The organism is Limnomicrobium aquaticum (genome assembly GCF_040545545.1).
GTDB classification, from domain to species: domain Bacteria; phylum Pseudomonadota; class Alphaproteobacteria; order Rhizobiales; family Rhizobiaceae; genus Ensifer_A; species Ensifer_A aquaticum.
Genome location: NZ_JBEPMB010000003.1, coordinates 344,329 through 401,454, shown reverse-complemented (window position 1 = coordinate 401,454; position 57,126 = coordinate 344,329). Strand labels below are relative to the sequence as shown.

49 protein-coding genes and 1 riboswitch (2 of these 50 cut by a window edge) are annotated in these 57,126 nt (G+C 62.2%); of the genes, 29 read left to right on the top strand and 20 right to left on the bottom strand.

Annotated features, from left to right (window positions below; translation table 11 throughout):
* The 5 genes from ytfQ to ABID16_RS13435 form a co-directional block, all read left to right on the top strand.
* Nucleotides 1–846 carry the 3' portion of a galactofuranose ABC transporter, galactofuranose-binding protein YtfQ gene (gene ytfQ / locus ABID16_RS13455; protein ID WP_354556857.1) on the top strand. 126 nt of this gene lie to the left of the window's left edge, so only the last 846 of its 972 coding nucleotides appear in the window; its start codon lies off the left edge, out of view; the stop codon is at nt 844–846.
* A gap of 126 nt (nt 847–972) precedes the next feature.
* The gene (locus tag ABID16_RS13450; RefSeq protein WP_354556856.1) at nt 973–2,517 is read left to right on the top strand and encodes a sugar ABC transporter ATP-binding protein; all 1,545 of its coding nucleotides are present in this window, start codon (nt 973–975) and stop codon (nt 2,515–2,517) included.
* Nucleotides 2,514–3,521, top strand: coding sequence for an ABC transporter permease (locus ABID16_RS13445; protein WP_354556855.1), 1,008 nt, complete (start codon nt 2,514–2,516; stop codon nt 3,519–3,521). The genes ABID16_RS13450 and ABID16_RS13445 overlap by 4 nt, the downstream gene beginning before the upstream one ends.
* Nucleotides 3,518–4,504, top strand: coding sequence for a galactofuranose ABC transporter, permease protein YjfF (gene yjfF / locus ABID16_RS13440; protein WP_354556854.1), 987 nt, complete (start codon nt 3,518–3,520; stop codon nt 4,502–4,504). Before ABID16_RS13445 ends, yjfF begins: the two co-directional genes overlap by 4 nt.
* Nucleotides 4,497–5,240 (top strand): FadR/GntR family transcriptional regulator, encoded by a 744-nt coding sequence (locus tag ABID16_RS13435; RefSeq protein ID WP_354556853.1) that lies wholly within the window; start codon nt 4,497–4,499, stop codon nt 5,238–5,240. The genes yjfF and ABID16_RS13435 overlap by 8 nt, the downstream gene beginning before the upstream one ends.
* A 106-nt stretch (nt 5,241–5,346) precedes the next feature.
* On the opposite strand, the gene ABID16_RS13430 is transcribed toward ABID16_RS13435, so the two are convergent.
* Entirely contained in the window at nt 5,347–6,396 is a 1,050-nt protein-coding gene (locus tag ABID16_RS13430; RefSeq protein ID WP_354556852.1) for a GGDEF domain-containing protein, read from the bottom strand.
* 376 nt (nt 6,397–6,772) lie between these two features.
* Here ABID16_RS13430 and ABID16_RS13425 point away from each other — a divergent pair, with 376 nt between their 5' ends.
* On the top strand, nt 6,773–9,076 hold the full coding sequence (locus tag ABID16_RS13425; protein ID WP_354556851.1) for a xanthine dehydrogenase family protein molybdopterin-binding subunit: 2,304 nt from the start codon (nt 6,773–6,775) through the stop codon (nt 9,074–9,076).
* 250 nt (nt 9,077–9,326) lie between these two features.
* Here the strand turns inward: ABID16_RS13425 and ABID16_RS13420 are convergent, their stop codons facing one another.
* The 4 genes from ABID16_RS13420 to ABID16_RS13405 all read right to left on the bottom strand — a co-directional run bounded on the left by ABID16_RS13420 (nt 9,327) and on the right by ABID16_RS13405 (nt 13,535).
* Complete coding sequence (locus ABID16_RS13420; RefSeq protein WP_354556891.1) at nt 9,327–10,310, bottom strand: FecCD family ABC transporter permease; 984 nt, start codon at nt 10,308–10,310, stop codon at nt 9,327–9,329.
* A 29-nt stretch (nt 10,311–10,339) separates the two neighbouring features.
* Nucleotides 10,340–11,287: an ABC transporter substrate-binding protein gene (locus tag ABID16_RS13415; RefSeq protein ID WP_354556850.1), complete on the bottom strand. Its 948-nt coding sequence runs from the start codon at nt 11,285–11,287 to the stop codon at nt 10,340–10,342.
* 14 nt (nt 11,288–11,301) lie between these two features.
* On the bottom strand, nt 11,302–12,075 hold the full coding sequence (locus ABID16_RS13410) for an ABC transporter ATP-binding protein (protein ID WP_354556849.1): 774 nt from the start codon (nt 12,073–12,075) through the stop codon (nt 11,302–11,304).
* 99 nt (nt 12,076–12,174) lie between these two features.
* Nucleotides 12,175–12,389: riboswitch (cobalamin riboswitch) on the bottom strand.
* A 114-nt stretch (nt 12,390–12,503) separates the two neighbouring features.
* A complete protein-coding gene (locus ABID16_RS13405) occupies nt 12,504–13,535 on the bottom strand; it encodes a substrate-binding domain-containing protein (protein WP_354556848.1) in 1,032 nt (343 codons plus the stop codon).
* 124 nt (nt 13,536–13,659) lie between these two features.
* Here ABID16_RS13405 and ABID16_RS13400 point away from each other — a divergent pair, with 124 nt between their 5' ends.
* From ABID16_RS13400 to ABID16_RS13370, 7 genes are all read left to right on the top strand, one after another.
* Nucleotides 13,660–14,691, top strand: a complete 1,032-nt coding sequence (locus tag ABID16_RS13400; protein WP_354556847.1) for a Gfo/Idh/MocA family protein — start codon at nt 13,660–13,662, stop codon at nt 14,689–14,691.
* Nucleotides 14,692–14,705: 14 nt separating this feature from the next.
* Nucleotides 14,706–15,638: a sugar phosphate isomerase/epimerase family protein gene (locus tag ABID16_RS13395; protein ID WP_354556846.1), complete on the top strand. Its 933-nt coding sequence runs from the start codon at nt 14,706–14,708 to the stop codon at nt 15,636–15,638.
* A 55-nt stretch (nt 15,639–15,693) separates the two neighbouring features.
* Nucleotides 15,694–16,902, top strand: a complete 1,209-nt coding sequence (locus ABID16_RS13390) for an ABC transporter substrate-binding protein (protein WP_354556845.1) — start codon at nt 15,694–15,696, stop codon at nt 16,900–16,902.
* A gap of 117 nt (nt 16,903–17,019) precedes the next feature.
* A complete protein-coding gene (locus ABID16_RS13385) occupies nt 17,020–17,922 on the top strand; it encodes a carbohydrate ABC transporter permease (protein ID WP_354556844.1) in 903 nt (300 codons plus the stop codon).
* Nucleotides 17,912–18,742 carry a carbohydrate ABC transporter permease gene (locus ABID16_RS13380; RefSeq protein WP_354556843.1) on the top strand — a complete coding sequence of 277 codons (831 nt, stop codon included), beginning with the start codon at nt 17,912–17,914 and terminating at the stop codon, nt 18,740–18,742. Before ABID16_RS13385 ends, ABID16_RS13380 begins: the two co-directional genes overlap by 11 nt.
* Nucleotides 18,739–19,821, top strand: a complete 1,083-nt coding sequence (locus tag ABID16_RS13375; RefSeq protein WP_354556842.1) for an ABC transporter ATP-binding protein — start codon at nt 18,739–18,741, stop codon at nt 19,819–19,821. The genes ABID16_RS13380 and ABID16_RS13375 overlap by 4 nt, the downstream gene beginning before the upstream one ends.
* A 154-nt stretch (nt 19,822–19,975) precedes the next feature.
* Nucleotides 19,976–21,853, top strand: coding sequence for a DEAD/DEAH box helicase (locus ABID16_RS13370; protein WP_354556841.1), 1,878 nt, complete (start codon nt 19,976–19,978; stop codon nt 21,851–21,853).
* Between the two features lie 39 nt (nt 21,854–21,892).
* On the opposite strand, the gene ABID16_RS13365 is transcribed toward ABID16_RS13370, so the two are convergent.
* Nucleotides 21,893–22,804 carry a LysR family transcriptional regulator gene (locus ABID16_RS13365; RefSeq protein ID WP_354556840.1) on the bottom strand — a complete coding sequence of 304 codons (912 nt, stop codon included), beginning with the start codon at nt 22,802–22,804 and terminating at the stop codon, nt 21,893–21,895.
* Between the two features lie 135 nt (nt 22,805–22,939).
* On the opposite strand from ABID16_RS13365, the gene ABID16_RS13360 reads away from it, so the two are divergent.
* The 3 genes from ABID16_RS13360 to ABID16_RS13350 all read left to right on the top strand — a co-directional run bounded on the left by ABID16_RS13360 (nt 22,940) and on the right by ABID16_RS13350 (nt 24,582).
* Nucleotides 22,940–23,269, top strand: a complete 330-nt coding sequence (locus tag ABID16_RS13360; protein WP_354556839.1) for a nuclear transport factor 2 family protein — start codon at nt 22,940–22,942, stop codon at nt 23,267–23,269.
* On the top strand, nt 23,266–24,048 hold the full coding sequence (locus tag ABID16_RS13355) for an SDR family oxidoreductase (protein WP_354556838.1): 783 nt from the start codon (nt 23,266–23,268) through the stop codon (nt 24,046–24,048). Before ABID16_RS13360 ends, ABID16_RS13355 begins: the two co-directional genes overlap by 4 nt.
* 243 nt (nt 24,049–24,291) lie before the next feature.
* A complete protein-coding gene (locus ABID16_RS13350; protein WP_354556837.1) occupies nt 24,292–24,582 on the top strand; it encodes a GIY-YIG nuclease family protein in 291 nt (96 codons plus the stop codon).
* Between the two features lie 219 nt (nt 24,583–24,801).
* Here the strand turns inward: ABID16_RS13350 and ABID16_RS13345 are convergent, their stop codons facing one another.
* From ABID16_RS13345 to ABID16_RS13315, 7 genes are all read right to left on the bottom strand, one after another.
* Entirely contained in the window at nt 24,802–25,578 is a 777-nt protein-coding gene (locus ABID16_RS13345) for a KilA-N domain-containing protein (RefSeq protein WP_354556836.1), read from the bottom strand.
* A gap of 314 nt (nt 25,579–25,892) precedes the next feature.
* Nucleotides 25,893–27,512, bottom strand: coding sequence for a cisplatin damage response ATP-dependent DNA ligase (locus ABID16_RS13340; RefSeq protein WP_354556835.1), 1,620 nt, complete (start codon nt 27,510–27,512; stop codon nt 25,893–25,895).
* A complete protein-coding gene (locus tag ABID16_RS13335; protein ID WP_354556834.1) occupies nt 27,512–28,522 on the bottom strand; it encodes a ligase-associated DNA damage response exonuclease in 1,011 nt (336 codons plus the stop codon). Before ABID16_RS13335 ends, ABID16_RS13340 begins: the two co-directional genes overlap by 1 nt.
* Nucleotides 28,523–28,877: 355 nt before the next feature.
* Complete coding sequence (locus ABID16_RS13330; RefSeq protein ID WP_354556833.1) at nt 28,878–29,591, bottom strand: ABC transporter ATP-binding protein; 714 nt, start codon at nt 29,589–29,591, stop codon at nt 28,878–28,880.
* Entirely contained in the window at nt 29,588–31,402 is a 1,815-nt protein-coding gene (locus ABID16_RS13325) for a branched-chain amino acid ABC transporter ATP-binding protein/permease (RefSeq protein WP_354556832.1), read from the bottom strand. Before ABID16_RS13325 ends, ABID16_RS13330 begins: the two co-directional genes overlap by 4 nt.
* A gap of 3 nt (nt 31,403–31,405) precedes the next feature.
* Nucleotides 31,406–32,437, bottom strand: a complete 1,032-nt coding sequence (locus tag ABID16_RS13320) for a branched-chain amino acid ABC transporter permease (protein ID WP_354556831.1) — start codon at nt 32,435–32,437, stop codon at nt 31,406–31,408.
* 117 nt (nt 32,438–32,554) lie between these two features.
* Entirely contained in the window at nt 32,555–33,703 is a 1,149-nt protein-coding gene (locus ABID16_RS13315) for an ABC transporter substrate-binding protein (protein ID WP_354556830.1), read from the bottom strand.
* Between the two features lie 321 nt (nt 33,704–34,024).
* Between ABID16_RS13315 and ABID16_RS13310 the strand changes: the two genes are divergently transcribed.
* Nucleotides 34,025–34,237, top strand: a complete 213-nt coding sequence (locus tag ABID16_RS13310) for a hypothetical protein (RefSeq protein ID WP_354556829.1) — start codon at nt 34,025–34,027, stop codon at nt 34,235–34,237.
* Between the two features lie 37 nt (nt 34,238–34,274).
* Here ABID16_RS13310 and iolB read toward each other — a convergent pair whose 3' ends face one another.
* The 5 genes from iolB to ABID16_RS13285 all read right to left on the bottom strand — a co-directional run bounded on the left by iolB (nt 34,275) and on the right by ABID16_RS13285 (nt 41,057).
* Entirely contained in the window at nt 34,275–35,069 is a 795-nt protein-coding gene (gene iolB / locus ABID16_RS13305) for a 5-deoxy-glucuronate isomerase (RefSeq protein WP_354556828.1), read from the bottom strand.
* Nucleotides 35,070–35,303: 234 nt separating this feature from the next.
* A complete protein-coding gene (gene iolE / locus ABID16_RS13300; RefSeq protein ID WP_354556827.1) occupies nt 35,304–36,221 on the bottom strand; it encodes a myo-inosose-2 dehydratase in 918 nt (305 codons plus the stop codon).
* 55 nt (nt 36,222–36,276) lie between these two features.
* Entirely contained in the window at nt 36,277–38,139 is a 1,863-nt protein-coding gene (gene iolD, locus ABID16_RS13295; protein ID WP_354556826.1) for a 3D-(3,5/4)-trihydroxycyclohexane-1,2-dione acylhydrolase (decyclizing), read from the bottom strand.
* A gap of 24 nt (nt 38,140–38,163) precedes the next feature.
* The gene (locus ABID16_RS13290; protein ID WP_354556825.1) at nt 38,164–40,101 is read right to left on the bottom strand and encodes a bifunctional 5-dehydro-2-deoxygluconokinase/5-dehydro-2-deoxyphosphogluconate aldolase; all 1,938 of its coding nucleotides are present in this window, start codon (nt 40,099–40,101) and stop codon (nt 38,164–38,166) included.
* 98 nt (nt 40,102–40,199) lie between these two features.
* A complete protein-coding gene (locus ABID16_RS13285) occupies nt 40,200–41,057 on the bottom strand; it encodes a MurR/RpiR family transcriptional regulator (protein ID WP_354556824.1) in 858 nt (285 codons plus the stop codon).
* A 228-nt stretch (nt 41,058–41,285) separates the two neighbouring features.
* Here ABID16_RS13285 and iolG point away from each other — a divergent pair, with 228 nt between their 5' ends.
* A complete protein-coding gene (gene iolG, locus ABID16_RS13280) occupies nt 41,286–42,278 on the top strand; it encodes an inositol 2-dehydrogenase (protein ID WP_354556823.1) in 993 nt (330 codons plus the stop codon).
* Nucleotides 42,279–42,338: 60 nt separating this feature from the next.
* Here the strand turns inward: iolG and ABID16_RS13275 are convergent, their stop codons facing one another.
* Entirely contained in the window at nt 42,339–42,581 is a 243-nt protein-coding gene (locus tag ABID16_RS13275) for a WGR domain-containing protein (RefSeq protein WP_354556822.1), read from the bottom strand.
* 370 nt (nt 42,582–42,951) lie between these two features.
* Complete coding sequence (locus ABID16_RS13270) at nt 42,952–43,635, bottom strand: TetR/AcrR family transcriptional regulator (RefSeq protein ID WP_354556890.1); 684 nt, start codon at nt 43,633–43,635, stop codon at nt 42,952–42,954.
* A 144-nt stretch (nt 43,636–43,779) separates the two neighbouring features.
* Here ABID16_RS13270 and ABID16_RS13265 point away from each other — a divergent pair, with 144 nt between their 5' ends.
* The 11 genes from ABID16_RS13265 to ABID16_RS13215 all read left to right on the top strand — a co-directional run.
* Nucleotides 43,780–46,650, top strand: a complete 2,871-nt coding sequence (locus ABID16_RS13265; protein WP_354556821.1) for an amino acid permease — start codon at nt 43,780–43,782, stop codon at nt 46,648–46,650.
* Nucleotides 46,647–47,465 (top strand): SDR family NAD(P)-dependent oxidoreductase, encoded by an 819-nt coding sequence (locus ABID16_RS13260; protein WP_354556820.1) that lies wholly within the window; start codon nt 46,647–46,649, stop codon nt 47,463–47,465. Before ABID16_RS13265 ends, ABID16_RS13260 begins: the two co-directional genes overlap by 4 nt.
* 283 nt (nt 47,466–47,748) lie before the next feature.
* Entirely contained in the window at nt 47,749–48,666 is a 918-nt protein-coding gene (osmF, locus tag ABID16_RS13255; RefSeq protein ID WP_354556889.1) for a glycine betaine ABC transporter substrate-binding protein OsmF, read from the top strand.
* Nucleotides 48,667–48,720: 54 nt separating this feature from the next.
* A complete protein-coding gene (locus ABID16_RS13250; protein WP_354556888.1) occupies nt 48,721–49,923 on the top strand; it encodes an ABC transporter permease in 1,203 nt (400 codons plus the stop codon).
* On the top strand, nt 49,920–50,855 hold the full coding sequence (locus tag ABID16_RS13245) for an ABC transporter ATP-binding protein (protein ID WP_354556819.1): 936 nt from the start codon (nt 49,920–49,922) through the stop codon (nt 50,853–50,855). The genes ABID16_RS13250 and ABID16_RS13245 overlap by 4 nt, the downstream gene beginning before the upstream one ends.
* Nucleotides 50,852–51,592 (top strand): ABC transporter permease, encoded by a 741-nt coding sequence (locus tag ABID16_RS13240; protein ID WP_354556818.1) that lies wholly within the window; start codon nt 50,852–50,854, stop codon nt 51,590–51,592. Before ABID16_RS13245 ends, ABID16_RS13240 begins: the two co-directional genes overlap by 4 nt.
* Before the next feature lie 599 nt (nt 51,593–52,191).
* Nucleotides 52,192–53,286, top strand: a complete 1,095-nt coding sequence (locus ABID16_RS13235; protein ID WP_354556817.1) for a LacI family DNA-binding transcriptional regulator — start codon at nt 52,192–52,194, stop codon at nt 53,284–53,286.
* Nucleotides 53,287–53,389: 103 nt separating this feature from the next.
* The gene (locus tag ABID16_RS13230; protein ID WP_354556816.1) at nt 53,390–54,655 is read left to right on the top strand and encodes an ABC transporter substrate-binding protein; all 1,266 of its coding nucleotides are present in this window, start codon (nt 53,390–53,392) and stop codon (nt 54,653–54,655) included.
* Nucleotides 54,656–54,816: 161 nt separating this feature from the next.
* Nucleotides 54,817–55,722, top strand: coding sequence for a carbohydrate ABC transporter permease (locus ABID16_RS13225; RefSeq protein ID WP_354556815.1), 906 nt, complete (start codon nt 54,817–54,819; stop codon nt 55,720–55,722).
* Entirely contained in the window at nt 55,722–56,540 is an 819-nt protein-coding gene (locus tag ABID16_RS13220) for a carbohydrate ABC transporter permease (protein WP_354556814.1), read from the top strand. The genes ABID16_RS13225 and ABID16_RS13220 overlap by 1 nt, the downstream gene beginning before the upstream one ends.
* Nucleotides 56,541–56,548: 8 nt before the next feature.
* On the top strand, nt 56,549–57,126 hold the 5' portion of the coding sequence (locus tag ABID16_RS13215; protein ID WP_354556813.1) for a glycoside hydrolase family 2 TIM barrel-domain containing protein. Its footprint extends 1,669 nt past the window's final position; the window shows 578 of its 2,247 coding nt (coding positions 1–578); its start codon is at nt 56,549–56,551; its stop codon lies off the right edge, out of view.

Here is a 57,126-nt window from a genome sequence, read left to right as displayed (position 1 = left end):
CGCGCGGCCGAAACCTCGGTCACCAAGCAGCAGGCTGAAAAGCGCGGCATCAATCTGAAGTTCGCCGACGCCCAGCAGAAGCAGGAAAACCAGATCAAGGCCATTCGCGGCTTTATCGCCCAAGGCGTTGACGCCATCCTCGTCGCTCCGGTCGTTTCGACGGGTTGGGACGCGGTTCTCGGCGAAGCAAAGGACGCCAAGATCCCGGTCATCCTTCTCGACCGCGGCGTTGACGCGTCCCAGGACCTCTACCTGACCTCGGTTGCATCCGACCAGGTGAAGGAAGGCAAGGTTGCCGGTGACTGGCTGGTGAAGACCGTCGGCGACAAGAAGTGCAACGTCGTCGAACTGCAGGGCACCGTCGGCTCCACGCCGGCCATCAACCGCAAGAAGGGCTTCGAAGAAGCCATCAAGGGCCACGACAACATCAAGATCGTGCGCAGCCAGACCGGCGACTTCACCCGCTCCAAGGGCAAGGAAGTCATGGAAGGCTTCATCAAGGCAGAAGACGGCGGCAAGAACATCTGCGCCATGTATGCCCATAACGACGACATGGCGGTCGGTGGCATCCAGGCCATCAAGGATGCCGGCCTGAAGCCGGGCAAGGACGTTCTCGTCGTTTCCGTCGACGCCGTTCCGGATATCTTCAAGGCCATGGTGGCCGGCGAAGCCAACGCAACGGTCGAACTGACGCCGAACATGGCAGGCCCTGCCTTCGACGCACTCGACGCCTACTGGACGAGCAAAAAGGCGCCGGAAAAGTTCATCATCACGGAGTCGAAGCTCTATACGCCGAACGACAATCCGCAGAAGGTGTATGACGAGAAGAAGGGTCTGGGTTACTGATCCCGGAGTAACCCGAAAAGCCATGGCTTGCATGGCTGAAAGGCGTTCCGCCGGACCATCCGGCGGAACGTTCTTGTCTTCGGACCAGACAAGGTCAAAGATCATAACAAAATGGGAGGGGCGACGATGGTCGATCAGGGAACCGACAATCCGTTCGTGCTGGAGGCGCGTGGCGTCATCAAGATATTCGGCCAGAGCCGGGCGCTGGATGGCGTCAATTTCGGCCTGAGACGCGGCGAAGTCCATGCGCTGCTCGGCGAAAACGGCGCAGGCAAATCGACGCTTATCAAGATCCTCACCGGCGCCTACCAGCCTGATGGCGGCGAAGTTCTGCTCGACGGCGCGCCGGTGCATTTCGCCGACCCGCTACACGCACAATCGCATGGCATCGGCACGGTCTACCAGGAGGTCAACCTCCTGCCGAACCGCTCCGTTGCTGAAAACCTCTTCCTCGGCCGCCAGCCGACACGCTTCGGCTTCGTGCGCAGGTCGCTGATCGAAAAGAACGCCCGCGAGCTTCTCTTGCGCTATGGCCTCGACATCGATGTGCAGGCCGAGCTTGGCACCTATTCCGTCGCTGTCCAGCAGATCGTGGCGATTGCCCGCGCCGTCGAACTCTCCGGCAAGGTTCTCGTTCTCGACGAGCCGACTGCCAGCCTTGACAAGCTCGAGGTCGAGAAGCTGTTCGAAGTGGTCACCCAGCTGAAGCAGCGCGGCATGGCCATTGTCTTCATTACCCACTTCCTCGACCAGGTCTTCGCGATTTCGGATCGAGTCACGATCCTGCGCAACGGCCGCCTGATCGGCACGGAGCCGCTTTCCGGTCTCTCCCGCACCGATGTCGTGCGCATGATGCTCGGCAAGGACATCACCTTTGCCCCGGCCGTCACCGGCATAGAGGAGCGCGCGGCAGGGCCGGCGCTGGTCGAATTCCGCGAATGCGGCAAGGCTGGCAAGATCCGTCCCTTCTCGCTCAGGATCCGCCGCGGCGAGGTCGTCGGCGTTGCCGGTCTTCTCGGTTCCGGCCGCACGGAAATGGCGCGCCTGATGTTCGGCGCCGACCAATGCGACGCGGGCGAAATCCGCATCGGCGACAAGCCGGTTTCGCTCGGTTCCCCGGCGCAGGCCATCGCGCACGGTTTCGGCTTCTGCCCGGAAGACCGCAAGATCGAGGGCATTCTGGGCGACCTGTCCGTGCGTGAAAACATCGTGATCGCGCTGCAGGGCAAGCTCGGCTGGTTCAAGGCGCTGAACCGCGACGAACAGATGGAAATTGCCGGCAAGTTTGCCGAGGATCTCGACATCCGCGCCGCCTCGCTCGACATGCCGGTGAAGCTCTTGTCCGGCGGCAACCAGCAGAAGGTGATCCTCGCCCGCTGGCTGGCGACCGATCCACAATTCCTCATTCTGGACGAGCCGACGCGCGGCATCGATGTCGGCGCGCACGCGGAAATCGTCCGCACCATCAACCGGCTGCGCGAGGAAGGCCTCGCCCTCCTCGTCATCTCCTCCGAGCTTGACGAAATCGTCGCCTATTCGTCCCGCATCGTCGTGATGCGCGACCGTGAAATGGTGGCGGAACTGACCGGCGACAACATCAATCCGTCGGTCATCGTCCAGGCGATTGCCGCCCAGCACGAAACGCTTGTCCTCGAGGGAGCGAGCGCATGAAAATGAAGAGACTCACCCCGCTCATCAATCCGCAGTCGATCGCGCTCGTTGTCGTGCTGCTCGTCAACTGGATCCTGTTTCCCGGCTTCTTCAACGTCACATGGCAGGATGGCCGGCTGTTCGGCAGTCTGATCGACGTTCTCAACCGCGGCGTCCCCGTCGCCATCCTCGCCATAGGCATGTCCGCCGTCATCGCCACCAAGGGCGTCGATCTCTCGGTCGGCGCGGTCATGGCGATTTCCGGCGCGGTTGCGGCCACGCTGGTCACGGATGGTTATCCGGCTTATCTTGCGGTTCTTGCAGCCCTTGCCGTCGGCATCGTCTGCGGCGTCTGGAACGGCATCCTGGTCGCCTTCCTGGAAATCCAGCCGATCATCGCCACACTTGTGCTCATGGTCGCCGGACGCGGGATCGCGCAGCTGATCACCGCCGGCTCCATCGTCACCTTCGCAGATCCGCTGCTGATTTATATCGGCACGGGCTCGTTCGCGGGCCTGCCAATGCCGGTGGTCATCGCCATTGTTCTCCTTGTCCTAAGCGTCTTCGTCGTCCGCTCCAGCGCAGTGGGCCTCTTCATCGAATCCGTCGGCGTGAACCGCGCGGCGGCAAGCCTTGCCGGTATTCGCTCGGGCCTTCTGCTCGTTGCGGTCTACGGCTTCTCCGGATTTTGCGCCGCGATTTCCGGCCTCATCGTCGCGGGCGACATCAAGGGGGCGGACGCCAACAATGCGGGCCTCTGGCTCGAGCTCGACGCAATCCTCGCAGTCGTCATCGGCGGCACCTCGCTTCTCGGCGGGCGCTTCTCGATTGCCCTCTCGGTGCTGGGTGCCATCATCATCCAGGCGATGAACACCGGCATTCTGGTCTCGGGTTTCCCGCCCGAATTCAACCTCGTGGTCAAGGCGGGCGTGATCATCCTGATTTTCACCATGCAGTCGCCGCTCGCCACCCGCTTCATTGAATCGCGCAAGAACGCACGCGCGCTTGCCAGGAAAGCATCATGAACCGCAGTCTCCGTCCGCTGGCGGCCACCGCCGTCATTTTCGCGCTCGCCTATGCGGCCAGCATCTTCCAGTTTCCGGGCATGTTCTCCACGCGCGTGCTGGGCAACTTCCTGACCGACAATGCCTTCCTCGGCATCACCGCCGTCGGCATGACCTTCGTCATCATCTCGGGCGGGATCGATCTTTCGGTCGGCGCCGTGATCGGCTTCACGGGCGTCCTGGTCGCCGTGCTGATCGGCTGGCTGGGAATGCATCCGCTTGCCGCCTTCGCCATCGCTCTTGTCGTCGCAGCCGCTTTCGGCGCAGCGATGGGAGCTGCCATCCACTATCTGGAAGTGCCCCCCTTCATCGTCACGCTGGCCGGCATGTTCCTCGCCAGAGGTGCCGCATCCGTCATCACGCAGGATTCCATTCCCGTCACGCATGAGTTCTATTCCAAGGTGACCTCGACCTACTGGCTGATGCCAGGCGGCGGGCGGCTCAGCCTCATCGGCGCGCTGATGATCTTCATCTTCATCGTCGGCGCGCTGGTGGCACATCGCACACGCTTCGGCTCCAATGTCTATGCGCTGGGTGGCAATGCGGTCTCGGCCGCTCTCATGGGCGTGCCGGTCGCACGAACGACAATCCTCATCTACACGTTGTCTGCGACACTCTCCGGCCTCGCCGGCATCGTCTTCTCGCTCTACACCTCCGCCGGCTATCCGCTGGCGGCCGTCGGCGTCGAGCTTGACGCGATCGGTGCCGTCGTCATTGGCGGAACGCTGCTCACCGGCGGCTATGGCTTCGTTGCCGGAACATTCATCGGCGTCATGCTGCAGGGTCTCGTCCAAACATACATTATTTTCGATGGAACCCTTTCAAGCTGGTGGACGAAGATAGTAATAGGTGGCCTGTTGTTCGTCTTCATTGTGCTGCAGCGGCTTGTCTTCTCTGCGTCCTCTTCGCGGTCAAAGGTGTTTTGGAAATTGAAACATGAGTGAACCCGGCAGCCTGATTCGCTCCCGAACAGGGCGGTCGGCTGCGCCGAATTTCCACTCCTTCGTCATCAACGAACTGGGACTCGGCATCGTGACCGGCAAGTTTCCCGCGGGCTCCATCCTGCCGCGGGATGCCGAACTCATGGACATGTACGGCGTCTCGCGCACCGTGTTGCGCGAAGCGCTGAAGACGCTGGAAGCCAAGGGCATGGTGGAGGCGCGGCCGAAGGTCGGCACCCGCGTGGCGCCCAAGAACCGATGGGCCTATTTCGACCAGCAGGTGCTGCTCTGGCTGTTCGAGGGCGGGTTCGATGCAAACCTCACCGCACATTTTTTCTCGATCCGTCGCCTGATCGAGGGCGAAGCGGTGCGGCTCGCCTGCCGTAACCGCACTGCGGATCAGGTGCGCACGATGTACTACTGGGTACAGCAGATGAGCATTTCGCGCGGTGTCTCGGAAAGCTTCGCGCTCGCCAATCTGGAGCTGCACCAGATCTTCCTGACCGCCTCGCAGAACCCGCTGATGCGGGCGGCGCTGGGGGTGGTCGAATTCACGCTTGCCGCCGCCATGCCCAAGGGCGAATTCACGGACGGCACGTCGCCCTACTACGAGACTTCCATCCTCACGCAGCGCGCGCTTGCCCACGCCGTGGAAACGGGTGACGACACGGGCGCGCGGGACCATCTCCTGCGCATTCTCGAGCTTGAAGAAGCCAGCGCCTCGGCCAATCTGGCGTAGATCGTCTCAAAGTTTCTTTGAAACGCTGAGATGACCTATCTCTTTGTTTTTACGCAATTCCGGACGCAAAACCGGCCCCACTTTCGCTGGAATTGCTCTAACCGGATCAGATCGCCTTCGTGTACATGACCCTGTTGTTGCTGAGCGCGCCGCGCAGCTCCAGAGAGAACACTGTCGTCCGGTTTCTGCCGCCACTTTTTGAAGCGTAGAGCGCCATATCGGAATTCTGGTAGAACTCCACGCCGTCGAGTGCGTCATCGGCCATGCTGACACCCAACGAGATCGTCACGGGATCGATCTTGCCGCCGCCCTTGATCTCGAAATTGATCGAGGCGACTTCCTGACGCACCAGTTCTGCCAGACGGGCCGCTTCTTCCGCGGACATGTTTTCCGCAATCAGGGCGAATTCCTCACCGCCGGGCCGGGCGACGAAGATGTTGCGTCCGGCAAATTTGGCAAGCGACTGTCCGACGGCCGTGAGAACCTTGTCGCCCACGGGATGGCCATAGGTATCGTTGAACCGCTTGAAGTGATCGATGTCGGCAAGGATCAGCGCGCAGCCGCCGAGTTTGCGGTACTTGGCAAAGGCGGACGCAATTCGGTCGTCAAAGGCACGACGATTGAAGAGACCCGTCAAGCTGTCGATATAGGCCAAGCGCTTGTATTCGTTTAGCTTCCGGCGCATTTCCTGCAGGCTAGCCGACTTGTTCTCTGCCTCGGCCATGACATTTCCGTTCGCCGCGAGGGTCTTTTCCGTGACGGTCTTGATATCTGCGATGGCTTGAGCAACCTGCATCAGCGACTTGTCGTCATTGGCAACCAGCGTCTTGCGCAGATCCGTCAAGGAGGCGCCGTGGTTTTCCAGTTCTTCCTTTTCCCGACCCAGAAGGTTCAAGAGAGCGGCAAGCTCCGCAGACAGGTTGTTGTGCGCCTTGTCGATCTGCCGGTTGCGGCGAAGCTCTCCCATATATTTCTCAAAGAGGGCGTCAAGCTGCGCCTGCATCGGCTGGATACCCAGTGCCGCCAGTTCGGAGGATAGGCGGGAATTGGACCCTATCACGGCCTCATAGAACAATTCATAGTTGCGCGGCAGCGGCGGCACCTTTCGCCTGCGCATAAGCTCTGTCACCGGATTGCTGACGACAACGGCACACATGCTGAAAATTCCCTTTGATCTTCAAGACCATACCGCAGGGATCGCCGTCCTTCACACCCGTTCGCGATGGGTGGCCGAGCGGAGTTCCGGCTGTCGCACATAGCGATCGATCACAGCCGGGTATCCCCAAGTTTCGCTCCCTATTTCTTGGGGTAATATGTTGAGATATTGCTAACGTTATGCTGCATATTTAAGAAAAGTTGCAACCTAGGGCCACGGGCCCGAAGAAACGGTGCCCCGGGCCAATCCCGGATTGACAAACGCCCATTTCGCCCCCGATATTGACGTCTCGGCTATTCCCGGGCGCATGACCATCGTCGCGTCCTGACACAGCAGCACCGCCTGGTGCGTCGCCTGCCTGATTCCGGAGGAAAACATGAACGTCTACACCGCGAAATTCGGCTTGGGAGCCTCTGTCCTGCGCCTTGAAGACAACGCACTCCTGAAAGGCGAGGGCAGGTTTACCGACGATCTGAAGTTCGAAGGCGTGCTCCACGGTTATGTCCTGCGCTCCCCGGTCGCCAGTGGCACCTTCAAGATCAATTCCGTCGAGGCCGCGCGCGAGGTGCCGGGCGTGCATCTTGTGCTCACCGCGGAAGACATCTCGCATTTGCCAGATCTGCCGCCGCAGGCGCTGCTGCCGGGCGAAGATGGCCAAAAGCCGGTGCCACACGGCATTCCGCTCCTCTGTCGCGAGCGCGTGCGCTATGTCGGCGATGCGGTCGCCTTCATTGTCGCCGAAAGCCGGGCACTCGCGCAGGATGCCGCAGAGCTGATAGACATCGACTACGAGATGGACGACGCCGTGATCGGCGCGGAGGCAGCGCTGGCCGAGGGTGCGCCGAAGGTCTGGCCCGACCTTCCTTCCAACGCCGCCGTCACCTATCGCATGGGTGACCGCGCGAAAGCGCAAGCGGCCTTCGAAAAGGCCGCCCATGTCAGCCGCATCGAATTCATCAACAACCGTCTTGTGTGCAACTACATGGAGCCACGTTCCGGCGTCGCCGAATGGAAGGGCGACGATGAAGGCTTCGTGCTGACGACCGGCACGCAAGGCGTGCATGGCTTCCAGGGCATTCTGGCGAAGGATATCTTCAAGATCGCGCCCGAGAAAATCCGCGTGCTCACCTTCGACGTCGGCGGCGCCTTCGGGCCCAAGAGCTTCGTCTATCGCGAATATCCGCTGATCATGGAAGCCGCCCGCCAGCTTGGCCGCCCCGTCAAATGGACCGCCGACCGCACCGAGCATTTCCTGACCGATGCCCAGGGCCGAGACAATCTCTCGGTCGCCGAAATGGCGATGGACGAGAACGGCCGCTTCCTGGCGCTGCGTGTGCGCACCAAGGCAAGCTTCGGCGCCTATATCTCGCAATTCGGCCCTTATATTCCGTATGTCGGCGCGACCATGCTGACGGGCGTATACGATCTGCCCGCCGTCGATATCGCCGTCACCTGCTACTATGACAACGCCTGCCCGGTCGACGCCTATCGCGGCGCGGGTCGCCCGGAGGCAGCCCTTCTTCTCGAAAAGCTCGCGGATCAGTGCGCCCGTGACCTCGGCCTCGCTGCGGATGAAATCCGCCGTCGCAATTTCGTGCGGCCGGAGCAGTTTCCCTACAAGACCGTGCTCGGCCGCTCCTATGATGTCGGCAATTTCGAACAGCACCTGAATGCGGCGCTGGAAAAGGCCGGCTGGGCTGACTTCGACACACGCCTCAAAGCCTCGAAGTCGCAGGGCAAAATCCGCGGCATCGGCCTTGCCACCTATATCGAATGCTGCGCCTTCCCCGGCGGCGAGCCGGTGCATCTGACGCTGGAAACCGACGGCACGGTGACGCTCGACATCGGCACACAGGCCGGCGGCCAGGGACACCTGACGGCCTATACGCAGTTCGTCTCCGACAAGCTCAACCTGCCGCCGGAGAAGATCAAGGTCCGCCAGGGCGACACGTCGCGGCTATCGTCCGGCGGCGGCACGGGCGGTTCCCGCTCCATCCCGCTCGGCGGCGTGTCCGCGGCTCGGGCCGGCGAAGATCTGGCGAAGAAGATTCGCAAGATGGCGGCCGAAGAGCTGGAAGCGGCGGAAGCCGATATCGAGTTCGACGACGGCATCGCCCGCATCGCAGGCACCGACCGGCAGGTGGATTTTGCGACGCTCGCCGGCAAGGCGAAGCAGCCGGAAGACCTTAAGGGGCTTGGTGAGTTCACGGCTGAAGAATGCACATATCCGAATGGCACGCATATCTGCGAGGTCGAGATCGACCCGGAAACGGGCGCGCTGGAGATTGTCGGCTATACGGTGATGGACGATTTCGGCGTCGTGGTGAACCCGATCCTGCTCCAGGGCCAGGTTCATGGCGGCATCGTGCAGGGCATCGGTCAGGCGCTGACGGAAGGCGCGGTCTATGCCGAGGATGGCCAGCTGCTCACGGCAAGCTTCATGGATTATGCCATGCCGCGCGCCGACAACCTGCCGATGTTCGACTGGAACGGCGCGCATGTGCCCTCCACCATCAACCCGCTCGGGATCAAGGGCGCCGGTGAAGCCGGCACGATCGGCGCAACACCGGCGGCGCTGAATGCCGTCACTGACGCGCTCTACCGCGCCTACGGCATCGGCCATATCGAAATGCCAACGACGCCGCAGCGGATATGGCAGGCAATCCAGTCGGCGAAATGAGACGCTGACGGAAGATAGCGGATGAGAGTTCAGGCGCTGCGGCGCGATGCCCAGCTTGTTTCTCAGCGCTCGCGGCACCCCCTCACCCCGCCTCCGCTTTGCTCGGCGGACCTCTCCCCGATGGGGCGAGGATGCCCGAGAGCGCCGCGGCATATTCCCTCTTCTCCCCATCGGGGAGAAGGTGGCCCGAAGGGTCGGATGAGGGGGCTGCCGCACCCGAAACGCTTGCTTTGTAATGATTATCCGGCGCTCAACGCTTCCCATGCATCAGCATGGCAATCACGAAAAACGCCCCGATGGAACTTGTCACCACGCCCACCGGCAGTTCCTGCGGCGGCAGAAGCGTGCGCGCCAGCAGATCGCTGCCGAGCATCAGCTCAGCCCCGATCAGGCTGCAAACAATCGCCAGCCGCGCATGCAGCGGCCCGGCAAAGGTGCGCGCGATATGCGGCACCATGAGGCCGATGAAGCCGATCACTCCGGTGATCGAGACAAGCAGCGCCGTCGAGAAGCTGGCGATCAGAAAGGTGACGTTGCGCAGGCGCTTCACCGGCACGCCGAGGCTTTCCGCCGTTTCGGCGCCGCCCAATAGCGCATCGAGTTGCCGGTGGCGCGCCAGCGTATAGGCCAGCACCAGCCCGGCGCCGGCAAGACCGATGCCGATATTGTGCCAGCTCGACAACCCCAGTCCGCCCATAGTCCAGAAGAGCACTGAATGGGCAGCGCGCTGGTCGCCGGAAAAGACGAGATAATTGGTGACCGCCGTGAAGAGGAACGACACGGCAAGCCCGGCCAGCACCAGCCGCTCATTCCCTTGCCCCTCCGTACGACGCAACAAAAAGAGCACCGCCCCGGTCGCGCACATGCCGCCGGTGAAGGCCGCAATCGGCAGGGTGAAGACGCCGAGCTGGTCGCCAACACGGGTGATGACCGCAACGGCCCCCGCCGCCGCCCCCGCAGAGAGACCGAAGAGGAACGGATCGGCGAGATCGTTGCGTGTGATCGTCTGGAGAAGCAGGCCGATGACCGCGAGCCCCGCTCCAACTGCAATCGCCACCAGCGCGCGCGGCAGGCGGAGGTCGACGATGATGCGGTCAATTGGGGTTGGCACGCTGGCGTGGCTCAGCCCCATGGCGCGGGCTATCGCGCCGGCGACCTGATCCAGCGGGATCACCGTCGATCCATAGGCGACCGAAATGCAGGCGAGGATGACGACAGCGAGGATTGCCGCCATCACGCCAAAGACAAACCGAGTGGTCACGTTCAGAACGCTTCCGGATGCAGCGCGCGGGCGATCTTGTCGATGGCCTTGACGTTGTCCGGGCCGGGCGTCAGCTCTTCATAGCGGAGTGCGACGAAACGATTGTTCTTCACCGCGTCGGTTTCCTTCATCGCCGGATGGTTTTTCAGGAAATCCAGCAGCTTCTTGTAGCCGGCGCCATCCTGGTAATCGAGGAGGACGAGGAATTGCGGATTGCGCGCGGCGACCGTTTCCCAGTCCGCATTGCCCCAGCTGGTTTGCATGTCGGCCATGATGTTCGTGCCACCGGCGGCCTCGATCATGGCGCTCGGGATGGCAAACTTGCCGGCCGTGAACGGCTTGTCCTCTCCGGAATCGTAGAGGAAGACCCGCGTGCCGGCATTCTTGCCGACCTTGGCGCCGATCTCGGCCAGCTGCGCCTTCCAGCCGTCAATCAGCTTCGTAGCCTCGGCTTCCTTGCCGAAAATCTTGCCGAGCTTGTCCATGTCGCCGAACAAGAGGTCCATGGAGGCGGCGGGGCGGTTCTTGTCGAGATGGACGCAGCTTTCCGTCAGCACCAGTGTCTTGATGCCGTGCTCCGCCAGCGTATCCGGCGTCACCTCGCCGCCTGGCTTCATGCCGTAATACCAGCCGGCGAAGAAGAAATCGGGATTGGCCGAGAGGATGTTTTCCATCGTCGGATATTTCGGCGCAAGCTCCGGGATCGAGCCTTGCTCCTTCTTGAATTCGTCGTCCAGCTTGTACCAGCCGGACACGCCGGTGATGCCGACGATTTCGGGCTGGAGGCCGAGCGCGAAGGCCATCTTGGACATGTTGATGTCGTTGATGACGGCCCGCTTCGGGGCGGCCTCGAAGGTCAGCGGCTTACCGCAGCTATCGACCGTGACAGGAAAGGCAAAGGCGGAGCTTGCGGCCAGCGACAGCAGCAGGCCGAGGGTCAGGCGTCTCATGATGGTTCTCTCGGTCAGTGATGGGTCATGGAAAGGTCGAAAACCGTCAGCTCGCGGTTTTCATGCGGATGCGGCAGGCGCAGCAGATCGATACCGAAGACCTCGCGCACCAGATCGCGCGACAGGCTCTCGTCCGAGGAGACGAGCCGGCCGTCGCGCATGACGGCCACGCGGGTGGCGAAATCCGGCACGAGATTGAGATCGTGGAGAACGGCAACCACCGTCAGATCGAGTTCCGCGACCAGCGCCAGCAGCGCACCGCGAGCACGCGGGTCGAGATGGTTCGTCGGCTCGTCTAGGAAAAGAAAGCGTGGCTCCTGCGCCAGCGCGCGGGCAATCTGCGCCCGCTGGCGCTCGCCGCCGGAGAGAAGTCCCATTTCGCGCCTGGCGAGAGCTGAAAGTCCTGTGCGTTCCATGGCCGCGTCGATCAACGCGGCCTCCTCCGCGCGCGTCTTGCGCATCGCATGCGGAATGCGGCCGAGCGCGACGTAATCGCGAACCGAAATGCGCCGGTCCGGCTGGTCGGCCTGGCCGACGACGGCAATCTGGCGGGCGCGATCGATGGGTTTGAGACCATGAAGCGGCTTGCCGTCAAGCTCGACGGAACCGGCATACGGGCGGCTCATGCCGCACATCAGTTTCAGCAGCGTCGTCTTGCCTGCCCCGTTCGGGCCGATGATGGCCAGGCGATCGCCGTTGCGGATGTCGAGTGAAACGCAATCGACAATCGACGCGCCGTTTGCGGTGCGGAAGGTCAGGTCCTGGGCTTTGAGCGCAGTCAAGGTCATCTCATCTCTCGGCAATCGGCGCTGGAGAAGGATGATCGGCCATCAGAACGCCAAAACGCGCCCGATGGTCATCAGCACTTCCCGGCACACCCCGTCCGGTTGCTACGTGTCTTGACGGCAGGTCTCCTGGCTTGCGGGTCCAAAGCTCTATCTGCCTTCCCGGCCTTGTTCAGGCCAGTGGCATCGTTGACAGAGCCTCACCGCTTACAGTTGCGGGGGCAGCCATGGTTTCGGCCCCATTCGGGTCGTCCTCACCATGTTCCCTATTAATCCTTCCGGCTTGGCCTTCAGGAACCGTCACCGCCAGTTATGCGCCGCGCCGGACAATTGTCAAGCACGACCGCCGTCGCTTCATTACGTAATGTTATTACATTACATAATCGGAAGGCGTCAAGCTCGCTGGTGACGACAAGGCTAATTTGTCGGGCTCACGCGGGATTGCGCGGCGGCTGAAGCGACTTGCCCTGCACGAAAGTCAGCGGCACGATCTCGCCCCGGCGGCGGCCGATCTCCTCGTCAGGCGACAGAAGATCGAGCACCGTTTCACCCAGCCGCGTGCCGAGCGCATCGAGGTCGAGCCGGAAACAGGCGGGCGCAGGATTGAGAAAGCGCATCAGCGGGTTTTCGCGGAAGGCAACGACAGAAATATCCCTGCCGGCCTCAATCCCCATTTCTGCGAAGGCCGCATAGACGCCGGCGGCCGTCACTTCGGAGCAGAGCAGCAGCGCCGTCGGCTGGCCCGCCATGCCAGCCACCTGCTTGCCGAGGCTGAAGCCGCCGAGTTCGCTGGTCGGCACGCGGATGAGCAGGCTCTCATCCACCGGGATACCCGCCTCCGCCAGGCCCTTCAGATAACCGGCCTTATAGTGATAGCCGAGCGCGACATCGTTATCCGGCAAACCGACGGCGATGCGCCGGTGGCCGAGCTTCACGGCCTCCTGCACCGAGCGGCGCGCCACGCCCTCGAAATCAAGGTCGATCCAGGAATAATTGCCCGGCGTCTCGCTGCGGCCGAGCGTCATGAAAGGGAGTTTCGACTTCGCCAGTTGCGCGATGCGGTGATCGACGCGGCGCGTGGCGGTCATCACCAGCGCATCGACGATGCCGCGCGCGATGACACGCGACAGGAACTCGACCGGATCGTCCGCCGAATGGCAGGGCAGGATCACCAGATCGTAGCGCTGTTCGGCGAGATAGAGGTTCATCGCATCGAGCACGACATAGAAGAACTGGTCGCCGGCCTGATGCGCGGGATGGCCCGTCTCGATGACGAAGCCGATCGTGTTCGTTGCCCCGCGCCGGAGCGAGCGCCCCGACTGGTTGGCGACATAGCCAAGTTCGGTGGCTGCTTTGAGAACCTTTTCAAGTGTTTCCGGGTGAACGCCGGGGCGGTTGTTGAGCGCACGTGACACCGTTCCGATGGAAATATTGAGATGGTCGGCCAGCCGACGGATGTTCATAACGCGTGCCTCGTAAACGTTTCCAAGATTTTCTTGACACGTCTCTAGACCCATGGCAACTTTCGTAAACGTTTACGAGACGACCGCGACGGAGGAAGCGCGGCGTTCTGGGAGGAGATCTGGTATGCTGACCGCCGTCATGGCGGGGTGCGGAGCTATGTCCGATGGATGGCTCGTAGCACTTCGTGAAATTCCCTTTCTGAAGGACAATGTGCGCCTCGTCGGCATGGTCGATCTCGACCCGCAAGTGGCCGTGCGCCGCGCCGAAAAGCATGGGCTCGATGGCATTTCCATCAGCGACGATCTTCCCGACATGCTGACTCAGCTGAAGCCCGATCTGCTCTTCGATCTCGTCGTTCCCCCGGCCCGCTTCGCAGTTGTCGAGGCCGGTCTTGCAGCCGGCTGCAATGTTCTTTCCGAAAAGCCGATGGCGAACACGCTTCCCGAAGCCAAGGCACTGGTCGAGCTTGCGGAAAAGTCCGGCAAGGTCCACGCCGTCATCCAGAATCGCCGCTTCCTTGCCGGCATCCGCCGCGTCAAGGCGCTGATCGAGACCGGGACGCTCGGCGAGCTCACCGCAGTGCATGTCGACTTCTTCATCGGCGCCCATTTCGGCGGCTTCCGCGACGCGATGGACCATGTTCTGCTGCTCGACATGGCGATCCACACATTCGATGCCGCCCGCTATCTCATCGCCCGCAAGCCAGTCTCCGTCTATTGCCGCGAAACCAATCCCAAGGGTTCCTGGTATGCGCATGGCGCGGCAGCGGACGCGCTGTTCGACTTCGAGGATGGCGTGGCCATGACCTATCGCGGCTCGTGGTGCGCGGAAGGGGCGAATACGGCCTGGGAAGCCACTTGGAGGATCATCGGCACGAAGGGCACGCTGCTCTGGGACGGCAATGAGGGCTTCGAGGCCCATGTCGTCGCCGGCGATGAAGGCTTCTTCCGGCCGCTCGAAGCCATTGAAGTCCCGCCGCTCGGCGAGCCGCTGATCGAGGGCCACGGCGGCGTGATTGCCGACTTCGTCCGCTCGGTCCTGAACGGCGCTACCCCGCTCACCGTCGGCTCCGACAATATCCAGAGCCTCGCCATGGTCGCCGCGGCCATCGAGAGCGCCAACGCAGGCGAAAAGCGCCGCGTCGATTTGACTTGAAAGAGGAACCTCCCATGACCAATCCCGCAAAAGCGATCCGCATCGGAACCATGGTCGCCGCCCATGGCGGACAGGCCGCCGAGCGCATCGGCCAGATTGCCGATCTCGGCTTTGAAAGCTTCGAGCCCTTTTTCTGGCAGACCACCAACGGGCAGAACCTTGCGGATCTCGGCAAGCGCTGCGTGGAAGCAATCGGCGACCGCGATATCACCATCTCGACGCTCGGCATGTTCGGCAATCCGCTGGAAGGCGACAAGCTGGACCTGGAAACGCTGCAGGGCTGGAAGGATTGCATCGACAATGCCCACCACTTCGGCGCGACCTGCGTTGCCGGTTTCACCGGCCGCGTCCGTAACAAGCCGCTGACCGACAGCCTGCCGCGCTACCGCGAAATCTGGAGCGAACTGGCAAAGCGGGCCGCCGACAAGGGCGTGAAGATCGCGTTTGAGAACTGCGCCATGGACGGCAACTGGCAGACCGGCGACTGGAACATCGCGCATAATCCGGATGCCTGGGAGCTGATGTTCAACGAAACGCCGGACGACAATCTCGGCCTCGAATGGGAGCCCTGCCACCAGCTCGTCTATCTCATCGACCCGCTGCCGCAGATCCGCAAATGGGCAAGCAAAATCTTCCACGTTCACGGCAAGGACGCCACCGTGCGCTGGGATGTGGTGCGCGAGCACGGCATTTTCGGCAAGCATCCCTTCGTCTTCATGCGCACGCCGGGCTTCGGCGACAGCAACTGGACGGACATCATCAGCGAGCTTCGTCTGGGCGGCTATTCCGGCGCCATCGATATCGAGGGCTGGCACGATCCGGTCTATCGCGATGCGCTGGAAATGACCGGCCAGGTGCGTGCGCTCAACTACCTGAAAGATTGCCGCGGCGGCGACTTCGTCGACATCACGGCGCAATATGAAGGCGGCGACCCGTCGCTTTTGTGAGGAGGAGACGCCGGTAGACCGGCAACATCGTCATCATGATCAAAGGAGGAGTATCATGACTATTGCAAAGCTGATGGGCGCGGTCGCGCTTGTAACGCTCTCGACGCCCGCATGGGCGGAGCCTGTCACCATCAATCTCTGGACCGTCGACCGGCCCGGCGAATATCACTACAAGATGGCCGAGGAATTCTCGGCCAAGAACCCGGATATCAAGGTCAATGTCCGCTCGGTCCAGTTCCCGGACATGGTCAACGAGCTGGCGAAGGCCATGGCGACCGGCGAAGCGCCGGACGTGACCTACATCGACAACCCGGACGTCGCACTCTTTGCCTCGCGCAAGCTGCTGCTCGACATGAAGCCGATGATCGACAAGAGCACCGTCATCAAGCTCGACACGATCTTTCCCGGCCCGCTGGCGTCCGTCAGCTACAAGGGTGGCGTCTACGGCGTTCCGCGCGGCGCCAACACGATCGCGCTCTACTATAACGCCGACCTGTTCAAGGCCGCAGGCCTCGATCCGGCCAAGCCGCCGAAAACCTGGGACGAGCTTTACGCGGCCGCCAAGAAACTGACCAACAAGGACAAGGGCGTCTATGGTCTGGCCTTCTCGGCAACGGCCTCGGAAGAAGGCACGTTCCAGTTCCTGCCCTGGCTGCAGATGGCAGGTGGCGACTATAACAAGGTCAATGTGCCGGGCGGTGTCGAGGCGCTGACGCTCTGGAAGAAGTTCATCGACGAGGGTCTCGCCTCCAAGGACACGCTGATCCGCGGACAGTGGGACTCCACCGGCACGTTCAACGCCGGCAATGCCGCCATGGACATTTCCGGCCCCTGGGAACTGCCGCGCATGAGCAAGGATGCGAAGTTCGACTATCGCGTAGCACTCCTGCCCGTGCCGAAGGAAGGCGCACCCCGCGCCTCGGCGCTGGGTGAAGGCGACAACGTGATCGTTGCCAACTCCAAGCACCCGAAGGAAGCCTTCAAGTTCGTCGAATATATGTACGAGCAGATGCCGCGCGCATGGAACGAATTCGGCTATATGCCGGCCTATCCGGTGAAGGTTGACAAGCCGAACTATCCGCAGGCTTACGAGATATTCAACGAGTCCATGAAGTTCGCGCGCAATCGCGGGCCGAGCCCGGATTGGGCCAAGGTCTCCAAGGCGATCCAGACGGCCATCCAGACCACGCTGACCGGCCAATCCTCCCCGGAAAATGCGTTGGCGGCGGCCCAGAAGTCCATCGACGGGGTTCTCGGCAAATAAGGCCTGACGTCGATTGCCTTGTGAAACGGCCGCGGGCGGGCGTCCTCCTGCCCGCGGCCAGTTGAGACATCGCTAATAAGATGCTCATCTGGAATCCACGCATGCCGGGAGGGCGCAGTGTTACGGTTCAATCGTGTTTTCCGCGATGGCGGCGGCTTTGACAGCGTGCTCGTGCTGCTGGCGCTTGCCTATCTCGTCGCCTTCTCGGCCTTCCCGCTGATCTACAATCTGGTCATTTCCTTCCAGAGCGTCGATCTCTTCACCATCGCCACCTTCGACCGCCCCTTTGTCGGGCTCGAAAACTATCGCGATATTGTGGGCGATCCGCTGTTCTGGCCAGTGGTGCGCAACACCATCCTGTTCGTCGGCCTGTCGGTCGCCTTCCAGCTCGGCATCGGCCTTGCGCTCGCCCTCTTCTTCCGCCTCGATTTTCCGGGCGCAACCTGGCTGCGCGGCCTGTTTCTGGCCGGCTGGATCATGCCGGGTCTCGTCGTCGGGGCGATCTGGGGCTGGCTGCTTGCCGGCGATTTCGGCGTGGTCAACTGGCTCATCCAGTCGCTGGGCCTGACACAGCAGAAGATCTTCTGGCTCTCCGATCCGTCCATCTCGATCTATTCGGTGATCATCGCCAATATCTGGCTCGGCGTGCCCTTCAACATGATCCTGCTCTCAGTCGGGCTCGCCGCCATCCCCGCAGACGTATACGAGGCGGCGGAACTCGACGGCGCGACCCGGCTGCAGCGCTTCTTCACCATCACCCTGCCGATGATGCGGGCGCAGCTCGGCGCCGTCATCTCGCTCGGCATCATCTTCACGCTCCAGCAATTCGACCTCTTTGCCGCCCTGACGCAGGGCGGGCCGTCGAACGCCTCCAACGTTCTGCAATACTGGTCCTGGGAGCTCGCCTTTCGCGAATACCGTATCGGCCATGGCTCGGTCGTCTCGGTCTTCATGATCATCGTGGTGATCTTCGTCGCCACCGCTTATGTCCGCTCGACGAGGCACGAACATGTTGTCTAGCACCCCCTGGAAACGCTGGCTGCTGCTGGCCATCGCGGTTCTGCTCGTCGCGATCTATCTCTTCCCGCTTTACTGGATGTATGTCACCGCGCTGAAGACGAATACCGAGACCTTCGCCAATCCGCCCACACTCTGGCCGCATCATGCGGAACTCAAGGTCGCCCGCGTGTGGAATGACATGGGCATGGGCTCCTTCATTCAGAACTCGCTGATCATTGCCTGCGGCACCGTCACCCTTGTCGTGCTCTTCGGCACGGGCTGCGCCTATGGGCTGGCCCGTGTGCGTTCGGTCTGGATGGATGTAGCGCTGTTCATGGTGTTGATGCTGCAGGTCTTGCCGCCCTCGCTGCTGATCACGCCGATCTTCGTCGCCTTCAGCCAGTTGGGGCTTCTCTCCTGGCCGCGTACTGGCACCATCCTCGCAACTGCCGCCAACAAGCTGCCGCTCTATATCGTGCTGGTGCGCGCCGCCTTCACGCAGGTGCCGCGCGAGCTGGAGGAGGCGGCGCTCGTCGACGGCAACAGCCGCATCGGCGCGTTCCTGTCGATTTCCGTACCGCTGGCGCGCAACGGCATCCTTGTCTCGGCGATCCTGATCTTCCTGCAGGCGCTGGGCGAATATGTCTATTCCCGCTCGCTCATCACCGATCGTGCCTATCAGCCCGCGACCGTTGGCCTGCAATTCTTCGTCGGGCCGAATGCGTCGGACTGGACCGGCATCATGACCTTCGCGGCGATCTATGTGACGCCCATCCTCATTATCTTCGTCCTGCTTCAGCGCCGCATCGTCAGCGGCCTGACTTCCGGAGCGCTCAAATGACCCTGCAGATCGAATTGTCCGGCATCCAGAAATATTACGGCGGCTATCACGCCCTGCGCGGGATCGACATCGCCATCCCGAAGGGCCAGTTCGTGGCGCTTGTCGGCCCGTCGGGCTGCGGCAAGTCCACGCTCCTGCGCACCATTGCGGGTCTGGAGACGATCAGCAGCGGCGCGATCCGCATCAAGGGCGAGGACATCACCCGCCAGCCGCCGCGCCTGCGCGACATCGCGATGGTGTTCCAGTCCTATGCGCTCTACCCGCATATGACGGTCGAAAAGAACCTCACCTATTCGCTCCGGCTGAAGGGCGTAGGACGAGCAGAGGCCCGCCGCAAGGCCGAGGAGATCGCGGCCATCACCGGCCTTGGCCCCTTGCTCGACCGCTATCCGCGCGAACTCTCCGGCGGCCAGCGTCAGCGTGTCGCCATGGGCCGCGCCATCATCCGCAACCCAAAAGCCTTCCTCTTCGACGAGCCGCTGTCGAACCTCGATGCGGCGCTGCGTGTCCACATGCGCGCCGAAGTGCGCAAGCTGCATAACAGCCTTGGCGCGACCTCCGTCTATGTGACGCATGACCAGATCGAAGCCATGACCATGGCCGACCATGTCGTCGTCATGCGCGCGGGCGTGATCGAGCAGCAGGGCGCGCCGCTCGACCTCTACGACCGCCCCGTCAATCGCTTCGTCGCAGGCTTCATCGGCTCGCCGGCGATGAATTTCATCGACGGCATCGTCACCGAAACCGGGAACAGCGTCCGCCTCGCCCTGCCCGGCGACCCGACACTTTCCTTCTCCGGCCACCGCCCCGCCGGTGAAGCAGTAACCGTTGGCTTACGCCCCGAACACCTGAACGTTGTTTCCGACACCGCGACTGGCAACACCCTGCGCCTGCCCGTCTCGCTCGTCGAACAGACAGGCTCGATGACCTATGTCGTCACCGAAACCGAGCCCATGCTGACGGTGGCCGCCAACATGAGCCGCGCGATCCTGACCGCGAAAATCCTCGACGTGCAGATCAATCCGGCCCATGTCTATCTCTTCGACCGGACGAGCGAGGCAGCGCTCAGGAGCCTCTGACTTCGCGGGCGCGCGGTAACCCTGAAACGGCGTCTTCCGGTGCCGTATTTCGTCTGGCCTGTACATTTTGCCAAAGTGCAGGTAGAAGGCGCGCATGATTGATCCCGCAGCGTGCTCTTGAGGCACCAGCCGGTCCTGTTCCGAAAGATTCCGCATGACGATTTTCGACGGCGTTGCGACGCCGCTTGGCAACGCGCTTCAAAAGCGCGGCTACACGCAATTGACCCCCGTGCAGGAGGCGATGCGCTCAGACGACCTGAAGGGCCGCGACGCGCTCGTGTCCGCCAAGACCGGCTCCGGCAAGACGGTGGCCTTCGGCCTGGCAATAGCCCACGACATCCTCGGCGAAAACCGCCTTTTCGGCCCCGCTGAAGCGCCGCTGGCGCTCGCCATTGCCCCGACCCGCGAGCTTGCCATGCAGGTCGCCCGCGAACTGGAATGGCTCTATGCCGAGACGCATGCCGTGATTGCCACCTGCGTCGGGGGGATGGACACGCGGAAAGAGCGCCGGGCGCTGGAGCGCGGCTGCCATATCGTCGTCGGGACGCCGGGACGTCTGCGCGACCACATAACACGCAATGCGCTCGACCTCTCCAACCTCGCCGCCGTCGTGCTGGACGAGGCGGACGAGATGCTCGATCTCGGCTTCCGCGACGACCTCGAATTCATTCTCGGAGCGTCGCCTGCCGAACGGCGCACGCTGATGTTTTCGGCAACCGTGCCGAAGTCGATTGCGACGCTCGCCAAGAGCTACCAGCGCGACGCGATGCGCATCACTACGGCGGCGGAAGAACAGCAGCACAGCGATATCGAATATCGCGCGCTGCTGTGCGCCAACCATGACCGAGAAAATGCGATCCTCAACACGCTGCGCTATTACGATGCCGCAACGGCCATCGTCTTCTGCTCGACGCGTGCAGCCGTCGCGCATCTGACGGCGCGCTTCTCCAATCGCGGCTTCCCCGCCGTGTCGCTGTCGGGGGAACTCTCGCAGAGCGAACGCAGCCACGCGCTGCAGGCCATGCGCGACGGCCGCGCCCGCGTCTGTATCGCGACCGACGTCGCCGCCCGCGGCATTGACCTGCCGAGCCTCGAACTCGTCGTCCATGCCGACCTGCCGACCAATGCCGAAACACTGAAGCATCGCAGCGGCCGCACCGGCCGCGCGGGCCGCAAGGGCGTCTCCGCCCTCATCGTGCCGCTGCCCGCCCGCCGCAAGGCCGAGCGCCTGCTCGATGCCGCCGGCATCCAGGCCGAATGGGCCAACCCGCCGACAGCAGCCGCCATCCTGCAGCGCGACGACGAACGGCTGATCGACGATCCGGAACTGCAGCTTCCCGTCGATGAGGACGACCGCGACATGGCGGCCCGCCTCATCGAGGCGCATGGCGCCGACAAGATCGCCGCCGCCTATATCCGCCATTTCCGTTCCACGCGCTTTGCGCCGGAGGACATCCAGGAAATGACCGTCTACGCGCCGAAGAGCCGCGAAGGCAAGGAACCGCGCGAACGCAAAACGCAGGATTTCGAGGCACAGCCCGCCCGCGCCCGCGAAGACTTTGACGAAAGTGTCTGGTTCTCGCTCTCCGTCGGCCGCAAGCAGAATGCCGAACCGCGCTGGCTCATTCCCATGCTCTGCCGCGCCGGCAATATCGGCAAGCGCGATATCGGCTCGATCAAGATGCAGCCGGCCGAAACCTTCGTCGAGATCCACGCCAGCGCCGCCGACCGCTTCATGGCATCGCTCGGCCCGAAGATGCTGATCGAGGACAAGCTCCGCGTCAAGAAACTCGACGGCCGCCCCGACATGTCTCGCAGCGGCCCCCGCGAGGGTGGAAACCGCGACGAGCGCCCGCAAGGCGAGTTCAAGAAGCCCGACTGGAAGAAGAAGGGCGACTACGCCGGCAAGACCGACGGCGGCAAGCCGCCCTACAAGGGCAAGAGCTTCGACGGCAAGCCGGGTGGGAAAACCTCCGAGAAGCCCTTCAACAAGGGTTCGAAGCCGGACTGGAAGAAGAAAAAGGGCAACTAAGGCGATCTATGCTCGCAAGAGTTGCAGATTGCGGGCCGGTTATACGCTCCGCATCGCGCCCCTAACAAGCGTCCGCGCCATTTCCACGAAGGCGCGGAACGCCGCCGGCGGGTTCTTTCGCCCCGGATAATAGAGGCAGAGCGGCGCCGTGGGCGGGGTCCAGTCCTGAAGCACCCGCTCCAGACGCCCGACGGCGATATCCTCGCGCACATCGGCTTCCATGAAGAAGCCGATGCCGATCCCTTCCAGAACCGCGATGCGCGCGAGCGTGGCCTCATCGAGCGTAATGGGACCGTCAACGTCGATCTGTACCGATTTCCCTTCCTTTTCGAAGTGCCAGCGATAGAGCGCGCCATTGGGTAAGCGGATGCGAACGCAGCGGTGGCTCAAGAGGTCCGGCGGAACACTCGGCTTTCCATTCGCTTCGAAATAGGATGGTGTCGCGACCACCGCGAAACTGCGGGGCGGCCCCAGCGGAACCGCGATCATGTCGCTCGGCACGAGGTCAGCCGTTCGGATGCCCATGTCGAAGCCTTCCGCCACGATATCGACGATGCGGCCTTCCGTCACCAGATCGATGTGAACCTGCGGATACCGCCGCAGGAACTCCAGCAGGAGCGGCGCCAGAATTTCGCGCGCGCCGCTCGCGAAGGCGTTGATGCGCAGGGTTCCCGCCGGGATCTCCTGCTGCGACCGGGCGGTTGCCATCGCCTCCTGGATCTCGCGAAGCGCCGGCGCCACCTGTTCCACAAAGGCACGACCGGCATCTGTCAGCGAGACGCTGCGGGTGGTGCGATTGAAGAGACGCACGCCCAGCTGCCCCTCGACCTTGCCGATCAGATTGCTGAGCGCCGTCGTCGAAAGCCCGAGTTCCGGCGCGGCGGCGCGGAATGAGTTCCGCGCGGCAATGGCGAGCACCGCTTCCAGCTCCAACAGACCGTGTCGTGACATTATCCCGTTTTCCGAAATATTACATCCGCTTTTATCCCACTTATTGAAACATCGGTCCAGCCTTAGATTGTCCCCATCGATGCCGTTCCGGCCCACTGGCCCGGCACTGACAGAAGCGAAACAAGGAGACGAAACATGTATTTCCAGCTACCCGAGGCGATTGCCGCCTATTTCAAGGCCGACCGGAACACCAATGCCGACGCCTTGGCAGCGTGCTTTAGCGACGATGCGGTCGTGACGGACGAAAGGAATGTCTATCGCGGCCGCGATGCCATCCGCCGCTGGAGGGCCGAGGCCTCGACCAAGTACACCTACACGGTTACGCCTTTCGCGATGACCACGGAAGGGCATCGCACGGTGGTGTCCAGCCACCTCGTCGGCGACTTCCCCGGCAGCCCGCTCGACCTGCGCTATTTCTTCGTCCTCGATAAGGAGAAGATCGCCGAACTGGAGATCAAACCATGATCCCGTTCGTCAGCTTACAGGGCAAGCGTGCGCTCGTCACCTCGGGCACGCGCGGCGCCGGGGCGGCGACCGTCAGCCTGTTTCGCGAACTCGGCGCAACCGTGATGACCAGCGCCCGCACCAGGCCTGCCACTCTGGAAGAGGGCGCACACTTCGTCGCGGCAGACCTCACCACGAGCGAAGGCTGCTCAACCCTCGCCGCTGCCGTCCGGGACCGCCTCGGCGGCGTGGACATCGTCATTCACATGCTCGGCGGCTCCTCGTCGCCAGCGGGCGGCTTCGCGGCCCTCGGCGACGCCGAGTGGGCACGGGAGCTGGACCTCAACCTGATGCCGGCGGTGCGGCTCGACCGCGCCCTCCTCCCCGGCATGATCGCGCAAGGCGGCGGCGTGGTCGTCCATGTCTCCTCCATCCAGCGGATCATGCCGCTACCCGAAGCCACGACCGCCTATGCGGCGGCGAAGGCGGCACTCTCCACCTACAGCAAGGCCCTGTCGAAAGAAGTCTCGCCGAAGGGCGTCCGCGTCGTCCGCGTCTCGCCCGGCTGGATCGAAACCGAAGCCGCCATCCGCTTCGCCGAACGGCTCGGAACCGAAAACGGCGGAGACATCGAAGACGGCAAACGCCTGATCATGGCCTCCCTCGGCGGCATTCCGCTCGGCCGCCCGTCCTCCCCACAAGAAATCGCCAACCTCATCGCCTTCCTCGCCTCGGATCGCGCCAGCAGCATCACGGGGACGGAGTTTGTGATCGATGGGGGGACGGTGCCGACGGTGTGAGGGGGAATAAGCTCGACGGAGAGGTTTCCACACGCGGCGACTTCCCGCTTCCGTCATACCGGCCTTGAGCCGGTATCCAGCCACGGCGCGTCCGCGCCGTGAAAGGAGTCTTTCGCGATCACGGACGTGATCGCACTGGATGCCGGTTCAAGTCCGGCATGACGGAGTGAAAGGAAGCCGTCGAGGCCAAACAACATCCGCCAGAGTGTTGCAACAAAGAGCAACCCAATTTACAACCATAGCATGAAAGGCTATGTGTATATCCTCGCCTCGAAACGCAACGGAACGCTTTACACCGGCGTCACCAGCGACCTGCCGCGCCGGCTTTACGAACACCAGAACAATGTGACACCGGGATTCACCTCCACCTATGGCGTCAAGACGTTGGTCTGGTTCGAGGAATTCGATCTGGTGACCGATGCGATTGCCCGCGAGAAGGCGATCAAGAACTGGCCCCGGAAATGGAAGCTCGACCTGATCGAGACCATGAACCCGGATTGGGAGGATATCGCGCATTATCTGCTGTTGTTGTGAGGCGGAGCCACATCCGAAACGGCCAATGTGTCGGTCGGCGCTCCCCAAAACTCCGTCATCCCGGACTTGATCCGGGATCCAGCCAGCCCGCGTCTGCGGGCTGAAAGGATTCGTCAAGTGCGTGCTTCGTAGGAAGAGTCTCCCGCGCGATGGACATCGCGCACTGGTTGCCGGATCAAGTCCGGCATGACGGGGGCGTGGTTGAACGCCCCCATCTTCTCAAAAAAGCTTCTTTTGCCGGTTCTTTCTATCCGCGTCGATGGCACTGCCAATTGAAGTTGCTGCGAACCTTGTTTCATCGCGACATTCAACATAACCATCCGATCGAGCCTGCTCGATGCGCTCGGTCGCCAGTGCTTCAGCAGCCATCGCGAAAGCCAATTCGCTCGTAGTCATATGATCCCGCAGATTTACCCTCTTAGGAAGTCCTCGAGCGGTCTTAACCTGGCTTGCGGTCCCACCTAGTATAGGCTTGTAGACCTCATTCGTGCAGTTTGCGTAGTCAAAAGGCTTCTCAACACCGTGATCTTTTAATGTTGCGGTATAGTCTTTCCGCACCTGCTTTCCGATGAGCCGATGACGCTCTCTGGCCTCATCAACGTGTCGTCTAGCATTTTCGCGAATCTCGGAATGAAGAGACTCATCACCTTTTTTGTATCGAAGAAATACTTCACGGATTTCCACAGCGAGACTTGGCGAAAGGTACGCTGCATAACCCAACGCAAGATTTTCATCTGCCCAGACGCCACCTTCTGGACCTTTCTTTGTGTACCACGCCGCTTTGATATCTTCAGGCGCAAAAAGACCGGACTTTCCCGTCTTTTTCTTAATTAAGGCGGCCACTTGCCTTTGACTTCCCGGCAGGCCCATCCAATCCGAAGGGGTCTGATTTTTTGTGAATCCAGCCGCGATATGAATATCAGACAAGCTCACAAGACCGTTTTCATCGACACGAATTTTAGTCTTTTTGAAAATCATATTTTTCATTTCTGGCATAGGACATAAGCCTTTCGTTATGTCTTTATGCGGCAGCGCAACAAATCACTTGACAACGGGTGGGAGGATACCCAAATAGTCTGCATGTGATCACATAGCCTGCCGCAAGGTTGGTAACTCAGGCCCGGATGGCGCGCCAACGCCTCCGGGCCGACTCGTTTGGTGTGCGAAATTTCGCCACACAACCACTGGAATCTAGGCGGGATTGCGCCAATTTCAAGTATTAATAAATTATTATTATTGCAGACTAGCCGCCGATAGCTTTCAGGCGTCCTTAACAGTTCAAGAGCGGAGCGGCTGCTTCGAGCACACCCTCACCTCTCCCCCACCAACCCCATCAACGTCTCCAGCCGATCCGCCTCGATCGGCGGCTTGTCCATTCTCAGCCGCGCGATCCGCGGAAACCGCATCGCGACGCCCGACTTGTGCCGGTTGGACAATGCGATCCCCTCAAAGGCCACTTCCAGCACGAAGCCCTTTTGCGGTTCGGCGCGCACCGCGCGGACGGGGCCGAAGCGGTCTGTGGTGTTGTTGCGGACGAATTTGTCGAGCACTTCCAGTTCCTCGTCGGTGAAGCCGAAATAGGCCTTGCCGACGGGGACGAGGACCTCTTCGCCGGGGGCGCCGGTCCAGACGCCGAAGGTGAAGTCGGAATAGTAGCTGGAGCGCTTGCCGTGGCCGCGCTGGGCATACATCATCACCGCGTCGATGAGATAGGGGTCGCGCTTCCACTTGAACCATTCGCCCTTGACGCGGCCGGCCTGATAACGGCTTTCGCGGCGCTTGATCATGACGCCTTCGATGACCGGATCGGGCGGGTCGAGCCGCAGCTTTTCCAGGCCCTCCCAGCTGTCGAAGGGGACTGTGGGCGAGAGATCGAAGCGGTCATGTGCGGCGCCCTCGATGAGGTGGGAAAGCTCCTCGCGGCGCGTCTCCAGCCCCTCGCCGCGCACGTCCTTTTCGCCCTTGAAGAGGAGGTCGTAGGCGCGGATGAAGGCGGGGTAGTCGGTCAGATGCTGCTTCGTCACCGTCTTCCGGTTCAGCCGCTGCTGCAGGTCGGAAAAGGTCAACGTCGGCGCATTGCTGCGCGACGTGCCGCCGATCAGCAGCTCGCCATCGATGACGCCTTCGAAATCCACCGCCTCCAGCACATCCGGAAAGGCGTCGGAGATATCGTCGCCGCTGCGCGAATAGAGTTTCCGGCGGCTGCCCGAGGCCGAGAGCTGCACGCGGATGCCATCCCATTTCCATTCGGCGAGGAAATCGGCGGGATCCATCTTCTTCAGGTCCTCGTCGCCGACGGGATGCGCCAGCATGACGGAATGGAAGATGGCGGGCGTGGCGAGCACCGGCTTGTCCGCCCTGCCCTCCAGCCAGGCGAAGAGATCGACGTAAGGCGGGGCCAAGCCATGCCACAGCGTTTCGATCTCGGTAATATCGATGCCGCTCATCTGGGCGAGCGCCTGCTTGGCGAGCCGGGCGGAAATGCCGATACGCAGGTTGCCCATGGCGAGTTTCAGGAAGGCATAGCGGCCGCTGGCATCCAGCCTGTCGAGCAGGGAGCGTAAGTGGGAACGCACCGTGCTGCGGCTGAGCGCATTCAGTTCCTCGACGACGGCGGCAAGACGCGGCGAATCCGGTTGCTTGTCCTGGCGCAATTCCGGCGCCTGCCAGACCAGCGAAACGGTTTCGGCCAGATCACCCACATAGTCATAGGAATAGCGGAAGAGTTCGGCATCCATCTGCTCCAGCACCAGATCGCGGATGAGCGCGGGCTTGACCAGATGGATGTCGAGCGTGCCGGTGAGTGCGGCCAGCGCATAGCCGCGATCCGGGTCAGGCGCGGTGGCGAAATAGTCGGCCAGCAGCGTCAGTTTTCCATTACGCTGCGGCGTCAGCACCAGCCGGTCGAGAAGGTTGGCGAAGGCTTCCATCAGTCGCCCTCGTCTTCATAGCCGACGAGATGCAGCGGCTTGGCGGCCACGCCCTGCAGCTCGCACCAGCGCACCAGCGCCTCCTCGCGCCCATGCGTCACCCAGACTTCGCTGGGCGCGATCTCGCGGATCGTCGCCGTCAGCTCGTCCCAGTCGCAATGGTCGGAAATGATCAGCGGCAGCTCGACGCCGCGCTGGCGCACCCGCTGGCGCACCATCATCCAGCCGGAGGCAAAGCCGGTCAGCGGCTCGGCAAAGCGCCGCGCCCAGCGGTAGGAAAAGGAGGATGGCGGGCCGATGACCACCGCGCCGCGATAATCCGGCCGCTCAGCCTTCTCCACCGTCGCGGGGCGCAACTCGCCGAGATCGATCCCCTCGCTCTGGTAATAGCGGCAGAGCTTGTCGAGCGAACCGTGAATATAGATCGGCGCGTCGTAACCCTGCCGGCGCAAGAGCGCGATCACCCGCTGCGCCTTGCCCAGCGCATAGGCGCCGATCATGTGCGTGCGCTCGGGGAAGAGTTTCAGCGAGGCGATGAGCTTGCCCATCTCCCTGTCCGGATCGGGATGGCGAAACACAGGAAGACCAAAGGTCGCCTCGGTGATGAAGACATCACAGGCCACCGGCTCGAAGGCTTCCGCCGTCGGATCGGGGGAGCGCTTGTAGTCGCCGGAGACGACGATGCGCGTGCCGTCCATCTCAACGGCGATCTGCGCCGAGCCGAGCACATGGCCGGCGGGGTGGAAGCGGACCGTAACGCCGTTGATGGCGATCGTCTCGCCGAAGCTTGCGGCCTGTTCAGTCCCGCAGAAATCCGCGCCATAGCGCAGCCCCATGATATCCAGCGTCCGCCGCGTCGCCAGCACCGCGCCGTGGCCGGGCCGCGCGTGGTCGGAATGCCCATGGGTGATCAGCGCCCGCTCGACCAGCCGCACCGGATCGATATAGAAGCCGCCCGGCCGGCAATAAAGCCCCTCGGGTCTCGGGCTCAGAAGCTGCTCGGCATCCATCGGGTGGCGGGACCTCATTGAGATGGCAGGGGCAAGTGGTCAACGCCCATATGATGCGCGGGTTCCGGGGAATTCAAGAGCGCGCGGTGAGGTATACGAGGAAGGGGGCTTTGTGGTTTGGCAAACGGCTGGCGTTCTGCCGTGCCGCCCCCTCACCGCGCCTCCGCTGCGCTCGGCGCACCTCTCCCCGGAGGGGCGAGGAGAAGCAGTGACCGCTACGGCGAGGACCTTCTTGAAAATGGGAGAAATGGAGACGCCGCAGCTTCCTCTTCTCCCCAGCGGGGAGAAGATGTCCGAAGGACAGATGAGGGGGAAGCCGCACGGCAAAACCTCTCGGTCCACCCCATGCCGCCGCTCAATGCAGCCCGAGATAGCTCTGCTCGATCTGCGGATTGTTGGCGAGATCCGCCGCGCGTCCATTCATGGTGATTTCGCCGAGTTCCATCACATAGGCCCGGTCGGCGGCATTGAGCGCTGCACGCGCATTCTGCTCGACCAGCAGGATCGCCACGCCGTCCTTGCGCAGGTCTTCGATGATGGTGAAGATATCGGCGACGATGCGGGGGGCGAGGCCGAGGCTCGGCTCGTCCAGCATCAGCACTTTCGGCCCAGCCATCAGCGCGCGGCCCATGGCCAGCATCTGGCGTTCGCCACCGGACATGGTGCCGGCCTCCTGACGGCGGCGCTCCTTGAGACGCGGGAAACGGTCGAACACGCCGGCCATGCGGCTCTGCGCCTCGCGTTCCGAAAAGCGCACCGCGCCGAGGCGCAGATTGTCCTCGACGTTCATCGAGGAGAAGAGCTCGCGCCGTTCGGAGACGAGCGAAAGGCCGGCGGCCACGCGGTCCTCGACCTCCAGCCGGCCGATGGGCGCGCCATCGAATGCCTGTTCGCCTACTGCGGGCAGGATGCCCATGGCGGCGTTGAGCAGCGTCGATTTGCCGGCACCGTTGGCACCGATCACCGTCACGATTTCCCCGGCAAAGACCTCGAGCGAGACGCCGCGCACGGCCTCGACCTTGCCATAGGAGACGGAGAGGTTGGACACGGAAAGCAATGGCTTGCTCATGCTTCGGCACCTCCGGAAACGGCGGGGGATGTCGGTTTCGGCTCGGCCGCTCCGCCGAGATAGGCTTCCAGCACGGCCGGATGCTTGCGGATCACGTCCGGCGGGCCCTCGGCGATCTTGGTGCCGAAATCGAGGACCACGATATGGTCGGTGAGGCCCATGACGAAGCCCATGTCGTGTTCGACGAGAAGCAGGCTCATGCCTTCCGAACGCAGCTGGCTCAGAAGCTGAGACAGCTGGCCCTTCTCGAAATGACGCAGGCCCGCCGCCGGTTCGTCGAGCAGCAGCAGCGAGGGGTTCATCGTCAGCGCACGGGCGATCTCGACGATGCGCTGCTGGCCGAGCGCGAGGCTGCCGGCGGGCTTGTGCATATGTTCGGCGAGACCGACGCGCTCGATCTGCCGCGCGGCTTCGGCGAAGAGGGCCGCTTCCTCGCGCCGGTCCAAGCGCAACAGCGCCGAGAGCAGGCCCTTGCGGCCGCGTAAGTGACCGCCCAGCGCCACGTTTTCCAGAACCGACATGTCGGGCAGCAGCTTCACATGCTGGAAGGTGCGGGCAACGCCCAGTTCCGCGATCCGCTGCTGGCCGATGCCGGAGATGACCTGCCCGGCGAAGGAGACGGTGCCGGAGCTGAGCGCCAGAACGCCGGTGATGAGGTTGAAAGTGGTGCTCTTGCCGGCCCCGTTCGGGCCGATCAGCGCGACGATCTCGCCGGATTTGACGCCGAAGTTGACAGCGTTGACGGCTGTCAACCCGCCGAATTTCTTGGTGGCTTCGCTGACCTTGAGGATCTGTTCGCCGCGCGCCACAGGCATAGCGCGGCCGGCAAGCGGCTCTGCATTCGCCGGCACGGAGCGCGGCTTCGGTTCGGGCAGAAAGCGTTGCACCAGCGGCCAGAGCCCATCCGGCGCGACCTGCAGGAGCACGATCAAAAGCACGCCGAAGACGATGGGCTCATAGAGCGCACTGTCGGCAATCAGCGCCGGCATGACGCGCTGGATGACGTCGCGCAGTTCGGTGATGATGAAGGCCCCGGCAATCGCGCCCCAGACCTGCCCCGCCCCACCGACAACCGCCATGAAGAGATAGCTGATGCCGGCATTCAGGTTGAACGGGCTCGGCGTCACCGCGCTCTGGAAGAAGGCGTAGAGCCAGCCGGAAAGACCGGCGAGCACCGCGGCGTAAACGAAGACGATGAGCTTGGCCTGACTTGCCGAAATGCCGAAGGCTCCGGCCATGGTCGAACCGCGCCGCAGCGACCGGATGGCGCGACCGATGCGGCTGTCGAGAAGGTTCAGCGTCGCGATGCCTGAGAGCAGCAGCGCGCCCCAGATGACGGCATGGAGCCGCGCCGGCTCGTGGAAGCTGATCGGACCAATGCTCAGCGGCGGGATGGAGCTGATGCCGTCATGACGGCCGAGCAGTTCAAGCTGGCCGAATAGATAATAGAGCGCCAGACCCCAGGCGATGGTGCCGAGCGGCAGATAGTGACCGGCGAGGCGTACTGTGACGAAGCCGAGAAGCAGGGCGGCAAGTGCCGAGACGGCCAGCGCCACGGGCAGTGTTGCGAGCGGGGTCCAGCCGTAGTGGGTTGTGAGCACGGCGGCGGAATAGGCGCCGAAGCCGGCTAAGGCGGCCTGTCCGAAGGAAGTGAGACCGCCGACGCCCGTCAGCACGACGAGGCCCATCGCGACGATGGCAGCAAGCCCGATATTGTCCAGAAGGATGATCCAGAAGGGCGGGAAGCCGGGAATGAAGGGCGCCAGAATGACGATGGCGGCGAAGAGGCAAAGGGCGATACGGTTGGTCATGGCTCAGTCCTCCTCGTCCGTATGCTTGCTGGCGAAGGATCGGACCAGAAGAACCGGGATCAGCAGCGTGAAGACGATGACTTCCTTGTAGTCGCTGGCGAAGAAGGACGAGAAGCTTTCGATGAGCCCTACCGCCAGCGCGGCTGCGGCGGTCAGCGGATAGCTCGCGAGACCGCCGATAATGGCGGCAACGAAGCCCTTGAGGCCGATGACGAAGCCGGTGTCGTAGTAGATCGTGGTCATCGGCGCCAGAAGCACGCCGGAGACGGCACCAATGCCGGCGGCGAGCGCAAGCGCAACCTTGCCGGTGCCCTTGGTGCGGATGCCGACGAGACGCGCACCCAGCCGGTTGACGGCAGTCGCCCGCAGCGCCTTGCCCTGCACGGTGCGCTCGAAGAACCAGTAGAGCCCGGCAATCAGCAGCAGGGTTGCGGCATAGACGGCGATGTTCTGGCCGCTGACCGGCAGCGGGCCGAGATCGACCGAGAAATCGGTGAGCGCATCGGCCCGCAGACCTTCCGCCCCGAAGAAGACGAGGCCGAGTCCTGTCAAGGCGAGATGGGTGCCGACGGCAGCGATCAGCAGGACGAGCACGCTGCGGTCGGCCAGCGGCTGGAAGGCAATGCGGTAGAGGTGCGGCCCAAGGGCAGCGACGATGGCGACGGTCAGAACGAGGCTTGCGATCGTCGAGACGCCGGCCAGTTCGCGGGCGGCAAAAAGCAGTCCCAGCGGCACGACGATCTTCTCGATGCCCTGGCGAAGAAGAAACGCACCGGTGATGCGGCTACGTTCGGCGTGCAGGTCCAGGAGAAGCGCGACAAAGGCGAAGATAGGCAGCAGATAGGCCGTGCCCGGCACATGACCGGCCTGCAGCGTCGCATAGGTCAGCGCGCCATAGGCGACGAATTCGCCCTGCGGGATGAAGATGATGCGCGTGACCGCGAAGACCAGCACCAGCGCGAAGCCGAGCAGCGCGTAGATTGCGCCGTTGGTGATGCCGTCCTGCACCAGAAAGAGCAGAATCGTCAGATCCAAGTTTTGTCTCCTTCCGGGCACAGCTTTAGAGAAGCCGCAGTCTGCAGCCTGTCACGAATGATCATTTTCGGAAAGGGGACCCGGCGGGCTGGCCGGGTCCCGTTCTGGTCATCGAACTTACTTCACCAGTTCGAACTTGCCGTCCTTGACCGTCAGCATGATACGGGCGCGTTCATCGACGCCGTAACGATCCGTGGCGGTAAAGTTGTAGACGCCCTGCGAGGCACCGATATCCTTCTCGGTGATCAGCGCATCGGCAATCGCTTCGCGGAATTCCGGCGTACCGGGCTTGGCTTTCTTCAACACCACCGGAATGACGCGCTTCAGCACTTCGAACGCATCCCACGGATGGCCGGCGAACTGGTTGCGGGGGCCGAACTTCGGCTCGTAAGCGGCAACCAGCGCCATACCGGGCGCCTTGGTCAGCGCGCTGTCCGGCTGGCCTTCCGGCAGCATGTCCGGGCCCGAAGCCATGATCACGCCTTCGGCGGCCTTGCCGGCGATGCGGATGAAGTCCTGCGAGACGGCGCCATGCGTCTGGTAAATCAGGCCCTTGAAGCCGCGCTCGCGCAGCGTTGCCTGCGGAAGTGCTGCGCCCGTGCCGGAAGCGGCAACGAGAACGGCATCCGGCTTGGCCGCCACGAGCTTCAGCACCTGACCGGTCACGGAGGTGTCGGCACGGGCATAGCGCTCATCGGCAACGAGCTTCAGGCCATACTTATCGGCAGCAGCCTTGAACTGGCCGAGCCAGAGATCGCCCCAGCTGTCGGAGAAGCCGATCATGCCAACCGTCTTCACGCCGTTCTTCTTCATATGGTCGAAAATGCCGGCGGCCATCAGCGGCACCGGCTGCGGCATGATCACCGTGTAGCGTTCCTTGCCCGGCGTCACCGGCATCGGGCCGAGACCGAAATGCGGCACCTTGGCGTCAAAAGCGACGGCGGACACGGCAATGGTCGGCGGCGTGGTCGAGGAGCCGAGGATCACGTCGACCTTGTCGTCGTTGATCAGGCGCTTGGCATTCGTGGTGGCCTGTGTCGGGTCGCCGGCATCGTCAAGAACGATGAGCTTGACCTTCAGCCCGCCGATTTCGGTCGGCACCAGCGTCAGCGCGTTCTTTTCCGGAATGCCGAGTGCGGCGGCCGGCCCGGTGGTCGACAGTGTCGCACCGACGGTGAGAACACCGTCCTCGGCCTTGGCGACCGCGCCTGACAGGCCAAGCGCTGCAACGCAGGCTGCGGCCAGCAGTGAGAATTTGAATTTCATTGGAACTCCTCCCGTGACTTCCGATTTGCAATTCACATCTTGAAAACTGGGTATCAAAGATGACTGCAGGCGGTTGCACTCTGCCGTCGCACCCTTGCAGATACGACACCCTCCCGACAGAAACCGTTAGATGATTATGTTATATAACTTGTATTCCCGCCGCAAGCCGCCTCGGAGGGGAATTTGCAAAGGCGGTCAAACGGGACGTGCCGCAGCCAGGGCACAACTACAGGTCATCAACTGACGTTAACCTTAACAAATGGTTATCAGGAAAGATTGAAAAACGTCGTTATAATGGCCCCATGTTTCGGGGTTGTTTTCATGAAGAAATTGGAACTTTACCTGTTTAGAGTCGCTTTGGTAGCAATCCTGACTGCAGTCGCAGCGTCGCCTTTCGTGGCGGCCGGGCATCTCTTTTACGGCTTCGTCAGCAGAACAATGCAGGCGACGCATTTGCTTGCACTCGCTTATCTTATGCTGATCGCACTCGCCCTCTTCCTGATCAGCCCCGCCTATGGCGACAACAAGCGCTGATCAAAGAGAGCTTTGAATGAAGCATTCTGCGCTGCGCCTATTTCAGCAGCCACTCATGCTCTTTCTGGTTATGGAATTTCCACACCCGCTTCGGGCCAGCCATGACATTGAGATAGTAAAGATCGTAGCCATGGATGGTGGCGCAGGGGTGATAGCCCTTCGGCACCAGCGCGACATCGCCATCTTCCACTGCCATCGCCTCGTCGAGTGAACGATCATCCGTGTAAACCCGCTGGAAGGCAAAGCCCTGTGGCGGGTTGAGACGGTGGTAGTATGTTTCCTCAAGGAAGCTTTCGTTGGGCAGATCGTCCCGGTCGTGCTTGTGCGAGGGATAGGACGAGGTATTGCCGTTCGGGGTGATAACCTCGACGACCAGCAGCGAATGCGCCGAATTGTCGTCCTCCGGCATGATGTTGTGCACGAGGCGCACATTCGAGCCCTTGCCCCGCGTGATCTGCGGATGCGTGCCGGGCGCAATGCGCTTCACCTTGTAATCGCCGCCGCCGGGGGCCGAGCAGACGGCCAGTTCCAGATCCGTCTCCGCCGTCACAGACCAGCTGGAGTCCATCGGCACATAAAGCGCATCCGGCGCCCCTTCGAACGGGCTCTTTCGACCACCGAGCGAGCCGAAATCCTCAGAGCCAGCCTTCGCTTTGGCCGAACCTGAAATCCAGACGAGGCAATTCTCGCGGTCGCCGGTCTCAGCGGACACCGTTTCCCCAGCCTTCAACCTGTGCAGTTCAAAACCGACATAGGTCCAGCCCGCACTTTCCGGCGTGACCTTCGTCACCAGACCGTGATCGCCGTTCGGCTTGACGAGAAGTTTGGACATGGTTTGCTCCTTTGATCTGAAAAATGCCCCTCCCCAACCCTCCCCACAAGGGGGAGGGAGTTAACCCGGCCGCACCGCCGTCCTTCAAAGGGGACTGAGGCGGGAAAGGCAGGTCGTCTCCCCCCTTGTGGGGGAGATGGCGGCAGCCAGAGGGGGTCTTGGCCGCAAACGCTGAGTGCCGACCCAGCCCTCATCCGGCCCTTCGGGCCACCTTCTCCCCGAGGGGAGAAGGTGTCACTTCACCGGAAACCCTTGTGTTTCCACCTCATAACCTGCCGCCGTCATGACGCGCATCAGCTCGGCATGGCCGATCTCGGCCATCTTCTGCGGCGGGGCCTTCTTCGGGTCCTGCTCGGCTTCGACCACGAACCAGCCCTCGTAACCGTAATCGGCGCAGCGCTGGACAATCGCGGCGAAATCGAGCGAGCCGTCGCCGGGAACGGTGAAGGCGCCAAGCGCCACGGCGTCGAGGAAGGACTGCTTGGTCCGGTCGAGGCTGTCGACGACCGAGCGGCGGATATCCTTCACATGGACATGGTTGATGCGGTCATGGTGGTTGTCGATAGCGCGCAGCACGTCGCCGCCGGCAAAGGCGAGATGGCCGGCATCCATGAGCAGCGGAATGCCCTCGCCGGAATTGCGCATGAAGGCGTCGAGTTCCTGTTCGGTCTCGACCACGGCGGCCATATGGTGGTGGTAGGAGAGCGGCATGCCCTGCTCGGCGCACCATTCGCCGAACGCCGTGACCTTGCGGCCATAGGCCTTCATCTCGTCGTCCGAAAGCTTCGGCTTCGTCGCCAGCGGCTTCGAACGATCCCCCTGGATCGAGAGCCCCACTTCGCCATAAACGATGCAGGGCGCATCGACCGCCTTGAACAGCTCGATCATAGGCGCGATGCGGTCCTTGTTGGCTGACAATTCCTCGTTGACCAGCGTGCCGGAGAACCAGCCGCCGCAGAGCGTCACGTCGGCGGCACGGAGGATCGGCAGCATGACCGCCGGATCGTCGGGGAAACGGCGGCCCTTTTCCATGCCGGTAAAGCCCGCCGTGCGCGACTGGCGCAGGCATTCTTCCAGCGATACGTCGTCGGAAAGGTCCGGAAGATCGTCGTTCCACCAGGCGATGGGCGACATGCCAAGTTTGGCTTTCATGGGTATCTCCTCGAAAAGAAGCGGGAGCGGATTCGGCTCCCGGAATATGGAATATCTAGCCGAGACGCTGGAAGGCGAGCGCCTTCTTGTATGCCTCATGCGCCTTGTTGACCTCTGCGCGCGGGCTCACTTCCGGCACGGCCACGTCCCACCAATGCCCACCGTCGCCGGTCGTCGTCAACGGGTCCGTGTCTATGACGATGACGGAGGTGCGGTCATGCGACTTGGAGGCGGCGAGCGCCTGTTCCAGTTCGGCAACCGTCGATACCTTCACGGCCACAGCGCCCATCGCTTCGGCATGCGCCCGGAAATCGATGTTGGACGGCACGACGTGATAGGCGTCGTCGAGCAGGTTGTTGAAGTTCGCTCCGCCGGTCGCCATCTGCAGCCGGTTGATGCAGCCGTAACCGCGATTGTCGAGCACGACCACGGTGATCTTGCGGCCGATCATGACCGAGGTGGCGATTTCGGAATTCGCCATCATGTAGGACCCGTCGCCGACCATGACCACGATGTCGAGTTCGGGCCGCGCCATCTTGGCGCCCAGCCCGCCGGCAATCTCGTAGCCCATGCAGGAGAAGCCATATTCCATGTGATAGCTGCCGGGCTTCGTCGCCGGCCACAGCTTGTGCAACTCGCCCGGCAGACCGCCGGCGGCGCAGAGCACCATGGACTTCTCGAGATCGATGGAGCGCGTCACCGCACCGATGACCTGCGCATCCGACGGCAGGCCCGTGCCGGTGACGAAATCGGGCGAGAACATCCTGTCGACCGACTTCGCCCATGTCGCCTTGGCAAGATCGGCCTTGTCGGCGAGCGTTGTCGGGGCGCGCCAGTCGCCCAGCTTTTCGGAGATCAGCGTCAGCGCCTCGCGGGCATCGGCGATCAGCGGCTCCGCACCATGCTTGCCGCCATCGATCGGGGCAACGTTGATCGACAGAACCTTGAGATCTTCGTTCTTGAACAGCGCCCACGACCCCGTGGTGAAATCCTGGAAGCGCGTGCCGATGCCGATGACCAGATCGGCATCCTCGGCAATCGCATTGGCAGCAGACGTGCCCGTCACGCCGACCGAGCCCAGCGCCAGCGGGTGGCGCTCGTCGATGGCCGACTTGCCGGCCTGTGTGACGACAACAGGAATGCCATGCCTGTCGGCAAAGGCGGTGAGTTCGTCGCTTGCCAGCGAATAGAGCACGCCGCCGCCGGCCACGATGACCGGCTTCTTCGCCGCCGAAATCAGCGCGATGGCGTTCGCCAGTTCGTTCTCATCCGGGCGGATTCGGCGGTTGGTGGTCCAGACGCGCTCCTCGAAGAAGTTCTCCGGGTAATCAAACGCTTCCGCCTGGACATCCTGGCAGAGCGACAGCGTCACCGGGCCGCAATCGGCGGGGTCGGTCAGAACCTGCATGGCGCGGCGCAGCGCCACGATGATCTGCTCCGGTCGGGTGATACGATCGAAATAGCGGGAAACCGGGCGGAAGGCGTCGGAGGCCGACACCGTGCCGTCGCCGAAAGCCTCGATCTGCTGCAGCACCGGATCGGGCGCGCGATTGGCGAAGACGTCGCCGGGCAGGAACAAAACCGGCAGACGGTTGACATGGGCGACGCCGGCGGCGGTCACCATGTTCAGCGCCCCGGGGCCGATGGACGTCGTGCAGGCCATGAAGCGGCGGCGGAAATTCGCCTTGGCATAGGCAATCGCCGAATGCGCCATGGATTGTTCATTATGGGCGCGATAGGTCGGGAAGCCGTTGCGGGCCTGATAGAGCGCCTCGCCGATGCCGGCGACATTGCCATGCCCGAAAATCGCCCAGCAGCCGCCGAAGATCGGCTGCTTGACGCCGTCGATCACCGTCATCTGGCTGGAAAGAAACTTCACAACGGCCTGCGCCATCGTCAGCCTGATCGTCTTTGCCATATTGGCCTCCCGGTATTTTCTTGTTCAGTTAAGGCCACGCGTCTTCAGCCAGGCCTTTGTCAGCCCTTCGAACCGCGCCGCCATGTCGGCAATCGCCGCCTCGTCGTCCATCTTGCCGCCCAGCCATTGCCGCGCCGCATCGGCAAAGATCGTGCGGCCGACCGCGAAGCCCTTGACCGAAGGTGCGACCAGCGTTGCCGCGAAGGCCTTTTCCAGTTCCGCCGCCGGCGCTTCCAGCCCGAGCAGCACGATGCCGCGGCAGAAGGGATCAAACTCCGCAATCACCGCCTCGATCTTCGCCCAGGCGGTTTCCGAGGCCTGCGGCTCCAGCTTCCACCAGTCCGGCTTGATGCCGAGATCGTAAAGCTCGCGCATCGCCCTCGCAATGGTGTCGTCATCGAGCGGGCCGTTCTTGCCAGCAATGATTTCGACCAGCAATTCGCGGCCAACCTTGCGGGCAGCATCAAACAGGCCTTTAAGCTTCTCCTGCTGCTCGGCCTTGAGCGCGGCCGGGTCATCGGGATGGTAGAAGCAGAGGCACTTGATGCAATGCTCGACCGGCCAGGCGACCAGCTGCGAGCCGATATCCTGCGAAAACTCGAATTTCAGCGGCTTGGAGCCCGGAAGCTCGACCGGGCGGCCGATCCAGGTGAAATTCTGCTTCATGGCGTCGAAGAAGGCGTCGCGGCCTAAGCGCTCGTCGATCAGCATACCATAACCCGGACGGCCCTTGGCGACGCGGGCGGCAGCAGCCACGGCGAGCCGCTTGAAGGCGGGGATGCGCGCTTCATCAACACCGAGTTCGCGTGCCACATCGACCAGTTGCGAACGATGGTCGATGGCCAGCGCCATCAGCAGCGGGATGTCGCCGGCAATGCGGGTTGTCGCCCAATGGACGTGGTTGAGATCCGCATCCTTGCGCAGCGCATGTTCCTTGCTGCCGTGCTTGAGGAAATATGTGAGCTCGGTGAAGCTCGGAATTTCCGGCGAGCAGAGCAGGCGCGAGACGGCGAAGGCGCCGCAGGCATTCGCCCAGGTGGCCGACGTCTTGTGCTCCTCGCCCTTCAGCCAGCCGCGCAGGAAGCCGGACATGAAACTGTCGCCGGCACCCAGCGTATTATAGACCTCGATCGGGAAGCCTTGCCCCACAATGCCCTGTTCCAGATCGTCCGGGATCGCGCCGTCATAGACGATGCAGCCCATGGGGCCACGCTTGAGCACAATCGTGGCGGACGAATTGGCGCGGATCGCCTTCAGCGCCGCGAGAAGATCAGCTTCGCCCGAGGCAATCAGCACTTCCTCTTCGGTGCCGACGATGAGATCGCATTCGGCGAGAACCGGCTTCAGACGATTGGAAACGGCGTCCGAGGCGATATAGCGCTCCTCGCCCGCCCGATGGCCGGCAAGGCCCCAGAGATTGGGGCGATAGTCGATGTCGAAGATCACCTTCGCGCCATTGGACTTGGCGATGCGGATCGCCTTCTTCTGCGCGGCCTCTGTATTCGGCTTGGAGAAATGCGTGCCGGTGACAAGCACGGCGCGGGCGGACTGGATGAAATCCTCGCTCACGTCGTCTTCGGTGATCGACATGTCGGCGCAGTTTTCGCGATAGAAGATCGTCGGGAAGGTCTTGTCGTTCTCGACGCCGAGGAGGACGAGCGCGGTCAGCCGAGTCGGGTCGGTCTTGATGCCCTTCGTCTCTACACCTTCGCGGGCGAGATGCTCCTTGATGAAGGAGCCCATCTGCTCGTCGCCGACGCCGGTGATGATAGCCGATTTCAGCCCCAGCCGTGCGGTGCCGATGGCAATATTGGCCGGGCAGCCGCCGACCGAGCGGGCAAAGCTCACCGTGTCTTCGAGCCGCGCGCCGATCTGCTGGCCGTAAATGTCGACGGAGGAGCGGCCGATGGTGATGACATCGAGTTCAGCCTCGGGCTTGAAGCCCGGATCAAGGCGCGGCATGCGGTCCTCCACGTTTTGTTTTGTCGACCGTCAGGTCGTTTGCGGCGGATGAAACACAAAAGCCATTAAGTTGTCAATTCGGAATTTATATTCCGTTTTTATTCCGTGTCATTCTGTTGATGCCGACGATACTCCGCAATCCCGACAGAGAGCGCCATGGTGAGCGCCATGGAAGCGGAAAGCGAGCGGAAACCGGCGAAATCGGCTTCCGCCACCTCGAACCAGAGTGTGGAAATGGAGGCGAGCGGCGAGAAGGCAGAATCGGTGATCGAGACCAGCGGCACGCCTTGCGCATGGAGCGCGCGGGCATGGTCCAGGCTTTCGGCCGCATAGGGTGAGAAGGAAATCGCCAGTGCGGCATCTTCCGGCCGCGCGAATTGCACCGTCTCCATGTCCACCCCATTGGCCGAGGCGACCAGCTGGTGGCGGATGCCGAGCTTGGAAAAGGCATAAGACAAATGCGCGGTGAGCGCATAGGAGCGGCGCTTGGCGATCAGATAGATGGTCTCTGCCGCGCCCAGAACCTCGATGGCGCGCTTGAAATCCTCCTCGCGGATCGCCTCTTCCATGCGGGCGATAGAAGACCGCGCCGCCCCGAAAAACCCGTGCAGAAGTGCTGCTTCCGGAGCCGCATCGGCGGATTTCTCGATCTGTGTCAGCCGCTCTTCATAAGACGGCGTACGCAGACGCAGCCGCTCCTTGAAGATGGTCTGGAAATGCGAAAACCCGTCATAGCCGAACTGATGCGCCAGCCGCACCAGCGTCGACGGCTGCACGCAGGCTGCCTGCGCGATGCTCGCGGCCGTGCCGAAGGCGATCTCGTCCGGGTTTTCCAGCGCATAGGCCGCTGCCTGTTTCAGCCGCTTCGGCAGTTTCACATGGTTGCCGACGACCTGGGCTTTCAGGCTCTCGAAATCCGCCGGCGGCGCAGCGCCCGTCTGGTTCACGTCCGGCAAATCGCTTCTCCTCGTAGCATGTCAGTTATGGAATGTTTATGCCAAAAATGGAATTCGGCAACTGCTTCTTCCAAAATTCGCGAAGGACCCGTTGTTTGAGGCGGGACATTCCTTTATGACCGTGCAAATGAAATCTTCGTTCCATTTCGGATCGGCAGTTCCGCAAAGCCTGTCATGGCTTTCGACGGAATTGCGGGAAACAAAGTGACACTTTCGGGAGCACACTCAATGACAGTGAAATTCGGACTCTTGGGCGCAGGCCGCATCGGCAAGGTGCATGCAAAGGCTGTCGCCGGCAACGCGGACGCCAGGCTCGTCGCCGTCGCCGACCCCTTCGCGGACGCCGCGAATGCCATCGCCAAGACCTATGGCTGCGACGTGCGCACCATTGAGGAAATCGAAAAGTCGGCCGATATCGACGCCGTCATCATCTGCACGCCGACCGACACCCATGCCGACCTGATCGAGCGCTTTGCCCGCGCAGGCAAGGCAATCTTCTGCGAAAAGCCGGTCGATCTGGATGTGGCGCGCGTCCGCGACTGCATTGAGGTGGTCGAGGAAACCAAGGCGAAGTTAATGGTCGGCTTCAACCGCCGCTTCGATCCGCATTTCATGGCCGTGAAGAAGGCGATTGCCGATGGCAAGATCGGCGCGGTCGAGATGGTGACAATCACGTCGCGCGACCCGGGTGCCCCGCCGGTCGACTACATCAAGCGTTCGGGCGGCATTTTCCGCGACATGACGATCCATGATTTCGACATGGCGCGCTTCCTGCTCGGCGAAGAGGTTGCCTCCGTCTCCGCGCATGCCGCCGTTCTGGTCGATCCGGAAATCGGCAAGGCCGGCGATTTCGACAGCGCTTCCGTCATTCTCGAAACGAAGTCCGGCAAGCAGGCCGTGATCTCCAATTCGCGCCGCGCAACTTACGGCTACGACCAGCGCATCGAAGTCCATGGCTCCAAGGGCGTCGTGTCTGCCGAAAACCAGCGCGCCGTCTCCATCGAGATCGCCAATGGCGAGGGCTATACCCGCCCGCCGCTGCATGATTTCTTCATGACGCGCTACACGGAAGCCTATGCCAACGAAATCGCCGCCTTCATCGCGGCCATCGTTGACGGCGCCGCGATCAGCCCGACCGGCACGGACGGCCTTAAGGCCCTGCAGCTGGCCGATGCCGCGCTCGAAAGCGCGAAGACCGGCAAGCGCGTAACGCTCGCCTGATCGCCTGATTAAAGCAAAACGGAGGCCTGCGCGGACTTGCGCAGGCTTTTTTGTGCCGCTTCACGCCTCGCCATAGCCGCGCCGGCGCTTGGCCCGAAGCAGGCTGGCAAACAGTGCCGCCGCCTCTTCGCGCTTGGCAAAATCGTGCAGCTTGACCTGCCCGCGCGTACCAATCCGCCCCCAATGCCGCCGCAGCCGCACATCGCCGAACAGCGTGGGTTCGATGGAGAGCATGTAGAAGCGCGCCATGTTTTTGGCCGGATCGCGCCGTTCTAGATAGATATCGTCCGAGGGTGTCGTCATGGCGAAAGAGTCGCCGATCGCGACTCCCGCGTCCAATGAGACTTATGAATCCAAAAACTTAGACTGATTCACGGACGTGATGTTTTGGCCCGAACAGAGTTATTGAGGATCCAGAAACGAAAAAGCCTGCCGCGGGAGGAGGTGCGGCAGGCTTCTCGAAATTCAGAACAGCAACTGGGAGGAGGAGTGCTGCTGCTCTTCTTCAGGCCCTTCGGGAGGAGATAGAGCCTGATGCTCGAAGCGGGCGGGAGGAGGTGCCGCGCTTCAATGAGTTCAAGATACCAGAGCCCGTGGCCAGCGCCAGCACTGATATTGCATCGCAGCCATGCAAATGCTGCATTGCAACAAAGGCGGGATACCGCCCGCCGCTTCACGTGTTCGACAGCTGCAACCCCCTCACCGTGGCGGTCGCAAATCGGGCGAGCGACTGCATCAGCGTCGGCTGCCGCTCCGGCGGCGCGTGCATGATGACCATGAGATTGCTTTGCAGCGACTCAATCAGGATCAGGCAAAAGTCCTGCATCTCTTCCGGCGACAGGTTGCCGGCAAGCCGCGCCATGTAGGGTGCGATGAAGCGGGCATTGGCCGCCGTGTCGTCCATGTCGAGCGCCCTGAGTTCCGGGACAGCGCGCAGCGCATCCCAGATCGTGGCGGTGGCGGTGCGCGAGGAGAGATAGGTCGCGACATCCATCACCACGCGGCCGACCGCTTCCGGCGCTTGCTCCGGCTTCAGATTGGCCTCCATGTGGCGTTCCATCGAGGCGGCAATCACCGTCTGCAATTCCACCAGATGCTTTTCCGCCAGCGCCCTCAGAACGGCGATGTTCGACGGGAAATAGTGATAGATCGAGGCGATCGGCAGACCAGCCGAACGGGCCAGTTCGCGCATCTTGAGACCATCGAATCCATGCGCGGTCACCAGCGCTTCGGCCGCGTCCAGCAACTGGTCGACCCGCTCGCGGCTGCGCGCCTGCTGGCCCCGGCTTCGGCGTGAAGAGCGGCCCTGCGGGGCATTTTCAGTCACTTCGGCTGCCGCCACCGCCGGCTCATCCACTTGATTCAAAAGCTCCTCCTCCAGTCGGACAAAATGTACATAACTCGATCAATGCTCGACTATTGACAGCGATCAAAAATCGATCAATGCTCGAATTATCGAATATCCCAACATAAAACGTCAAGAGAGCGGGAGCAAATAGGGATGACAGAGACGATAGCAGCCAAATTTCCATCCACGGGAGGAAGAGAGAAAAAGAAGATTTCCACCGGGCGCGTCGTCGTCCTGGTGATCGCCGCGGCAGCACCGCTTGCCGCTATGGTCGGCAACACGCCGCTGGGTCTCGCGCAATCCGCGGGCCTTTCCATGCCGATCGCCTATCTGCTGGTCGGCCTCACCCTTCTCGCCTTTGCCGCCGGCTACACGGCGCTCAGCCGCGAAATCGTCAGCCAGGGCGCATTCTACACCCAGGTCGGCCAGGGCCTCGGCCGCCCGGCGGGCGTCGTTGCCGCCTATTGCGCGGGCTTTGCCTATGCCGTCTATTCGGTCGGCATGGCGGCCGCCTTCGGCTATTTCACCTCGCTGCTCTTCCACGAGCTCGGCATCGACATTTCCTGGATGGCGATTTCGGCAGGCGGCATGGCGCTCGTAGCGATCCTCGGCTACCGCTCGCTCGATCTTTCGGCGCGCGTGCTGATGTTCTTCATGCTGGCCGAATTCGCCATTCTCTTTGTCTTCGACATCTGCGTGATTGCGCAGAAGGGCCTTGCCGCCTTCCCGCTCGATGTCTGGTCGCTCGGCAATCTGACCAATCCCGGCATCGGCGCGGTCATCCCCTTCGTCGTCGTCTCCTTCATCGGCTTCGAGGCGGCGGCCCTTTACGGCGAGGAAACGCATCAACCCCGCCGCTCGATCCCGCGCGCAACCTTCATCGCGCTCGGCGTTATCATGGTCTTCTACATGCTGTCCGTCTGGGTCATCATCGGTGCTGCGGGTGCAGGCGAGGCCCAGGCGCTCGCCGCCAAGGAAAGTGGCAATTTCGTCTTCACGTTGGCCCAGACCTACGGCGGTGAAGGGCTTGTCGCGGTCATGGGCCTCTTCCTCGTGGCCTCGTTCCTGGCAAGCTATCTCGCGATCCACAACGCCGCGAGCCGCTATCTCTTCGCGCTCGCCAACGACAAGCTTCTGCCCGGCGCGCTCGCCTCGATCCACCCGGATCATCATGCGCCGCATGTGGGCAGCGTCGCCATGTCGGTGATTGAATTCCTGCTGGTCATCGGCCTCGGTCTTGCAGGTGCTGCGCCCTATGTCGGCATTGCGTCCGGCATGATCGGGCTCGGCACCATCGGCATCATCGCCATGCAGATCGCCTCGGCGCTCGCCGTCTACGGCTTCTTCGCCCGCCTCGGACGCGGCGGCCTGTGGGCCACGCGCATCCTGCCGATCGTGAGCGCCGTCGTCATGACCGCCTTCCTTATCGCCATCTTCCTGAGCTACGGCCAGCTGACCGGCAGCGACAACTGGATCGTCAACCACCTGCCCTGGCTCTTCGTGCCGCTGGTCGCAGCCGCGCTCTTCTATGCGAACTGGCTGAAGCGCAACCGGCCGAATGCCTATGCGCAGATTGCCAGCACGTCCTACCGCTTCAACGGCGAACGCACCGCGCCCACCGTTGCCGGCTACAAGCGCCGCTACTGCATCATCGGCGCCGGCCCCTCCGGCCTCATCATGGCGCGCGCCTTCCTGAAAGAGGGCGTTCCCTTCGACTGCTTCGAGCGCCACGGCGATGTTGGCGGTCTGTGGGATCCGGAAAACGAAGGCACGCCGATCTATGACAGCGCGCATTTCATCTCGTCGAAATGGACATCCTATTTCTACGGCTTCCCGATGCCGGCGAACTATCCGGACTATCCGTCGGCCCGCCAGATTCTCGACTACATCCGCGCCTTTGCGGACGCGTTCGGACTGCGCGAGCACATCACCTTCAAGACGGAGGTCAGGAAGGCCGAGCCAGAGGGCGATCGCTGGCGCGTCGAACTCGGCAATGGCGAGGTGCGCTATTATGACGGCGTGATCGCCTGCCCCGGCGTGACCTGGCATGCCACCATGCCGAAGCTGCCGGGTGCGGAAACCTTTGCCGGTGAAATCCGCCACTCGGTCAGCTATCGCTCGACGGACGAGTTCACGGGCAAGCGCGTGCTGATCGTCGGAGCCGGCAATTCCGGCGTCGATATTGCCTGCGACGCCGCCAAGCATGGCGCAAAGGCCTTCTTCAGCGTCCGGCGCGGCTATCGATTCGTGCCGAAGCATATCTTCGGCATCCCGACCGATGTGCTGACCACTGGAAAGGCCCTCCCGCCCAAGGGCGCGCCGATCGTCACCGACGTCAACAAGATGCTCGACACGATGAACGGCGACCTCACCCGCCTCGGCCTGCCGAAGCCCGATCACGATGCGCTCTCCAGCCATCCGATCATGAACACGCAGATCCTGCACTATCTCGGCCATGGCGATCTCATCGCCAAGGGCGACGTGAAGGGTTTCGACGGCAAGGATGTTATTTTCGCCGACGGTTCGCGCGAGGAAATCGACCTCGTGATGTTCTGCACGGGCTATGAGTACAAGCTGCCCTTCTTTGCCGACAATCTCTTCGAATGGAAGGGCGGGCGGCCGCAACTCTATCTCAACATCCTGCATCGCAAACAGCGTGGCCTCTACATCCTCGGCTTCACCGAATTTGCCGACGCCGCCTATCGTCGCTTCGACGAGATGGCGCAGTTGATCCTCGCGGATGTGAACGCCACGGAAACCGGCGTCGGTCGCGCCTATCTGGACGATCTGCGCGCCCATGACCGGCCGGACCTGCGCGGCGGCAAGGTCTATCTCGATAGTCCCCGCCACGCCAACTACGTCTACACGCCGACCTTCATCCGGCTGCTCGCGGAACTCCGCCGCAAGCTCGGCTGGCCCGATCTCGATGACACAAGCTACGAGACACTGCGCCGTCGAACCGCTGCCAACCCGAGGCCGGCCGGACAGGCATCAAGCGCGATCAGGAAGGAGAATGCGGCATGACCCGGTTTGGCGGAAAGCTTGCCCTCATAACCGGGGCCGCCGGCGGCATCGGCACGGCCGTCGCCAAACGCTTCCATGCGCTCGGCTTCCGGCTGATGCTGGTCGATATCGACGAGGCAAGGCTTGCGGCGAGTGCCGCAGCCTATCCGGGCGCGATCCTGAAGGTTCTGGACCAGCGCGACAATGCCGCGTTGAACCGCTTCTGCGACGAGGTCATCCGCGATGGCGACTTCATCGATGTCGCCGTCATCAATGCCGGCATGCTGGTGATCGGCGATCTCGGCGATATCACCCAGCAGGGCATGCTCGACCAGCTTCAGGTGAACCTCATCAGCACCTCGATCCTGATCCAGGCGCTGGCGCGGCGCATGACGCTTGCCCGCAAGGGCCACATCATGGCGACCGTTTCGATGGGCGGGGTCGTTTCGCTCCGAGGCTCGGCCACCTATTCGGCCTCCAAGTTCGGGGTCCGCGGCCTGCTCTGGGGGCTGAAGGATGAGCTGAAACGCCACGGCGTACACGTCACCGGCATCTATCCTGCCGGGGTTGATACGCCGATGCTGCGCCACGAGGCGATGCATGGCGGCTCGGCGCTCAACTTCGTCGGCGTGCCCGTCACCGCCGACGATGTCGCCAAGGCCTACGAGAAGGCGCTGAGCAAGCCGAAGCTGGAAGTCTATGTGCCCTATTCGGAAAGCATCAGCGGCCGCATCGCCGGGGCCTTCCCATGGCTGCTCGGCGGGCTTTATCCGACGCTTGAAAAGATGGGCGAAGCGGGCCGGAAGAAATTCCTCAAGCGGATTGGGCAGACCTGAAGGGTTCACATTTTTCCATATTATCGTGGGGGGCGAGGCATCGCCCCCTTTTTTGTACCGTATTGCCTTCGGCAGTGAACGGATCGCCGACGGCGACCGTATTTACTCCTGCCAATCCTTGGCAGCAATGCGGTTTACGAAGAACCTCAGACCAACGGCGGCAGCCGGGAACCTTGGCCGCCGCCGTACATTGTCATGAACGTAAGCCACAATGCTGAGACTTGACGGGACAAACACTGCCTCCGGCCATCGGGCTGGGCAGCGGAGAGGAAGGGAAGACATGATGAACAGGCTTCTGAAATTCGCCGGCGCGGTCGCGCTTGCCGCATTCACTGCCACTCACGGCTTTGCCGCCGACAGCGTCGTCGTCTCGTCGAAGATCGACACGGAGGGCGGGGTGCTGGGCAACATCATCCTGCAGGTGCTGAAGGCCAACAACATTCCGGTCGAGAGCAAGATCCAGCTCGGTGCGACGCCGATAGTCCGCCAAGCGATCACTCAAGGGCAGATCGATATCTATCCGGAGTACACCGGCAACGCCGCCTTCTTCTTCAACAAGGCGGACCTGCCCGTATGGAACAAGGCAGACGAAGGCTATGCCAAGGCCAAGGAACTCGACTACGCCGCCAACAAGATCGTCTGGCTGACGCCGGCCAAGGCGAACAACACCTGGGCGATTGCCGTGCGCGGCGATGTGGCGGATGCCAACAAACTCGCCAAACTCTCCGATTTCGGCGCCTATGTCGCCAAGGGCGGACAGGTGAAGCTTGCCGCTTCGTCTGAATTCGTGACATCGCCCTCGGCGCTGCCCGCCTTCGAAAAGGCCTATGGCTTCAAGATGAAGCCGGAGCAGCTGATCACGCTCTCCGGCGGCGACACGGCCGCCACGATTTCGGCGGCAGCCCAGCAGACCTCCGGCGCCAACGCCGCCATGGTTTACGGCACGGATGGCGGGATTGCGCCCTCGGGTCTCAAGGTCATGGAAGACGACAAGGGCGTGCAGCCGGTCTACCTGCCCACCCCGATCATCCGCGAAGAAAAGCTGAAGCAATATCCGAAGATCGCCGATCTCCTGAAGCCTATCTTCGAGGCGCTGGATCTCCAGACGCTGCAGACTCTCAACGGGCGCGTTCAAGTTGGCGGCGAGCCGGCCAATGCGGTCGCGGCGGACTTCCTGTCATCCAAGGGCTTCGTCAAGTAAGATGACGGCCGGAAAGGGCCGGCGGGCATGACCGGCACGGGTCTGGCGGAAAAGATGTCAGTACAGGAAGGCATCGATTCAAGAGGAAGCGAACGCTCCGGGCTGGACAGGCTCGGGGCGATACTTGTCGCAATTGCAGTGGCCGGCCTCGCCCTCCAGCCCTTCAGTCTCTTCCGGGCCAACAGGATTGTTGCCGCAAAGCCGGTGGGGCTGCTGTCCGCCCTTCCGCCACTGGAGGCGTGGTTGGTCCTGGGCGTGGTGATCGCGGCCTGTGCGGTTCTCCTGCTGCGGACACCGCCGGTGATTCGGCTCATGCTCTGCGCCCTCGCTCTTGCAGTGCTGGCCCTGGCCTCCGGACGATCAGGCGTGTTTCTCACTCCACCCGCCAACACCTATGCCCGTGTCGCGCCCGGCGGCGCCTTCTGGATTGTCGCATTTGCCTTCTCCATAGCCCTTGCAGATGCGAGCGTGCGGCTGAGGATGTCGCCTTGGGGTCGGCTTGTCCTTCTTGGCCTCACTGGCGCTGCCTTGTGGCTGCTGCTTGCCTCGGGCATCTGGGATTCCCTTTCCATCCTGCGCGAATATGCCAACCGCGCCGATGTCTTCTGGCGCGAGGCGCGGGTGCATCTGCTGCTGGCGGTCGGATCGCTGACAGCCGCCGCCCTCATCGGCATTCCGATCGGTATCCTCTGTTTCCGGGTACCGTCTGCCCGCGCAGCGCTGTTGAACAGCCTCAACATCCTGCAGACCATTCCCTCCATGGCGCTGTTCGGCCTGCTGATTGCGCCGCTCGCCTGGATCGGCGCGCATGTGCCGGGCGCGTCCGCAGTCGGCATTGCCGGCATCGGCATCGCGCCGGCCTTCGTCGCGCTCTTTGCCTATTCGCTGCTGCCGATGGTCTCCAACACCGTGGCCGGCCTGGAAAGCGTGCCGCCACAAGCGCGGGATGCCGCGCGGGGCATGGGCTTGACGGCGCGGCAGCGCCTCTTCGAGGTCGACATGCCGCTCGCCTTCCCGGTCATCCTCACCGGCATCCGCATCGTGCTGGTGCAGAATCTGGGCCTTGCCGTGCTCGCCGGTCTCATCGGCGGTGGCGGCTTCGGCACCTTCGTCTTTCAGGGCATCAGCCAGACGGCGACGGATCTCGTGCTGCTTGGCGCGCTGCCCACAGTCGCCCTCGCCTTTGCCTCTGCCATCGTGCTCGACGCGCTGGTGGAAATTGCAAACCCTGTTCCCAAACGGAGCGTAGAGGCATGATCGAAATCAGAGAGATCACCAAGGCCTATGACGGTGTCCGCGCCGTCGATGATGTCTCGCTGACGGTCGAAAGCGGCGAGATCGTCACGGTGGTCGGTACGTCCGGCTCGGGCAAGACGACGCTGCTGAGGATGATCAACCGTCTGGTCGAACCGACCTCCGGCGCGATCATGATCGACGGGCGCGACAATCGCGATCTGCCCGGCCACGAACTGCGCCGCGCCATCGGCTATGCCATACAGGGCTATGGTCTGTTTCCGCACCGGACCGTGGCGGAGAATATCGCGACCGTGCCGAAGTTGCTCGGCTGGGACCGGAAGCGGATCGACGCCCGCGTCGATGAATTGCTGACGCTGTTCCATCTCGAACCCGCGCGGTTCCGCGCCCGCATGCCCCACGAACTTTCCGGTGGCCAGCAGCAACGCATCGGCGTGGCGCGGGCGCTTGCGGCGGAGCCCGCCGTGCTGCTGATGGACGAGCCTTTCGGCGCGCTCGATCCGATCATTCGCGGCAAGGCGCAGGATGATCTCATTGACATCCAGCGCAAGTTTGCAACGACCATCGTGCTCGTGACCCATGGCATGGAAGAGGCGATCCGCCTGGGCGACCGCATCGCCGTGATGGAAAAGGGCAAGCTCCTGCAGTTCGCAACACCCGCGGAGATCATCGCTCGCCCCGCCACTGAATTCGTCGCGGAACTGGTCGGCAGCGACGACCGCGCCTTTCGCATGCTGTCACTTTCCCCGGTCTCGGACATCATGGAGCCGGGCGATGCGCCGGGCTCACCGATCGACGCGACGGCGTCTCTCAAGGATGCGCTCTCCGAAGCATTGTGGTCCGGTAGGGCTGCTCTTCCGGTCATGCGCAATGGCGCGATTGTCGGCCGCGTGACACGCGAAAGCATCATCGCCCAGGGAGGACGGCCGCAATGAGCGTGGCGCTCCTTCTCCGCCTCATCCTTGTCGTTCTGCTCGTCGCCTTTCTTGCTGAGCCGCAGGGCTTCGCGCCCGTTTTCGCGCCCTTCGCGGCCAATGGTGCGCCGGCCGTCTATACGCAATCCAGCCTGCTTTCACTGACGCTCAGTCATCTTGCGATGGTGGCAGCCGCAACGCTTGCGGCAACCATCGTCTCCGTCGGCCTCGCGATCCTCGTCACGCGGCCGGCGGGCCGCGAATTCCTGGCCCTCTCGCGCTCGATCGCGAATATGGGCCAGACCTTTCCGCCGGTCGCCGTGCTGGCGCTCGCCGTCCCCGTCTTCGGCTTCGGGCCCATCCCGACCTTGATTGCGCTCTTTCTCTACGGTCTCCTGCCCATCTTCGAAAATGCCCTGACAGGCCTCACAACCATCCCGCCCACCGTTCAGGAAGCCGCGCGCGGCGTCGGCATGACAGACCTGCAACGACTGGTCAGCGTCGAACTTCCGCTCGCTCTGCCAGTCATCCTCACTGGCATCCGTCTCACCGCCGTCATCTCGCTTGGCACGGCGACGATCGGTTCGACCGTTGCAGCAAAGACGCTCGGCGAGGTGATCATTGCCGGCCTCACCTCGAACAACACCGCCTTTGTTCTTCAGGGCGGACTGATCGTCGCCGTCCTTGCTCTCCTCATTCACGACGGCTTTGCCAGACTCGAAAGCGCGATCAGCAGACAGCGACCCATGTTTGCCTGATCGCCCATTTGACGAACAGACGCCGCCGGCAACTGCTCCTTTCTCAATCTCAGAAAAAAATCGCGACATCCCCCATTTGGAGGATGAGGGCACCCGGTTTTCCAGGTAATCTCGCTGCATCATCTCAGTCGGAGGGGACGAGGATGAACAATGCGCTGAAAGGCTTTGTTCTTTCTGTGGCCTTTGCATTGCCAGCGGGTGGTGATGCAATGGCCCAGCAACCGCGCGCGCCGTCAGATTCACTGCCAGGGCGAAAGGCAGCGAGAAGATCTTCGTCAGGGGCGACAGGATTATGATGACCGTGAAATGAATATTTCAAATTTATTGTCAGTGACCCTTTTCAGCACTTTGGCCCGTCCTGCTCCCACCTAAAAAGCGGACGGGCTTTTTTTCGTCCGTGTGATGTCGTGCACGCTCTCTGGCGCGTTTCTTTTCACGCCGCGCAATATCGATGAGTTGGAAAATGCGGCTCGTCACAAAAACGTCGTGACGAACGGCCGCGTGGGGCAGACAATCGGCTGCTTTTGCGCTATCAAGGAGAAATGGCGCAGTAAAATTTTACTAAATCGGCGCCGCCAGGACGTGTCGAGGCGAGAAGCATGGTCACCATCAAGGAGATCGCAAAGGCTGCCGGTGTTTCCGCCGCCACGGTTTCGCGCGTCCTCAACTATGACCCGACACTCTCGATTTCTCCGGCCAAGCGGCAGGCTGTCATCGAGACTGCGGAAGCGCTGAATTACGAAACGCCGCGCAATCGAAACCGCGCCGCCGCGCCCCTGCCGTTCAGCGCTTCGTCCGTGGCGCTGACACGGCTCGTTCTCGTTCACTTCCTGCAGTCGTCGGAAGAGCTGGCGGACCCCTATTATATCGGTGTTCGCCTCGGCATCGAAAACCGCTGCCGCGACATGAGGACCGAGATCGTAAAAGTTTACCACAGCGACCAGTTGCCGGACCCGGTCATCCTTCAGGGGGCCGCCGGCGTGATCGTCATCGGCAAGCATTCGCCGCGCGAAATCGACTGGCTGCAGGACAATTGCCGCAATCTCGTCTTTGCCGACTTCAACCCGAAGCGCGATGATCTCGACAGCGTTTACAGCGACTTGAACGAGACGACGCGCAAGCTGCTCGACAATCTGTCTGGCCTCGGCTACCGGCGCATCGCCTTCATCGGCAGCTACGAGAATATCGACGGCCGCTCCGAGCCGCACGGCGAGACGCGCTGTCGCGCCTATATCGAATGGCACAAGGAAAAAGGCCTGTTCGAGCCCAATCGGCTGGTGCTCGGCAATATCTGCGACACGGGCCAGAACCTGCGTCTGGAAACCGGATATATGCTGGCAAAACAGTTGCTTGAGCGCGGCGAACGGCCCGATATCGTCGTCACCGCCAATGACAACATGGCGATTGGTGCCTATCGCGCCTTCCAGGAGGCCGGGCTTTCGATCCCGCAGGACATCTCGGTCGCATCATTCAACGACATCCCGGTCTCGCAATTCCTCAATCCTCCGCTGACAACCGTTCGCATCCGCAGCGAAAGCATAGGGGAAACGGCGGTCGATCTACTGGTCGAGCGGCTGGCCGGGCGCGACTACGCCAAGCGCGTCATCATCCCTACCACCATGATTTGGCGGCAAAGTTGCCTTCGGCCGGCGGAGGCCGCCACTCCGGTGGCAAGCCTCGCTGCAGTGCAATAAATATTTACTAAAAATTTTCTTGCACGGCAAAATGAATTAGGCTTTACTCCCGGTCAGCGGATGGGTTTACCGCGCGACTTTTGCATTCTCGGGAGGAAATCTGATGAACACGACTTTCAAGACGTCGCTTGCTGCGCTCGTCTTCAGCACGTCGAGCGTGCTGGCGATGGCAGCCGCCCAGGCCAAGGACATCACTGTCTGGTGCTGGGACCCCAATTTCAACGTCGCCATCATGAAGGAAGCCGGCGCGATCTATTCGAAGACGCATCCGGACATCAACATCAAGGTCGTCGACTTCGCCAAGGCCGACGTGGAAGCCAAGCTTCAGACGACGCTGGCATCCGGCGTCACGACCAGCCTGCCGGATATCGTTCTCATCGAAGACTACGGCGCACAGAAGTATATCCAGTCCTTCCCCGGCGCCTTCGCGTCGATGAACGACGTGGTCGATTACTCCAAGTTCGCGCCCTACAAGGTCAAGCTCGCCACCGTTGACGGCAAGACCTATTCCATGCCCTTCGACTCCGGCGTCACCGGCCTCTACTATCGCAAGGACTACCTGGAAGCTGCCGGCTACAAGCCGGAAGATATGCAGAACCTGACCTGGGACAAGTATATCGAGATCGGCAAGAAGGTCTCCGAAAAGACCGGTAAGAAGATGATGGGTCTCGACCCGAACGATGCCGGCCTCATCCGCATCATGATGCAGTCGGCAGGCGGCTGGTACTTCAACGACAAGGGCGAGCTGAACATCACCGGCAACGAAGCGCTGAAGGCCGCGCTGAAAACCGAAGGCAAGCTGCTTGCCTCGGGCATCACCAAGCCGGCTTCCGGCTGGGCAAACTGGGTCAGCACCTTCACCTCGGGCGATGTCGCGACCGTCATCACCGGCGTCTGGATCACCGGCACGATCAAGGCCACGAAGGACCAGGAAAACAAGTGGGGCGTTGCTCCGATCCCGAAGCTTGACGTCAAGGGCGCCACGGATGCCTCCAACCTCGGCGGCTCCAGCTGGTATGTGATCGCTTCTTCGCCTGAGAAGAAGGAAGCCATCGACTTCCTGAACTCGGTTTATGCCAAGAATGTCGACTTCTACCAGAAGATCCTCGTCGATCAGGGCGCCGTCGGCTCGCTGATGGAAGCCCGCAAGGGTGCGGCCTATGAAACGGCCGACAAGTTCTTCGGCGGCGAAAAGATCTGGCAGAAATTCGCTGACTGGCTCTCCAAGGTTCCGTCTGTCAACTACGGCACCTTCACCAACGAAGTCGATTCCGCCGTCGCAGCCCAGTTGCCGGCTGTCGGCAAGGGTGGCGATGTCGATGCGGCCCTGAAGGCGATCGAGGCCCAAGCCAAGTCGTCGATGCAGTAAGATCCTCCCAAGTGGCGGCGGGCCGTTCGAAAGACCGGCTCGCCTCCGCGTCTTTGCACCGACGATACACCCTCTCAAGGGTTCGCCGCGCGCGCCGTGGCGCAAGTCCTGCCCATTGACGTGGGCAGGCAATGCTTTGGACACAAAACCGGATATTCACGATGGCAAGCGCAAACCGCAGCCTGAACCGCTATTTCGACATCAACGGCTGGTTTTTCGTCGCGCCTGCCGCGCTGCTGATCGGCGTCTTCATGGTCTATCCGATCCTCTACTCGCTCTGGATGTCGTTCCAGACCGGGAAAGGCATGATGATCCAGTTCGGGGGGCTCGCGAATATCAAGCGGCTCTTCGACGATCCGATGTTCATGCTGGCGCTCTACAACACGATGATCTTCTTCATCGTTCAGGTGCCGGTCATGCTGACGCTGGCGCTCTTTCTCGCCTCGCTGCTCGACAATCCGAACCTGAAATTTCGCGGCGTGATCCGCACCGCCATCTTCCTGCCCTGCGTGTCGTCGCTGGTCGGCTACGCGGTGCTGTTCAAGAGCATGTTCGTGCAGGATGGCCTGATCAATTCGACGCTGCTGGCCCTCCACATCACCGACCAGCCGATCCCGTGGATGACCGACCCGTTCTGGGCACGCGTGCTGATCATCATCGCCATCACCTGGCGCTGGACCGGCTACAACATGATCTTCTTCCTGGCCGCGCTGCAGAATATCGACAAATCGATCTATGAGGCCTCGCGCATCGATGGCGTGCCGTCCTGGGGCCGGTTCTTCTATCTGACCGTGCCCATGCTGAAGCCCGTGATCCTGTTCACCACCGTGACCTCGACCATCGGCACGCTGCAGCTCTTCGACGAGGTGCGCAACATCATGACGAGCGACGCAGGCAGTGCGGCCGGGCCATCCAATTCCGCGCTGACGCTCTCGGTCTATATCTACAACCTGACCTTCAAGTTCGTGCCGAGCTTCGGTTATGCGGCCACCGTCTCCTATGTGATCGTGCTGGCCGTCGCGCTGCTCGCCGTCATCCAGTTCTACGCATTGAGGGAGAAGGACTGATGGACCGGCTCACCCGCGCGCTCAGCGCCGTCTTCACCTACGCCTTTCTCGGCATCATGGCCTTCCTCTCGATCTTCCCCTTCATCTGGATGATCCTGGGCGCGACCAATAACTCGAACGACATCGTGACGGGCAAGATCGGCATCGGCAGCGCGCTGATCGACAATATCCGCGCCTTTGCCGCCGCCGTCGATGTCCCACTGGTCTTCTGGAATTCGATCAAGATCGCACTGATCTCGACGGCACTGACGCTCGTCGTGGCGTCGCTTGCAGGCTACGGTTTCGAGGTCTTCCGCTCGAAATATCGCGAGCGGGTCTATAACGGCATCCTGCTGACCCTCATGGTGCCATTTGCAGCGCTGATGATCCCCCTCTTCATCATGATGGGCAAGCTCGGCCTCATTGACACGCATTGGGCCGTCATCCTGCCGACCATCGGCTCGGCCTTCGTCATCTTCTATTTCCGCCAGTCCACCAAGGCCTTTCCCTCGGAGTTGCGCGATGCGGCCCGCGTCGATGGCCTGAAGGAATGGCAGATCTTCCTGCTGATCTATGTGCCGGTGATGCGCTCGACCTATGCGGCGGCCTTCATCATCGTCTTCATGGCCTCATGGAACAACTATCTCTGGCCGCTCATCGTGCTGCAGAGCAACGAGATGAAGACGATCACGCTCGTCGTCTCCTCGCTCGCCTCGGCCTATTACCCGGATTTCGGCGCAGTGATGGTCAGCGCCATTCTCGCCACGCTTCCCACCCTTCTCGTCTTCTTCGTCATGCAGCGCCAGTTCGTGCAGGGCATGACAGGCTCGATCAAATAGGACTTCCCATGCGCAATACCACGCTCTTCAACGACAACTGGATCTTTGCCGCCGGCTTCGACAAGGCTGCCGTCGGTGCGCCCCTCAAGGGCGAGACGGTTCGCCTGCCCCACAATGCGCTGGATCTGCCGCTGAACTATTTCGACGAAAAGGCCTACCAGAAGCCCTTCACCTACCAGAAGGTCATCGCTTGGGCTCCGGAATTCGAGGGCAAGCAAGTCTCGGTCGTCTTCGACGGCGCGATGGCCGATGCTGTCGTCTACGTGAACGGCACGGAAGTCGTCGCCCACAAGGATGGTTACACCCCTTTCGAAGCCGTTCTGACCGGCCACCTCAAGCAGGGCGACAACCTCATCACGGTGAAGATCGACGGGTCCGAAAATCCGGAAATCCCGCCCTTCGGCGGCCGTATCGACTATCTCACCTATGCCGGCATCTATCGCGACGCCTGGCTGAAGATCGCAAGCCCGATCTCCATCGAGAATATCAAGATTGAAACGCCCGTCGCGCTCGCCGACAAGAAGTCTGTCACCGCCCGCGTCGATCTGCGCGCGGCTGCAGGCCTTGCGCTTGAGGGCACGCTGAC

What these genes read in the sequence shown, in the direction of transcription:
- iolE (WP_354556827.1), bottom strand. Translation starts at nt 36,221, where the DNA reads ATGAAAGCCAAACTTGGCATGTCGCCCATCGCCTGGTGGAACGACGAT.
- iolG (WP_354556823.1), top strand. Translation starts at nt 41,286, where the DNA reads ATGACAGTGAAATTCGGACTCTTGGGCGCAGGCCGCATCGGCAAGGTG.
- ABID16_RS13425 (WP_354556851.1), top strand. Translation starts at nt 6,773, where the DNA reads ATGAACGTCTACACCGCGAAATTCGGCTTGGGAGCCTCTGTCCTGCGC.
- ABID16_RS13345 (WP_354556836.1), bottom strand. Translation starts at nt 25,578, where the DNA reads ATGCCAGAAATGAAAAATATGATTTTCAAAAAGACTAAAATTCGTGTC.
- ABID16_RS13325 (WP_354556832.1), bottom strand. Translation starts at nt 31,402, where the DNA reads ATGACCAACCGTATCGCCCTTTGCCTCTTCGCCGCCATCGTCATTCTG.
- ABID16_RS13355 (WP_354556838.1), top strand. Translation starts at nt 23,266, where the DNA reads ATGATCCCGTTCGTCAGCTTACAGGGCAAGCGTGCGCTCGTCACCTCG.
- ABID16_RS13335 (WP_354556834.1), bottom strand. Translation starts at nt 28,522, where the DNA reads ATGGATGCCGAGCAGCTTCTGAGCCCGAGACCCGAGGGGCTTTATTGC.
- ABID16_RS13245 (WP_354556819.1), top strand. Translation starts at nt 49,920, where the DNA reads ATGATCGAAATCAGAGAGATCACCAAGGCCTATGACGGTGTCCGCGCC.
- ABID16_RS13375 (WP_354556842.1), top strand. Translation starts at nt 18,739, where the DNA reads ATGACCCTGCAGATCGAATTGTCCGGCATCCAGAAATATTACGGCGGC.
- osmF (WP_354556889.1), top strand. Translation starts at nt 47,749, where the DNA reads ATGAACAGGCTTCTGAAATTCGCCGGCGCGGTCGCGCTTGCCGCATTC.
- ABID16_RS13370 (WP_354556841.1), top strand. Translation starts at nt 19,976, where the DNA reads ATGACGATTTTCGACGGCGTTGCGACGCCGCTTGGCAACGCGCTTCAA.
- ABID16_RS13430 (WP_354556852.1), bottom strand. Translation starts at nt 6,396, where the DNA reads ATGTGTGCCGTTGTCGTCAGCAATCCGGTGACAGAGCTTATGCGCAGG.
- iolB (WP_354556828.1), bottom strand. Translation starts at nt 35,069, where the DNA reads ATGTCCAAACTTCTCGTCAAGCCGAACGGCGATCACGGTCTGGTGACG.
- ABID16_RS13340 (WP_354556835.1), bottom strand. Translation starts at nt 27,512, where the DNA reads ATGGAAGCCTTCGCCAACCTTCTCGACCGGCTGGTGCTGACGCCGCAG.
- ABID16_RS13400 (WP_354556847.1), top strand. Translation starts at nt 13,660, where the DNA reads ATGCTGACCGCCGTCATGGCGGGGTGCGGAGCTATGTCCGATGGATGG.
- ABID16_RS13250 (WP_354556888.1), top strand. Translation starts at nt 48,721, where the DNA reads ATGTCAGTACAGGAAGGCATCGATTCAAGAGGAAGCGAACGCTCCGGG.
- ABID16_RS13240 (WP_354556818.1), top strand. Translation starts at nt 50,852, where the DNA reads ATGAGCGTGGCGCTCCTTCTCCGCCTCATCCTTGTCGTTCTGCTCGTC.
- ABID16_RS13235 (WP_354556817.1), top strand. Translation starts at nt 52,192, where the DNA reads ATGGTCACCATCAAGGAGATCGCAAAGGCTGCCGGTGTTTCCGCCGCC.
- ABID16_RS13225 (WP_354556815.1), top strand. Translation starts at nt 54,817, where the DNA reads ATGGCAAGCGCAAACCGCAGCCTGAACCGCTATTTCGACATCAACGGC.
- ABID16_RS13350 (WP_354556837.1), top strand. Translation starts at nt 24,292, where the DNA reads ATGAAAGGCTATGTGTATATCCTCGCCTCGAAACGCAACGGAACGCTT.
- ABID16_RS13380 (WP_354556843.1), top strand. Translation starts at nt 17,912, where the DNA reads ATGTTGTCTAGCACCCCCTGGAAACGCTGGCTGCTGCTGGCCATCGCG.
- ABID16_RS13265 (WP_354556821.1), top strand. Translation starts at nt 43,780, where the DNA reads ATGACAGAGACGATAGCAGCCAAATTTCCATCCACGGGAGGAAGAGAG.
- ABID16_RS13410 (WP_354556849.1), bottom strand. Translation starts at nt 12,075, where the DNA reads ATGACCTTGACTGCGCTCAAAGCCCAGGACCTGACCTTCCGCACCGCA.
- ABID16_RS13365 (WP_354556840.1), bottom strand. Translation starts at nt 22,804, where the DNA reads ATGTCACGACACGGTCTGTTGGAGCTGGAAGCGGTGCTCGCCATTGCC.
- ABID16_RS13415 (WP_354556850.1), bottom strand. Translation starts at nt 11,287, where the DNA reads ATGAGACGCCTGACCCTCGGCCTGCTGCTGTCGCTGGCCGCAAGCTCC.
- ABID16_RS13230 (WP_354556816.1), top strand. Translation starts at nt 53,390, where the DNA reads ATGAACACGACTTTCAAGACGTCGCTTGCTGCGCTCGTCTTCAGCACG.
- ABID16_RS13290 (WP_354556825.1), bottom strand. Translation starts at nt 40,101, where the DNA reads ATGCCGCGCCTTGATCCGGGCTTCAAGCCCGAGGCTGAACTCGATGTC.
- yjfF (WP_354556854.1), top strand. Translation starts at nt 3,518, where the DNA reads ATGAACCGCAGTCTCCGTCCGCTGGCGGCCACCGCCGTCATTTTCGCG.
- iolD (WP_354556826.1), bottom strand. Translation starts at nt 38,139, where the DNA reads ATGGCAAAGACGATCAGGCTGACGATGGCGCAGGCCGTTGTGAAGTTT.
- ABID16_RS13330 (WP_354556833.1), bottom strand. Translation starts at nt 29,591, where the DNA reads ATGAGCAAGCCATTGCTTTCCGTGTCCAACCTCTCCGTCTCCTATGGC.
- ABID16_RS13220 (WP_354556814.1), top strand. Translation starts at nt 55,722, where the DNA reads ATGGACCGGCTCACCCGCGCGCTCAGCGCCGTCTTCACCTACGCCTTT.
- ABID16_RS13395 (WP_354556846.1), top strand. Translation starts at nt 14,706, where the DNA reads ATGACCAATCCCGCAAAAGCGATCCGCATCGGAACCATGGTCGCCGCC.
- ABID16_RS13310 (WP_354556829.1), top strand. Translation starts at nt 34,025, where the DNA reads ATGAAGAAATTGGAACTTTACCTGTTTAGAGTCGCTTTGGTAGCAATC.
- ABID16_RS13315 (WP_354556830.1), bottom strand. Translation starts at nt 33,703, where the DNA reads ATGAAATTCAAATTCTCACTGCTGGCCGCAGCCTGCGTTGCAGCGCTT.
- ABID16_RS13360 (WP_354556839.1), top strand. Translation starts at nt 22,940, where the DNA reads ATGTATTTCCAGCTACCCGAGGCGATTGCCGCCTATTTCAAGGCCGAC.
- ABID16_RS13260 (WP_354556820.1), top strand. Translation starts at nt 46,647, where the DNA reads ATGACCCGGTTTGGCGGAAAGCTTGCCCTCATAACCGGGGCCGCCGGC.
- ABID16_RS13445 (WP_354556855.1), top strand. Translation starts at nt 2,514, where the DNA reads ATGAAAATGAAGAGACTCACCCCGCTCATCAATCCGCAGTCGATCGCG.
- ABID16_RS13450 (WP_354556856.1), top strand. Translation starts at nt 973, where the DNA reads ATGGTCGATCAGGGAACCGACAATCCGTTCGTGCTGGAGGCGCGTGGC.
- ABID16_RS13405 (WP_354556848.1), bottom strand. Translation starts at nt 13,535, where the DNA reads ATGAACATCCGTCGGCTGGCCGACCATCTCAATATTTCCATCGGAACG.
- ABID16_RS13420 (WP_354556891.1), bottom strand. Translation starts at nt 10,310, where the DNA reads ATGGCGGCAATCCTCGCTGTCGTCATCCTCGCCTGCATTTCGGTCGCC.
- ABID16_RS13435 (WP_354556853.1), top strand. Translation starts at nt 4,497, where the DNA reads ATGAGTGAACCCGGCAGCCTGATTCGCTCCCGAACAGGGCGGTCGGCT.
- ABID16_RS13390 (WP_354556845.1), top strand. Translation starts at nt 15,694, where the DNA reads ATGACTATTGCAAAGCTGATGGGCGCGGTCGCGCTTGTAACGCTCTCG.
- ABID16_RS13275 (WP_354556822.1), bottom strand. Translation starts at nt 42,581, where the DNA reads ATGACGACACCCTCGGACGATATCTATCTAGAACGGCGCGATCCGGCC.